The following is a 49,807-nucleotide window of genomic DNA, read 5'->3' as shown; positions in this document are numbered from 1 at the left end:
TGGTAGTGTTATTTTGATATTATAATCGATATATTTTACTGTGTCTATTGTGTAAAGAATTTTCAATAAACGAATATATAATCAAAATTTAAAAGATTAAAAGTATAACGTGATAAAATAAAAATAATAAGGAGTTGATAATATGTATCCATACCTATTTCCAGAGATTTTCGGGTATACAATACCGATGTATGACCTATTAATAATCATCGGTGTATTCTTAATGTTAATATACGTTGCAAAACGTCTTGAGAGTAAAGATGGATTCACGAAACAACAAACCAATCGAATACTTGTTTTAGTCGGTATTAGTTTATTGTTTGCGCTTTTCTTTTCATTTATTTTAGATGGCATTTTCCACTCTATCAAGGCAGGTGAATTAGAATTTGGATCGATTAACTTTCTAGGTGGTTTAATCGGTGGTTTCGCAGCTTTCTTAATTCTGATGAAATACTTCTACAAAGATGATAATAAAGATATGAGACAAATAGGAAATACGGTTATTACAGGTGTAGTATTGGCACACGCATTTGGTCGTATAGGTTGTTTCTGTGCTGGATGTTGCTTTGGTATACCTACTGAGTCTTATTTAGGTGTTATTTTCCCACACGGGCAGTCTCATACCTTATACCCGGACGCTGCAGTTTATCCAACACAGTTGTTCGAGGCTATATTCTTGTTCATATTATTTGCTGTGTTGCATAAAGTTAAAGCATTTAAAAATAAAGAAATACAAGTATACCTTATTGGTTACGGTGTATGGAGATTTTTAATTGAATTTATTCGTGGTGATGATCGTGGCGTTCTATTACCATTATTTAGAACTCAATATAATATATTCCCAACACCATCTCAACTAATGAGTTTGCTAATGGTGTTACTTGGTGTTTATCTCATTACTAAACATGTTTATGCATCAAAAGTTTTAGACAAATAATCATTAATGATATCAATGTTGAGTCTGTAACATTGATATCATTTTTATTAGAAAGTGAATTCATATGGAAGATAAGAACAATGACGTATTAAGCTATACGAATCAAAAAAACTTAATCTTTTTGCTTATTATTCTCATGTTTGTTTTGGTGTTAATAGATATTAACGTACTTCAAGAGAATCTAGATACTCAAATGATTACAGGTTCATTACTAAGAATACTCGGTGGACTAGTTTTTATCGTTATCATTTATGGTTTAGGACATGGACATATATTTAAATTTAAGAATGTATCAAAAGCACTATTAATTATGATTCCTGCATTTATTGTTTCAATCAATAACTTTCCAATCATCGCTTTTTTAGATGGGCGAGCAGTTTTGACAGAACCCGTTTATCGAGTCTTTTTATTTTTTATAGAGAGTCTTAGTGTTGGCTTTTTTGAAGAAATTATTTTTAGAGGTATGATTTTAGTATATTTGTTAAATAAACTAAAAGATGAAAAAAATGGCGTTATGAAATCAATTATTCTGTCATCAGTAATATTTGGATTTATCCATGTGATAAATATATTTAATGGTGCATCAGTTAATAGTACAATGTTACAGATTGGTTATTCCTTTTTAGTTGGTATGATGTGGGCTGTATTATTCATAAAAACTGGTAATCTATGGTTAACCATGTTGTTGCATGCAACTTTTAATTTTTTTGGTCAAGTTATGTTTTATTTAGGTACAGTAGATGGTAGGTATGATCAGTTCACAACCGTAATAACAATCATCATTGCTCTTTTAGCAGCTTTTCATACACTGTGGATATTTAGACAGATAAAAAATAAAACTTTATTCAATGATTAATATAAATAATGTTAAGAGCATTTTTACACAAAAAACCAATCTCAGCGATTGGTTTATTTTTTCATTATTTTCTATGATTACTTAACTTCTATATGGAAATTAAATAGAGTGTGACCAATATTACCCCACAATTTTAACCAAAGATGCATCAGTTGCTCCATTGATCTTGATCCTTGAATATCGCCTAAGTCATGAATTGTTTTCCAACCCAAATCATTTATCAAAATATTTTTTACTGTTTGTTTAGCATTATCAAGATTGCCACAAATAAAAATATCATGAGGATTTTTTATAGAAGAAGGATCAACCATCAATTTAGCTGTTACTGTATTTAGAGCTTTTACTACATAAGTATTAGGAAGTAGTCTTTGAATTTGTTCTCCAAGAGAGTCATTATTTGCTACAAATAGTTCAAATGAATCTTTAGAAAAGTCTAAAGGATTTGCTAAATCAATCATTACTTTGTTCTCAAGATTAGGTTTTATCGTTTCCAAAACATTTAAGCAAACATTTCCAGGCAAAGCATTTATTATGAGTTCTCCATATTTAGAAACCCCATTAAATGTAGTAACTTCAACTTTAGGATGTAAATTCATGAACTCTTTGTTGTTATCAGGATTACGAGAACTTATTTTCACCTCATGATTTTTAGATAAACCAACTGCAAGTGTTTTTGCGACATCTCCAGCACCAATTATCCCTATTTTCATACCATCCAACCTTTCTTTATTAATTACCTTGATTATATCACCATGTCTAAAGAGTAGAAGAAATATGCATTAATCATAAATAGAAAACCTACCCTTCCAACATGTTTATGAATGTTTTACCAATATTAACTCCAACTATAGCGTCATATATAAGAAAATAAGATTAAATATAATAAAAAGAAGTAAAATAAGGTGTGATAAAACACATAATATGAAAATAAAGTAAAAAAAATGAAAATAAAGGTATATAATGAGGTTAACTTGAACTAAAGATAATTTATTCTTGTTTAAGTTAGAAAAGCGAGTATTCAAATGAAAACACTCAAAAAAATATTTAATCCTAAGATGATGATTTTTGCAATCTTAGTTACGATGATATTCTTAGTTTCAGCTTGTGGAACAAATGAAGAAGATCCAACAGAAGTCATTCCAACTCCGACAGAAGTTATTCGTACAGAAGATATTGATGTTACATCAATTGAACTTTCCGCAGCTGGTAGTGCAACAACTATTTCAGCACTAGGTGGAACATTACAAATGTCAGCAACTGTGTTACCAGCAAACGCAACTGATCCAACATTTACTTGGTCAGTAACCAATGGAACTGGTTCTGCTACGATAACTGTTGCAGGATTACTTACAGCTGAAACAGATGGTATTGTTACTGTTACAGCAACATCAAATGCAACAACTGGGGTATATGGATCGAAAGTTATCACGATTTCGAATCAGTTAGCAGCAAATATGGATGCTACTCTAACTCATTTAAATGTTGATGGTAGTTCAGTATTAGACTTTAATCCTTTAGTAACTAGTTATGTGCATGTCATGTCAGATGGCATTATTGTAACACCGGTGGTTACAGCTACTCAATATGAAACAACTTCAACCGTTGTGATTACAGATGCAGTAGATGTCACTTCAACTGATGTCTTAGAACGTACAACAGCTATTGCTGTCACAACAACAGAAGATATTGAAAAATTTTATTATGTTATTTTTGAAGCACAAGTAGATCCTGTAAATTTAGGTACAGCAGGTGACTATGTTATCTTAGCTGAAACAGGCATATCAACAGCAACAACTTCAGATATTACAGGTGACTTAGGTGTTTCACCATCAGCAGCATCATACATTACTGGTTTTTCATTGATAATGGATTCATCAGGAACATATTCAACATCTAGTCAAGTTGTTGGTATGATCTATGCAGCTGATTACACAACACCAACTCCTGATAAATTAACAACTGCAATAGCTGATATGATGATTGCTTATTCAGATGCAGCAGGTAGAACAAATAACTACACAGAACTATATAGTGGAGACTTAAGTGGAAAAACATTAACTCCAGGCGTTTATAAATTTGGTAGTTCAGTATTAATTAACACAGATCTTACCTTAACAGGTAGTACAACTGATGTATGGATTTTCCAAATATCAGGGAATCTTACAATGGCTTCAGATATGAGTATTATTCTAGCAGGTGGGGCAGATGCTAAAAACATCGTATGGCAAGTTGCAGATACAGTAGCAATCGGTTCAGGCTCACATTTTGAAGGAACAATTCTTGCGATGACAAATATATCAATGGGAACTAATTCTTCAATCAATGGTAGATTATATGCACAAACAGCAGTTACACTTGATGCAACTATTGTTGTTAAATCAAACGACTAATATTAAGGCATAAAGACATAAAAAAAGATTAGAATGTTTCCAACATGATATTGGTTACAAACTAATCTTTTTTCTTTATACTTTTTTATAAATTCTAAATAATCCAATCAATAAGCCTAGCAATGATAATGAAGCTGCAAAGATTAAACCAATACCAAATGTCCAATCAATATTTATCTCATTTGTATTTCCAAGAATTGTTGTTGAAACAACTGTAAACTCTGGGATCAAGAAAAACATTACTGCAGCTGCTCCAAATATAATTGTTGCTGCCAGATTTCCTTGTTTAGTAAATATTAGAAGTAGTACGGCAATTAAAGGTAATGTATATGCGATCAAATTCAATATACTAAATTCTATTTGCCCACTACCGAATCCACCTAGATTAACAAACTCATGTCCAAATGCTATCTGAATACCTGAATAAGATGTATTCGAATCCCCAACAGTTAATGCAGGAAACAAAATCATAAGTGTCGCTAAAACTCCAACAATAATGCTGCTTAATTTAAACTCATTTGCTGTAATCTTTCTCATTTTTTATCTCCTTCTCAATGATGTAATAATTGCAATGAGTAATGCTGCTCCACCAACTGAAACAACAAATCCCATAAACGAAAATGTATTGGGTTGACCTAATCCGAAGATACCTAGTAACCACATACCTAATATTGAACCTAATATACCAATAATAATATTTGCGAGTAATCCCATACTTCTGTTTTTATTCATTAGTATACTAGCTATCCAACCTACAAGTGCTCCAAAAATTAACCATAATATAATATACATAAAATTTACCTCCCGATAAGAAATATAAATCTAATAGAAGCTTTGTGCTAACAATCTTCCTTTATAAGACAATTTGATTATACCATAATATGAAAATAGTGTATACAACATGAAGATATTATAATATAATGTAAAAGAATACATAATGAAGTAATATATTTACAATAAGATGTACTTAAGATTGACAATAAGTAATTTAAGTAATATAATGTAATTGTAATGTTCATTGAGTGAAATCACTGAGCAGCAGTACAATTTGAGGTGATGAAATGAGTGAATTTAAATTATACACAATTGACGAGGTTGCAGGTATTCTTAAAGTGACACAAAGAACAATCTATAATTATATTAAAAGTGGAATGCTTAAAGCAATCAAGATTGGCAAATACTGGAGAATTAATCACGTTGACTTAGAACGTTTTTTACAGACGGGTACAAATCTTTAATCATCGCAAACCTAGGAAGATATTCACACTTTCTAGGTTTTTTAGACAACTCGTTTTTATAACTGTTTAACATACAAATATAACCTCAATTTTATTGGGATTATTTTTTATACATTATACAATATAGAGATAACGAGGGATTCAAATGTATATATCAAACTTATTTAAAAGATCAAAAAAAGCTTATTTGATACATCCAAAAACATACAAAAAAATGATAGAAGAAAAAGTTATAGTTTTACTTGATGTACGTACACAAAGTGAATTTGAACATGCACATATTCCAAATGCGATATTGTTTCCTATTTCTCGTGTAGAACAACATATAGAAACATATTTTCCAAACAAGCAATTAACTTATGTAATTTATTGTAGAAGTGGTATTAGAAGTCATTCAGCCTTGCTAATTATGAAACAATTGGGTTATGATGTTGTCTATGACATGGGTGGTTTAATCGATTGGCCATATGAAATCATAACAAAAAAGAGTAAGCCTATTTAAAAAGTTATTTAAAATAGGTTCACTCTTTTTTATTTTAGATTTATCGGTTGTTTATCTTACTTTTTGCATAAATGATTTTAATGCTTCACTTTTGGGGTGATCCAAGATTGTTGGCAATCCTTGTTCGGCAATTTTTCCTTGATCCATAAAAATAACATAATCAGCAAAATCTTTAACAAAGCTCATAACATGTGTTACAAATATGAAATCTTTTCCTAGACCTTTAAGCTCCTCTACAGCTGTTAAAACCTCATGGGTTAAAATAGGGTCCAAGGAAGATGTAGGTTCATCTAAAAAGATGATTTCAGGGTTGATGCTAAGTGCTCTGGCAATAGAAGCACGTTGTGCTTGGCCACCAGAGACATTATTAGGAAGCTTATCGACTTGGTCTTCAAGATGTAATAAAGATAAGTATCTCAAAGCTGTACGATCAGCTTCAGTTTTATCCATATTTCTTGTTTTTTCTAATACGAGTGAAATATTTTTCTTAAGTGATAAATGAGGAAATAGATTGTGGTTTTGAAAAACAAAACCTATGCTTTTTCTATAAATTTCATCACGCACATCAAATCCATTGATTTCTATTGACCCAGATGAAGGAAGTTCTAATCCTGACATCAACCGAATCAAAGTAGATTTACCAGAACCTGAAACTCCAATAATAGCTACAGAATGATAGTTTGAAAGCGATAAATTCAAGTCTGTTAACACTTCCACATCATAGGAATGCGATATGTTTTTGATTTCTATGTTCACAATGCCCACTTCCTTTCAATATATTTAGTTGCTTGAGATAGTGGAATTGTAATCATCAAGTATAAGACCCACATCAAAATATAGCCTTCAACGAAAGCGAATGTTTGTGATTGCGCAACACGTATTGCATAATAAAGTTCAGTATAGCTGATGACATTTAATAATGCACTACCTTTAATAATCATTGTAAAATTGTTCATCATTGGAGGCATTAATATCCGAATGACTTGTGGAATGATTATGTAACGATATCTCTGATAAGGTGTAAATCCAAATAAATCCATCGTCATATATTGATCACGACCAATACTTGAAAATGCAGATTGATATACATTTTTCATATATGGCGTCATATAAATAATTAATGCAAGATAACCCATAGCATTACGGTTATATGTACCAAATGCAGGACCGATTACAAATGCAGTAATCACGATGAAAACCAATAAAGGAGTTCCATAAATAATCTCAGTAAAAACATCAGTTAGCGCATTGAGATACTTCACTTTTGATATTGAAAATAAATAGAATATAAAACCTAAAACTAAACTACCCAATAAAGATACTATTGAAACAATGATTGTATTACCAATACCTGTTGTAATCAAATTTTGATAAACTCTAAAAGATGACAACGTAAATGGCTCATCTTGACGTGTAATAATGAATACGACAAGCGATAAGATTGTCAGTATTGCAAGCACATAGGCAACAAACTTATTCATTGATATAGAAGTCTAAGCCATAACGTCCAAGACGATCTAGCAAAATGTTATCCCATTTAGCTGCTAAAACATCATATAAACCATCGGGTTCGCTAAATGTTGCGATAAACGCATTGACTTGTTCAAGTAACTCAGTATTGCCTTTACGCACTGCCATTCCGATTGGACTAGCTACAAATGGATCCCACATCACCATTGTCGTATTTGGATTCGCTTTAAATCCATCAACAACAGGGTTAGCACTCATCAATAAAACATCAGCAGTACCTTGAGCAACAGACTCAACAGCAGTACCTAAATCAGTAGCTTCAGTTACTTCCTTACCATAACTTTGAGGAATGGATGCTGAAACTTGAGCAGCAATCCCGATATATCTGGTATTTTCAACAGCAAGTAGTTCTTGAACAGTTGTATCTTCATTAATACCATTCGCTGTTGCGAAATTTTGATTAACCAAAGTAATAATCTTAAAGTAGAAGTACGGTTCTGAGAAGTCTACAATTTGCTTTCTTTCTTCAGTTATACTCATAGATGCAATAGCAACATCGATTTCTCCAGATTGGATTGATGGAATAATGGCTCCAAAATCAGTATTGACAATCTCAACTTCGCGTCCTAGAAATTCGCCTAAAGCATAGGCGATATCAACTGAAATACCCTCAGGATTATTGCTGGTATCAACAGTTTCAAATGGAGGATACTTTAAGTCCATACCGACGCGTAACACTCTTTGATCACGTCCACATGAGGATAAAATAATTGCTCCTATAGTAATGGTTAAAATAAGTAATATTTTCTTCATAATTGATTCTCCTTTTCCTTACATATATACATTATAAATATTCTTCATTATAAAAACAAAGCATACGCAACATATAAATTAAATTTGCCAATCATCCAAAATTACAATTGTGGAATGCATATTTAGACATACCATTTATTTGGCTTAATAAAGCATTAAAATGTTGTCTAAACTTCGCTCTCACTCATTAAAGCCAAAGTGTTTCCCTCGGAGTCTTTAAAAAATGTCATCCATGTCTCTATCTTGTTTGTTTTTGCAATAATATGTGGTTTTTGAACGATTTGCACACCACGATTTAATAATTCATCATAAACTTGATTGATGTTATCAACGTGATAGTAAATAATCGAACTTAAATAATCGCTCGATTCTTTTTCAGGTAAAGCTAACAATAATCTTACACCATCACAATCAAAAAAGCCTAGCTGATCAGTCTTAAACAATAGCTTAAGTCCTAAAACATTTTCATAGAATTCAATAGCTCTTTTCATATCACGGATGGGTATTGCTATTTGTCCAACCTTGTTGATTTTCATAGATATCTCCTCCCAATTTCATTATACAACAATTCATGAATTTTTGTGTTTTGATGTATTGTGAGACTATTTTAATGTATATTATCAAAATCCTATTCATTTATCTAGACTAAAATGTTAGAATAAATTTGATATTTAGACAAAGCAGGAGGCCATGATGTACTATACAAAATTATATCCAAAAACTAAAGCATACGGAAAAACATTTGAAGATGTGAGACAGTTTTTATTAAAGCACAATGAAATGCTAAAAAACATTCATTTTCATTGGAGTAGATGGGAATGGATGTTCGCAAGAGATTCGTTTCAAACAGAAGACTTATCACTAATTACCTTATTTATGAAAGATAATCAAATTAAAGGTTTGTTAAGTATCGAAGATGAGCCAGGTGTATATTTTTTAGTTTATGATGACAGTCAAGAACTCAAAGACTTTATTATAAACTACATGGTTGAAAACAATATACAAGATGATATTATCATTCCTAATGATGAAGATATGAAGCAAAGATTGCTATCTCTAAACTATGAACAAACAGACTGGATAGACCCAGTAACACGATTAAACAATGGACCTATAGAATTACCTGAAACTCCAGGTTATGACATTGTATCGCTAGAAGAAGATTATAGACTAGATCAAATTCATCATGCATTATGGAGAGGTTTTGACCATGGAGATGAAATGGATTATAGTAAACAAAACCTAGAAGATAGAAGACTTATGACTTCATCGCCAAATTTTAAAAAGTACTATACTTATGTAGCGGTTCATAACAATCAATATGTTTCATATGCGGGTGTATGGTATGAAAAAGGAACTAAAACAGCTTTAATAGAGCCTGTTGCTACTGTTCCCGAACATCGAAAAAAGCATCTTGCAAGAGCATGTATTTATCATGCAATACAACGCGCTAGAAATGATGGAGCAACCGACATTTTTGTTGGATCTAATCGCTCTGTGTATTTAAATATGGGCTTTCTCCCATTTGATTATGCGATTCGTTTTAAGAAAAAACAACAGATTTAACCATGGTTTTTATTCATAACTCATCTATGATATACTTATATTATGAAAAAAATGAAGTGAACATGAAGGGAAAATGATATGGATGCAATTATAAAAGTAGAAAACCTTGTCAAAAGTTATGGGGATGTTTTAGCCGTAAGAGGCATATCGTTTGAAGTGAAAAGAGGTAGTCTTTTCGCATTTTTAGGGCCAAATGGAGCAGGGAAAACAACAACGATAAACATTATGACAACATTATTAAATGCAGATTCAGGTAAGATTTATCTAAACGATCAAACAAACGAAACATATTTTAGAAACAAGATAGGCGTTGTTTTTCAAGGCAATGTCTTAGATGACGATTTAACTGTAAAAGAAAACTTAATTTATCGAGGATCACTTTATATCAACAACAAAGAAAAAGTTGAGCAAAGATATCAAGAATTAAGTCAATATCTAAACTTAGTTGAGTTTGAGAATCAAAGATATAAAACACTCTCTGGAGGACAAAAAAGAAGAACAGAAATTGCAAGAGCTTTATTTTCTGACCCTGAAATTTTATTGCTTGATGAACCTACAACAGGACTAGATCCAGAAACAAGACAAACAGTTTGGAGAGTTATTGAGGATTTAAGAACCAAAAAAGGATTAACTATTTTTTTGACGACACATTATATGGAAGAAGCAGCTAACTCTGATCATGTTGTGATTATTAGCAAAGGTAAGATTGTTGCTCAAGGTACTCCTACAACGCTTAAGGATAAGTACAGTTATGATAGACTCAAGGTCGTTCCATATGATAAAAAGCGTTTAGCAGCTGATTTAGATGGTTTAAAGAGAAGTTATGTTAAGGTTTCTAGTGAATATATCATCACAATCGATGATGCAAAGGATGCAATCGATTTAATTAATGTTATTAAAGATAACATTAAACAATTTGAAGTCATTAAAGGCTCAATGGATGATGTGTTTATTAATGTCATAGGAGGTGAGAACAATGTTTGATCTTACCTGCTTAGTTAAAAGAAATATATATAAGTTCTTAAGAGATAAAACTGCTGTATTCTTCTCATTCCTTAGTGTCATTATTTTGTTAGCGTTATATTTTCTATTTATAGGTAGACAATATACGACGGGAGGACAGCTTGATTTGATTGACGAAAACCTAAGAACTTTTCTAGGTGTCAGTATCATTATGGGTGGTGTCTTAGTCATTAATACCATATCCTTATCACTTGGTGTGATGGGGAATGTGATTACTGATTTGGAAAATCGCAGATTAGATGGATTCTTAGTAACTCCAGTAAAAAGATATAAAATTATTTTAAGTTACTACTTATCCGCGATCATAGTAACAGCCATTTTATCTTTGCTGATGTGGTTTTTAACGATTCTTTACGTAGGTTTGATTTCGGGATATTGGTATTCTTTTAGTACGATTATTCAAGCTTCTGGATTGATTATCTTTTATACATTTATTTCTGCAAGTTTAATGATTTTTTTAACAACACTGATGAAATCTGTAAATGCATTTGGTGCACTTTCAGGGATATTAGGAACAATTGTTGGTTTTATTAGCGGTATTTATATGCCACTATTTGTTTTAGGTAAATCAATGACATATGTAGCATCAGTTGTTCCGTTTACCCATATGACAATAGTTTTAAAACAAGTTTTGCTAAAAGAGCCATATCGATTACTTGCTCTAGAAGTCTCACAAGAACTTGTTGATGAAATCGAGTTACCCTATGGTACGCTTGAACTAGGTGTTTTTGGACAAGAAGTCAATATGTGGATCATTATGGGTTGCATTATAGCCATATCATTTATACTTATGCTTATCGCTTATAAAAATATGACTAAAAAGATTAAAAACTAAGTTGAAATGCTCGCAAACTCGTGAGCATTTTTTTGTTTACATATTCTTTACAAAAGAGTTACCGATTCTTGGTATCTCTATTTTTTTTATTGTCGTATACTTAAGTTGAAAAAAATAAGGAGATTAGAGAAAATGAAAAAAATAATATTGATTATGGTGTTTGCAATTGTATTATTACTGACTGCATGCACACCAAGTGACGCAGGTTTTAATTTAGATAGTAATATTACCGTGTATACAAGAGACACAACGTCTGGAACACGTGATGGATTTATGAATGGTATTGGATTTGCTGAAGCAGCAAAATCTGATTCAGTACTTGTCACTGGATTTGTTATTAGAGACAACACAGCACAGTTAAATGCAATGTCTATTGATGAATTTGGTATTGGTTATATTTCAACATCAAGTTTGAACAACACAGTTAAAGGATTATACTTTAATGGTGTTGAACCAACAGAAGCAAATGTTATTAATAACACCTATGATTTAAAACGTCCTTTTATGTGGATGATTAGAGCTGTTGGTGATTTTCCATCTCAAGATGTAGAGGACTTAGTTCATGCATTCGTTGCCTTTTTAGGAACAACAGATGCTGCTGATATTATCAATAACTCAGGAGCAATCGCATTACCATCATCAATAACATGGGATTCAATTAAAAATGATTTTCCAATCACACAACAAGACAATAGTTCGATAACTGTTAGATTTGGAGGATCTGATTCAATTCAAAAGATTGCTGAAGCAGTGACAGCAGCATTTACTGCAAAAGCCGGGAATTTCGTTGCTGAACATGATCATACAGGATCAGGTGATGGTTGGAAAAGAACAAATGGTGACACAAAAGATCAGACTGTTGGTAAAGATGTAGGGTTTTCGTCAAGACCATTTACAACAACAGAACTATCTAATGTTATAGAGGAACAATATGGACAACTTGCATGGGATGCAATTGTAGCAATCGTACATTTAAGCAATCCAATCAATAATGTAACAGCCGATACACTTAAAAAAATTTATGAAGGAACATACCTTACATGGTCAGACGTTCCAAACGAATAATAAGATAAAAAAGATATGAAAAAGGGGCTCTTCCTTGAGTCCCTTATTTCAGTAGAAAGGAATCGGGCATATGCAACAAACAGTGAAGAAAAAATTCCAAAAAAACGCACTTATAGATATAACGGTTGAACAGATTCTTAAAGGATTGGCTATTTTATCAGGATCTTTTATCTTTATTATTGCTGGGGTTATTATTGCTAAAGGATTAACGCCATTTATAACAAATAATGGAGGTTTAGGAAGCGTTCCAGTACTCCCCTTTTTAGTAGGTGATACGTGGCTTACTGGACCTACATTTCAATCCAATCTATATAGTGTTGGATTTATTATCGTTAGTACAATCTATGTGGTTTCATTATCACTATTCATTTCATTTCCGATTGGTGTTTTAACTGCATTGTTTATAGCAAAAATCGCACCTAAAAAATTAGCAGAAATACTAAGAAGTGTTGTAGAAATTTTGGCATCAATACCCTCTATTATTTATGGTTTATTTGGTGCAGGATTTATCTTAAAAATTGTTTATGACTTTAGTGCAATTCTTGGTTATCAATCCAAAGGTGGAAACTCTGTTTTGTCAACAGTCATCATTTTAGCTTTAATGACAATACCAACAATTACGACCATTTCAGAAGTATCCATCAGATCTGTTGATATAACCTTAATCCATGGTTCGCTAGCTCTTGGAGCAAGTCCTACACAAACCAATTTCAAAGTTGTTTTAGCAGCTGCGAAATCCGGAATTTTCACATCAGCTATTTTAGGAGTTGGTAGAGCTTTAGGAGAAGCAACAGCAGTATCTTTGGTTGCTGGTGGAAGAAGATCTGGTTTATCATTTGATATTTTAGATACAACAAGCACATTGACAACAACCATGCTTGAAGGTATGAAAGAATCAGCAGGTCTAGATTATAACATTCGCTTTTCAGTAGGACTTGTTTTAATGATTGTTATTGTTTTGACAAATCTCACATTAAATGCAATTAAAAGAAAGGTAGGTAATGTCAATGTTAAATAAGAGAAAAACTAAAGACTTGTTTTTTCAAATCATTACATATGGTGCTGCATTCTTTAGCCTTGTTACATTATCGTTGATTGTATTTTACGTTGCTTCTAATGGGATTAAGTTATTAAATATAGATTTAATTACAAATAACTATCAAGCGTTCAACTATATAGCTGATACAAGAGAGGATCAGGTCTTATGCAATTGTTTACCAACTATAGAAATACCAGATGATTCATATTATTCAAACAGGTGGGGTATCGCTTTAACTGATAGCACAGATTTGTTGGGTAAAAACATTGTAGAAGTTTATTATATTCATCCCAATTCACCACTTAACGATTTAATTAACAAAGGCACTGGCGAAGAGTTATTACATTTAGATACTGATTATAGTATTATACGAATTGCCTATGATGGCAGTCCAACATCGTTATCAAGATATGGTGCTGAATTAATGATATCAGATTTAGATAATCAGTATGATTTTAGGGAACTAGAGTTTACGACTACAGGTGGAGGTATTAGAGGATCTATTATTACAACTTTGTATTTGATAGTCTTAACATTAGCATTTGCATTACCTATTGGTATTGGCGCAGCAGTATATTTAAATGAATATGCAAAAAACAACCGATTTACAAGATTAGTAAGATCCTTTATTGAAACATTGACAGGCGTTCCATCAATAATCTATGGATTAATGGGGCTAGCTGTATTTGTTCCATTCATTGTGAGTATCACTGATGCTACAGGTGGAAGTATTATATCTGGAGCTATGACATTGGCAGTGATTTTACTACCTGTAGTGATTAGAACAACTGAAGAAAGCTTAAAAGTTGTACCAGATGATTATCGATTTGCATCTCTAGCACTTGGTGCAAGTAAGTCACAAACTACATTCAATATTATATTGCCTAATGCATTTCCTGGGATATTGACTGCAACTCTACTTGCTATTGGAAGAATTATAGGAGAAAGTGCAGCACTTGTATTTGCAATTGGTACTGCAATAAAAGATGATATATCATTAACTGGACAATCAACATCTTTAGCAGTACATATATGGTCAATGATGGGTGATGAACCTGCTAATATTGAACTATCAACAACCATTGCTTTAATCATTTTATTTATCGTACTCATCTTGAATTTATCGATTAAATTCATTTCTAAAAACTATATGAAAAGGTTTGGTGTTAGCGCATGACAATAGAAAATAACATAGTATTTAATATAGAAAAATTAAATCTTTTTTATGGAGAGACTCAAGCATTAAAAGAAATAAGTCTTCAAATTTATGAAAAAGAGGTCACCGCACTCATAGGTCCCAGCGGATGTGGAAAATCAACTTTCTTAAGAACGTTAAACAGGATGAATGATTTGATAGAAAATTGTACAATAGAAGGTGATATCAATTATCATCTGGATAATATTTATGAAAAAGGTACAGATATCATTGGTCTTAGGAAAAAAGTCGGTATGGTTTTCCAAAAACCAAATCCATTTCCAATGAGTATCTATGATAACATCACTTACGGTCCTAAATGTCAAGGGATTAAAGATAAAACAGAACTCAAACAAATTGTCGAAGAATCATTAAGACAAGCAGCATTATGGGATGAAGTCAAAGATCGTTTAAAAGAATCTGCACTATCGCTATCTGGTGGTCAGCAACAAAGATTATGTATTGCAAGAACGATTGCTATGAAACCTGAAGTTATTTTAATGGATGAGCCTACATCAGCTTTAGATCCAGTTGCAACAGCAAGAATAGAAGATTTAATTGTAGAGTTAAAAAAGAAATATACAATCATTATCGTGACTCATAACATGCAGCAAGCAGCTAGAATATCTGATAAAACAGCATTCTTCTTACTTGGTGAGATTATTGAATACGATGACACAGCACGTATTTTTTCTACACCTGAACATAAAAAAACTGAAGAATATATAACCGGACGATTCGGTTAATATGCTATAATGGAGGTAATTAAAAATGACATTAAGACAATCACTCATGCAGTCAATTGAAGATTTAAAAAAAGAAGTTGCACAAATGGCTGATATCGCGTTAGCAAACCTTAAAGAAGGATTAAGAGCATTTAAGAATACTGATTTAAAACTTGCAAAAGAAGTTATGGCTAAAGATGACGAAGTAGACAGGTTTGAAGAAGATATTGCTAAAAACGCATTAAAGATTATATGGAAAGAACAACCTGTAGCCAGTGATTTAAGGTTAGTTACAGGGATTCTCAAGCTTATCACAGATTTAGAACGCATTGGAGATCACGCAAGTGATATAGCGGAAATGACCTTGCATCTTGAAGATAATAGAAATCAACGGATGCTACCATTGACTTCTAAAATGGCAGAAATTGTTGAGCAAATGGTTCTCTCAAGTATTAATGCATTAGTCAAAGTTGATGAAAAACAAGCCCAAGAAGTCATTGATAGAGATGATGAAGTCGATGATTTATTCCAACAGCTCATTGTTAAAATGACAAAAGAAATGAAAGAGGATAAATTAGATCCGAACGAAGCAGTATATGTGCTTATGGTTGCGAAATACATTGAACGTGTTGGTGATCATGCTGTCAATATTGCTGAATGGATTATATTTATGGTCAGTGGGAAACACAAAGAAACTTTATTATTTTAGGAGGGATTATGCCAGTTATTTATTATGTAGAAGATGATCAAGCAATAGGATATATTATTGAAAAAACGATTAATCATGCTGGAATGACGGGAAAAGGATTTCAAAAAGGCGAATTGTTTTTAGATGCATATAAACATGAAAAACCAGATATGATTTTGCTTGATGTTATGCTTCCTGACATATCGGGTTTAGACCTTTTAAAAATAATCAGAAAAAGTGATAAAGAGACACCGGTCATGATGATATCTGCTTTACAAAGCGAAATGGATAAAGTGATTGCATTAGATTTAGGTGCTGATGATTATATGACAAAACCATTTGGTGTTTTAGAGCTTACTTCTAGAATTCAAGCAAAATTAAGAAAGCAGTTTGATGATAAAGTTAGTCAACTCAAAGACGTTGTCTTAGATGAGAAAAAACATGTCTGTTTGATGAATGATAATGAAGTATATCTAACTAATAAAGAGTTTTCTATATTGAGACTTTTGTTGAAAAATAAAGATATTGTTGTGACAAAAGAGAAAATTTTTAGTGAAGTTTGGGAGACTGATTTTATTGGAGAAACACGTACTTTAGATATGCACATAAAATCATTACGCGAAAAAATAAGAGAAAATGATGCAAAAATAACAATAAAAACAATCCGTGGAATAGGATACCAAGTCGAATGAAAAGGGTACTGATTAGAAACAACATTCTCCTTTTATTAGGTGCTTTTATGCTGTTTTTTGTTGTTGTTTTTTTCGCTTTATATTCATTTGAAAGAAAAAATCAAGAGGATTTAATGAACTTTATTATTGATGAAGTTGAAGTTGAATATAATGTTTTTATTGGAACACCACTTGAGTTTGTAGAAACATATCAAAATGAAAATGGTAGAAGAATAACGATTTTAGATCAAAATGCAATTGTTCTTGCAGATTCTCATGATGAAACGATAGGAACAGATAAAAGTGGAAGACCTGAAATTCGAAATTTAGGTGTTGTTTATAAAAGGACTTCAGATACAATAGATGTGAACCTTTTATATATTGCGAGAAGACTAGATGATGACAATTATTTAAGGGTTGCTATCCCAGTTGATTCCAAACAGGCTTCATACAATTCTATTATCATCGTTTTAGTTTTGACATCAGCTGGTTTTATTTTGATTTTCTATTTAGGTCTAACACAAGTTAGTAAGAATTTACTTGAGCCATGGAAAAAAGTTAAAGATGGATTAATCGATTTAAATCAAGGAAACGTTCAAATGATGTCAATCAATAGTCCTTATCCAGAAATCAACGAAATTATTCGTGAAATCAACGATATTAATCTATCAACATTAAGAAACCTAAATGCAATTGAAGCATACCGTGTGCAACTTAGTGAAATACTAAATGAACTTAAACAAGGTGTTATACTATTTGATAAAGATGAACAGTTTGTATTTTTCAATGATGATGCTAAAACATTGTTTAATTTTGACGATGATGCTTATTTAAAGCCGAGTTATTATGGTATTAGAGATGCTCAAATTAGGGAATCAATTACAAAAGCAAACCATGATAAGATGACATCAACATTTGATTCAACAATTGATGGTAAAACCATTGAAGTTAGAATTTTTAATGTTGATGCTCAAGGGTTTAATCGTAAGGAAGCTACTGTGCTTACACTGTTTAAAGATGTAAGTCAAGAACGTGCAATGGAGCAAATGAAGCGTGATTTTTTCTCACATGCATCTCATGAATTAAAATCACCTTTAACAGCAATTAGAGGGTACGCTGAACTTATAGAACATGGTTTAGTTAAACCTGAAGAAATTATAGAATCATCACATCAAATTGTTAAACAGACTGAAACAATGAGTGCTTTGGTTGAAGATATGTTGATGTTATCAAGATTAGAAAACTTAAAAGAAAAAGTCTATTCAAAACAAGACATTGATAAGCTGTTAAAAGAAGTCATTGATAACCTGTCCGCATTTGCTAAATCGAAAAATATCAAGCTTAATGTAAACTCAAAACCTTTGTCTTTTATGTGTGATCCATTAGATCTACAAAAACTTTATAAAAATTTAATTGAGAATGCTATAAAATATAGTGAACCAAATAAAAATGTTAATATTGATTTAGAACAAAAAGATGATGATATTATCTTTAGTGTTAAAGATCAGGGTATCGGAATCGAACCAGAATATCAACAAAGAGTATTCGAAAGATTTTTTAGAGTAGATAAAGGTAGACTCGATGGTGGGACTGGACTAGGTTTAGCTATTGTTAAGCATATTGCGCTTAAGTACAATGGCTCTGTTGAGCTTTCTTCAACATTAAGTAAAGGTACTAAGATGACCATTAAACTAAAAATAGAGTAACAAAAAAGGACGATTCTTTCGTCCTTTGTATTGTAAATGGCAGGGGTAGCAGGATTCGAACCCGCACCGACGGTTTTGGAGACCGGTATGCTACCGTTGACACTATACCCCTAAGCGCATTTATAAGTATAGCATATTAAAACAATTAAAAGCAATCATAAAAGAAAAAAAGACTTTAATTGACAAACTTATTTTCCTTTTTTCATATTAAGAAAAGTTAGTATGACAATAATTTCATAAAAGGGTTTAATACTTTTTAATGATTCAAGGTTTATACTTAAGGTGTTTCTTGTCATATGAAAGGGTAATGAGCATGAGCGAAAAGTATAAACATTTAACATTATCAGAAAGAATCACTATAGAAGCTGGACTTAAAGCAATCAAGAGCCTTCAAGACATCGCACTTGAAATCAATAAGAGTCCTAGAACAGTATCTTATGAAATCAAAACGCACTTAATTAGAAAAGAAAATCAACGTTTTAGATTTAGTAACGTCAGTAAAACAAATTGTCAAAGGCATCAACGATATCCTTTTACCTGCGATGGATGTGCATTTAAATCCAGTTGTCTAAGTGATTTTTTTACCTATGAAGCAAAACAAGCAAATCAAGCTTATCAACATGTCCTAAAGACTTCAAGACAAGGTATTAACTTATCCGCAACTGAATATGTTTATCTAGATGGTATCGTCAAAAAAGGTATTAAAAACGGACAATCTTTAGAGCACATTAAAGCAACCCATCCAGATTTACCAATTAGTGTTAGATCATTATATCGCTACATCGATCAAGACCTTTTATCTATAAAAACATTTGATTTAAGACGTAAGGTCAGATTCAAAAAGCGCAAGAAAACCACAAAAACAAAAATTAAAACGCATATCGAAGGGCGTCAATTCATGGACTACTTAACTTACTGTGCAAAGCACCCTCAAACTTTTACAATTCAAATGGACACTGTTCATGGAGCAAAATCAGATCGATTCTACATCCTAACACTAATCCTCATTGAATTTCATTTCTTCTATGCATTTGTCATTCCTAAGCATACAGGTGCAGTCACAAGAGCTTTCAAATGGTTATATCAACAACTAGGTCATGATGATTTCAAAAGGCTCATGCCTGTTATTCTAACAGATCGCGGTACAGAGTTTAGTGATTCCGAAGAGTTAGAGTTTAATGATGCACATGAAAGACGAACTTATGTGTTTTACTGTGACCCCTTAGCCTCTTATCAAAAGGGTGCAATCGAGAGTATTCATCGTTTACTTAGATATGTTTTTCCCAAAGGTAAATCACTAGATTTTCTCACACAAGATAAACTCAACGTTTTCATTAACTGTATCAATAGTTATAAACTAAGATCCAACCAATTTCTTACAGCTTATCACATGATGAAAACACATTTTGGTAAAGATATCTTGGACAAATTAAAAGTCAAGGCCATTGACCCTGACTCTATTCATTTAACCCCAAACCTGGTTAAATAATGTAGGTATAGACTTTTGACAAGAAACACTAAAACCCAATCGCGCAACTTACACTGTCAGCGTAAGTTAATCAGTGATTTTTAGTGTGAAATCAAATGTCTATATTTACAATTTCATCTTATCACATTCTATAAATAAATCAACTAATTTTTGGTTCTTTTATTTTGAATTGGTCTTAAACACAAGTGAATCTGTCAAAAACTGCGCGATATCCTAGAAAAGAAAGTTAATTATTCAACTACGGAAAGAAAAAAAGATAGATTATTTTCTATCTTTTTCATTCTCTTCCGTATCTTTAAAAATAGGTTGTGCGGTTACAGTTCTTGTTTCACCATCTTTTTGTAAGTATCGTTTAGCTTGCTTTCTTTCTCGTACCCCTTTATGGAAGAACAAGAAATATGTTATAACACCAGTGATAAGTATATAGATTGCCATGGTTCTCCAAATAAGGTTATTGTAATCACCTAGATTTCCACGGTTTGTGTTTAAGTTAAAGGTTGCTAACTCAGCATCTGTTGGTTGACTTCCTTCAAATTGAGTGCTTAATCTATATTCATTAGTATCAATAGCTAAATCTGTAGTTTTAACAAATGCAGCTTCACCATAAGGTTCCATAGAACTTACAAACAATAAAGAATCATTATATACTAAGGCACCAGTATCATTTTTTGTGCCATTCGAGTAAGCGATTGATATTTGAGATATATGTGCCTGAATGATTTCCTCTGAATTCTCAACTTGTCTTTGTAAATAACCATCTGCATCTAATAGAAATACTGCAGGAACATATGAATATGGGAAAACTTTTTCTGAATCAAATAAAACAGTTGCTGTGTTAAGTCTATCATCACCACTTTTATAAGTGCTTTGATCGAGCGCTACTACAATTTTAAGTTTGGGATGTTCGATAACCTCATTATTTTCTACAATTCTAACATTATTCACAAAAACCATAAGTCCATCATAAAGTTGATTTTCAAGGGTCACGCCAATCGCATAAATACCTAAAGTAAACTGATAATCTCCTGAGTCTTGTTTAAATTGATAAATAGGATTACTTGAAAAATAATCAAGTCCCATAATTGTATTTATACCTTCTAGGTATGTTGTTGTATCATCTATGGAATCTGCCATATGATCTGCATAATAAGCTTCCAATCTCGAATAATTGGCACTACCATAGACATAGATAGTTGCAATTGATATAATCATAATGTATAAGAATCTTATGACCCATTTAAACATGTGCATCACGCCTTTCTTGAATATGATACAAGAATTTAGAATAATAAACAACCAAAATAATAAAATTACACAATTTCACTTTACAAAAACCAAAATTATTGTATAATAGTAGTTGCGCATTAGCATGGCGGTTGTGGCGAAGTGGTTAACGCATCGGATTGTGGTTCCGACACTCGAGGGTTCGATTCCCTTCAGCCGCCCCATATCTTTAATAGGCCCATAGCCAAGGGGTAAGGCAAGGGACTTTGACTCCCTCATCGTTGGTTCAAATCCAGCTGGGCCTGCCATAATAAAAATTTATAGAGACTTTTGTTTCTATTTTTTTTTGCTTTAAAGTAATTTAATTATTTCTTTTCTAATATAAAGCAGGAGGAAATAAGATGAAAAAAATATTGATTTTATTATGTATGTTTTTACTAAGTTGTGTTGCTTTTATGTCGTCAACATTCGCTGAAGAGTCTGTTAGTTATCCAAGAGGAAAAAACTATCTCAATTTGCAAAATTTCAGATATCACAATGATAGAACAGATCTTGGAGATACATTTGAGCATATCAGAGTTAAATCATTTGTTTGGTATACTCTTGTTCTAGATTATGAGTTCATTGGACAACATGCTGGTTATCCAGAGTACATTAAAGTATTAATAGAAGAAGGATTCGGTGATGATTTTTATTATGAGTATATGACAGATGATCCATACAATGGTCGTGTATATGTCGAATTTATGCCAGTATTGGACTGGATTCGATTGCATGAAATACCAGTTGATAATACTAGAAACTATGATGCGATTTTGTATGAAGGTTTATATACTGATTTTTTCGGATATGAACCATATATATGTGAGACAGAAATTCTAGAATATGGTGGGACCTTACCCATTGATTATGATCATCAACTTACAACTGAGCAAATTAAAAGTTTTATAATAGCGAAAGACCCATATGGTGGATCTTTAGAGTATGTAGTAGAAACTGATGATTATTCATCAAGTTTAAAAACACCTGGATCTTATGAAATGGTTTTCGTATCAACATTTAATCGAATTTCCAAAAAATATTTTTTAGACATTAGAGTCTTTGATCTTACTAGTCCAATCATTACTTTATCTGGTGATATTCAAGTTCAATTGAGCGAAAAATTGACAATTGACGAGATTAAGCAATTGATTAGTGTTACAGATAATGTTGATGAGATATCACCATCAGATCTTGTTGTTATTCAGGATACCTACAGTAGTGCTACAACAGTTGGTCATTATTCAATTACAGTTGAAGCAACAGATTTAAGTGGTAATATATCAAGCCTTGTTGTGCCAATACAACTTGTTGATTTGGTTGGACCAACAATTTCTGGTCCGTTTTCCATATTTCTATACACGACGGATCCAGCATTAACAAATCAGCAAATATTAAATAGGTTTAATGTGTATGATGATGTTGACGGTTCAAATGTTTCATTTGACATCATTACGAACAACTATAATCAACAAACCTCTCCTGGTATTTATCAAATGGCTCTAAGAGCTGGAGATACTCAATATAACTTTACTTATAAAAATATTGAAATTCATGTGATTGAGAATAGAGGACCTATATTTATTGAAGATGAAACGATTATTCAAGCAAGCTCTGCAGAAAACATGACAGATCAAGACATCATTGATTGGTTTAAAAATCTAACAATGTCAAGTGGATTGACAGTGTCCCAAGTGAGTGTTTTATATAATGAGTATGAAGGAAATGAAAAATTAGGTGGAAGTTACTATGTATATTTGAATTATGAACTAGATGGTCAAATACAAACTTCAAGAATAAGAATTGATGTAAAAGAAGAAAAAATAGAACCCAACTATTTACTCATAGGAACCATTGGTGGTTCAGTTTCATTAGGATTTCTTACCTTTTTTATAATAAAAAAGAAAAAGATATAATATTTTAGAAAAGAATTGACACTCTTCAAAAAAAAGGGTATAATTCTTTTTGCGCGGGTGTGGCGAAATTGGCAGACGCACTAGACTTAGGATCTAGCGCCTAACGGCGTGCAGGTTCAACTCCTGTCACCCGCACCAAACATATCAAAAAGACGACAATGTCGTTTTTTTATTTGGAACCGATATTTTAGAAGTTTTGTAATATCATGTGAAAATGTAAAATTGCCCTTAATTTTTATGCCCTTATAGGGTATAATAGTAATGTTGATAAAATCAACGGATTGGTAGGAGCATGATGTTAAAAGTTGGAACTAAGGTTAGAAATTTCAGTTTAGTAGATGCTTTTGAAAAAAGACATCAATTGTCAGATTACTATGGCAAAAAAATAGTCATTTATTTTTATCCAAAAGATGATACTCCAGGCTGCACATCTCAAGCATGTGCATTTAAAGAAGCTTATGATGATTTTAAAAAAAATGAAGTTGTGGTCATTGGTATTAGTAAAGATGATTCGAAAAGTCACCGCAACTTTATTGAAAAATATGATCTACCTTTTATATTGTTAAGTGATGAAGATTTAGAGGTTTCCAATTATTTCGGTGTATATGTCGAAAAAAGCATGTATGGCAAAAAATATATGGGGATAAGTCGTTCAACATTTGTTTTAGATGAACAATGTATGATTACACACGTTTTTGAAAAAGCATCTCCTAAAGAGAATGCATCAGATATATTAAAGGTCTTACAATAGGATAGGACTCAGAAGGGAGTATTTATGGTAGCAAAGAAAGTTATTAAGTCGATGGACGGTAATGAAGCTGCAGCATATTGTTCATATGCATTCAGTGAAGTAGCCGGAATTTACCCGATTACACCATCGTCACCAATGGCTCAATACGTTGACCTTTGGGCATCGGAAGGCAAAAAGAATTTATTCGGAATGCCAGTTAAGGTTATTGAAATGCAAAGTGAGGCAGGCGCTGCAGGGACCGTTCATGGTTCATTGCAAATGGGTGTTCTAACAACAACATACACTGCATCTCAAGGGTTATTATTAAAGATACCTAACATGTATAAAATCGCGGGGCAATTATTGCCTGGTGTTATTCATGTAGCTGCACGTAGTATTGCAGCTCAAGCATTGTCAATATTTGGAGATCATCAAGATATTTATGCAGCACGTCAAACAGGTTGGGGTATGATAGCATCAGCATCAGTACAACAATCAATGGATTTAGCTGGTATCGCACACTTAACAGCAATTAAGTCAGGTGTACCTTTTGTGCATTTCTTTGATGGTTTTAGAACTTCACATGAAGTACAATCAATCGAAGTTATAGATTATGAAGTTTTTGACCGTTTGCTTGATAAAGAAGCAGTTGCTAAATTTAGATCTAGAGGATTAAACCCAGCGCATCCAGTAACACGTGGTACAGCACAAGGTGAAGATGTTTATTTCCAAACGAAAGTTCTTCAAAATTCTCATTATGCTGGAGTTCCAGACATGGTGAATGATTATATGCAAGAAATTTCTAAATTGACAGGTAGAGAATACGCTCCATTTGTTTATTATGGTGATAAAGAAGCGACAGATGTAATTATTGCTATGGGATCTGTTATTGAAACGGCTCAACAAACAGTAGATCATTTAATGGATGAAGGCAAAAAAGTAGGTTTGTTAAACGTTCATTTATATCGTCCATTTAGTGCTGAATATTTATTAAAAGCTATGCCTAAGACAGTTAAAAGAATTACTGTACTAGATAGAACTCTTGAATCAGGTGCTGAAGGAGATCCATTATATCTTGATGTTAAATCAGTTTATTACGGAAAAGAAAATCAACCTTTGATTTTAGGTGGAAGATACGGACTTTCTTCGAAAGATACAACACCTGCAATGATCTTGTCAGTCTTTGAAAATATGGTTGGCGAGCATAAAAATAAGTTCACATTAGGTATTGAAGACGATGTAACAAATTCATCACTTCCAATCGATAGAAACTTAGTTATCGGTGATAAAGATGCTACCGAAGTATTATTGTTTGGATTGGGTTCTGATGGAACCGTTGGAGCATCTAAAAATATTACAAAAATCATTGGTGATCATACAACACTTTACTCACAAGCTTACGCGTCATATGACTCTAAAAAAGCTGGTGGGGTTACACGCATGCATCTTCGTTTTGCCAAAAAACCTATTCGTTCGACATTCTTAGTGAATTATCCACATTTCGTCTCATGCTCTACAGATACATATTTGCAAAAATATGACATGATTAAAGGACTTAGAGAAGGTGGAACATTCTTATTAAATACAACAACACCTGTTGAAGAAATTGAAACTTTATTACCTAATAGAGTGAAACGTCAATTAGCTCAAAAGAAAGCTAAATTCTATATTATTAATGCTGTTGATTTAGCTTATGAAATTGGCTTAGGTAGACGTATTAATACGATTATGCAATCAGCATTCTTCAAACTTAACGAACAGTTAATGGACGCAAATGATGCAAATAAATACATGAAGTCTTATGCTGAAAAAACATACGGTAGAAAAGGCGATGCTATTGTTGAATTAAACAATGCTGCAATTGATGCTGGATATAAACATTTAATTGAAGTTGACGTTAAAAAAGAATGGGCAATGTTAACAGATGAAGTCAAAGAAGATACATCAAATCGCCCTGATTTTGTTAGAAAAATTGCTGATATTGTTAACGCAATTGAAGGAGATTCACTACCTGTTTCTGCATTTTTAGGATATGAAGATGCACACATGGAAAACGGATCATCAGCTTATGAAAAACGCGGTATCGCAAACTTCGTTCCTGAGTGGAGAGCTGAAAATTGTATTCAATGTAATCAATGTGTATTTGCATGCCCACATGCTGTTATCCGTGGATTCTTAGCAGACGAAACCGAAGCAGCAAATGCACCTGAAGGCGCTAAAATGTTAGATGCTAAAGGTAAAGATATGGCAGGCATGAAGTTTACAATTCAAGTATCAACACTTGACTGTACTGAATGTGGTGTTTGTGTTCAAGTATGTCCTACACCAGAAAAGTCTTTAGCTATGGTGCCAATTGGTGATGAACTTGCTAAAAACTCACAACAAATTGCTGATTATTTCTTCAACGAAGTTACCTATAAAGATATGGGAACAAACAACCCTAAAAATTTAAGTTTCAATCAACCATTGTTCGAATTTTCTGGAGCGTGTGCTGGTTGCGGTGAAACACCTTATATTAAGGCTTTAACGCAATTATATGGAGACCATATGGTTTTCGCTAATGCGACAGGTTGTACATCAATTTATGGCGGATCATTTCCTGCAACTCCTTATACAACAAATGCTGAAGGATTTGGACCAGCTTGGGCGAATTCATTGTTTGAAGACAACGCTGAATTTGGATTTGGAATGCGTATCGCATATGAAACCATGAGAGATAGAGTACAAACACTATTAAACAACCATAAAGCAGAAATGCCTGAGTCACTTCAAACAATGGCTGATTCATGGATTGAAAATAGAAAGAGTGCTGAAATCACAAGAAAGCTACAAAAAGAAATGGTTACAGAATTAGAAAAAATTGATGCACCATATGCAAGAGAATTATTAAGTATCAAAGAATATTTTGTTAAAATTTCACAATGGATTATGGGTGGCGATGGCTGGGCATATGATATTGGTTATGGTGGAATCGACCACGTTATTGCAAACAGTGAAGATGTTAACATTCTAGTACTAGACACTGAAGTTTACTCAAATACTGGTGGTCAATCATCAAAATCTGCACCTGCAGGATCAATTGCTAAATTTACCGCAGCTGGCAAAGGCACTAAGAAAAAAGACTTAGCAGCAATCGCTATGAGTTATGGGCATGTCTATGTTGCTCAAATCTCACATGGTGCATCACCTGCTCAAGTTCTTAGAGCGTTTAAAGAAGCAGAAAGTTTCGATGGACCATCCATAATTATCGCGTACGCACCATGTATCGAACATGGCATCAAAGGTGGTTTAACAAATACATTTGCACAAGCAAAATTAGCAACTGAATGTGGATACTGGCCAACCTTTAGATTTGATCCAAGAAGAGAAGATGAAGGCAAGAACCCATTCGTTATTGACAGTAAAGAACCAGTTTGGGATAAATATCACGACTACTTACTTAGCGAGTCAAGATATGCACAACTCGCACAAATCAACCCTGATCATGCATCAGAACTATTAGATAAAAATATGAATGATGCGAAAAGAAGATGGAACATGTATAAGAGATACCAAGCAATGGATTACTCAATCTAATCATAAAAAAATAGTACCAGTAATAAATTTTATATTAAAAGGCGTAAAGCGCCTTTTTCTATTAACCATCTATGAAAATGATATTTTATTTATTAAATAAATATATATAGCAGTTAAGTTTTTTGAAGCGTTTTCCTATTAGAAATAAAGCTTATTGTGCGAAAAATAATGAAAAACATAAACCTTTATATTAAATATAAACCTTGAAAATGGTTGCTTTTGTTTCTGTAAACGTTTACAAATGCAAAAAACTATTGACAAGTCAGGCTCTTAAATATATAATTAGGGAAACACTTAATCAGAAAGTGTAAGAAGAAAGAGAAAAATTAGGAGGAAACTGAATGAAAAAATTTGTTAAAAGTGCATTAACATTGATTATTGCATTAACAACCGTCTTTGTACTCGTTGCTTGCGGTGGAGACTCTGATGATCAAACATTAGTAGTTGGTTCACCAGAAATCAGCGGTAACTTCATGACTGGTTTTGGTAACAGTGCATATGACGTATGGGTTAGAGATTTAATCTTCTCATATGGTACATACTCTACAACTGAACTCGGTGAAATAGTTCTTAATACAACAGTTGTTGACACTGTAACTACATCTGTAGCTTCAAATGGCGACAAGACGTATACATTTGTTATTCATGATGATCTATTATGGTCAGATGATGAGCCGATTACGGCTAGAGACTATGTATTCAACCTGTTGATGTCTGCTTCAAAAGAATGGGTATCTGCTGGTGCTTCATCTACATTAGGTGATTCATTAGTTGGTTATGCAGAATACCGTGCTGGTGATACTTCAGCTGACGTAAGATTCCAAGGTGTTAAACTTCTTGGCGATTATTCTTTCTCAGTTACGATTGATGGAGAAGAACTTCCATATTTCTATGAAACATCATACGCATCTATAGCTCCAATGCCAATGCATATTTTAGCTCCTGAAGGTGCTGAAATTGATTCAAACAGTAGTGGTGCTAAAATTGGTGCTGGTGGATTCGCATTATTAGCTGATGCAGCTAAAATTGGTGGATTCCGTTATGCTCCAATCGTTGGTTCTGGTCCTTACAAATTTGTAAGTTTCATTAACCAAGTTGTTACATTAGAAAGAAATGACAATTTCAAGGGTAACGTTTATGGCGATACTCCCAAAATTAAAACAATTGTTATTAGAAGAGTAAACCAAACATTAGACGTTGATCTAGTTATCAGTGGTGAAATTGACTTAGTTACTGGCGTTATTGAAGGATCTAAGATTCAAGCTGCTGAAGCTTCAACAACAACTAGTACAAATTACTATTCACGTAATGGTTATGGTCTATTAGCTATGCAAGCACATTTTGGTCCAACAATGGATTACAAAGTGCGCCAAGCAATCGCTTATTTAACTGATCGTCAATATGTTACTGACGTAGTTCTTGATGGATATGGTTCAATTACATATTCTGAATATGGTCTAGCACAATGGATGTATGTACAAAGTGAAGACTGGGTAGATGCAAACATTAATAAATATTCATTCTCAGTAACAGAAGCAAACACTGTTCTTGATACTACAGACTGGGTATATGAAAGTGATGGAACAACTGCATTTGATGTAACTAAGGCTGTTGCTAATAGCGAATATTACCGTTATAATTCTGATGGTGAAGTTCTACAAATTAGACACTTAGGTACTGAAAATAATGAAGTAACAACTTCACTTGCTGCTAAATTCGAGATCAATATGCAATTAGTTGGTATTATGTATGATGTTACAGAAAGTGACTTCGCATTCTTACTAGATCATTACTATTATGCATATGAACTAGATGAAGAAGATAAGTTATATCACATCTTCAACTTAGCAACTAACTTTGGTGTAGCTTATGACCCATATTACAGCTGGCATTCTGATTTCTTAGGAACTTGGATGAATGGTCACCAACTAGAAGATAGTCCAGAAAGTCCTGCTGCTCCTTTGAATGCAACTAATGGTACTAAGACACTTGATGAATTAACAGTTGAATTACGTACTGTTGCACCAGGAAATACAGCTGAATATCTAGCTGTTTGGAGAGAATACCAAGTTCGTTGGAACACATTAATTCCAAACGTACCTCTATATTCAAACCAATACTATGATGTATTTAATAGCAAACTTAAAGGTGTAGAAACTACTCCATTCTGGAACTGGGCTGCATTGATTAACAACATGTATTTCGAATAAGAAACTAGAAACAATCGCAAAATAAATCTTAATTAGAATCTAGAAAATGAGGAGAGTAGGTTTTATACGCTCTCCTTACTTTTCGAAAAAAAGGAGGCACTATGTTAAAATTTTTAGGGAAAAGACTTCTCTCTTTGATCCCAGTTATCATCATCATTTCAGTGATGCTTTTTACCATTATGAAGTTGATGCCTGGTGATCCCGTGCGCTATATGATCCCGCCTGGTACCATTCAAGATCCAGATGTTTATCGGACATTATACGAAGCTGCTGAGAGAAGACTTGGATTGGATAAACACGTAGTTATTCAATATTTTATTTGGTTTAAGAATATGGTAATAGGCGACTTTGGTTATTCTTCGCATTATCAGGCTGCGGTTAGAGATGTTCTTGCAGAGCCTCTAAGAAACAGTATTATTATTAATGTTTTCTCAATTTCTTTAGCTTTCTTAATATCAATTCCAGTAGGGATTAAATCTGCTGTGAAAAAAGACTCATTCCACGATCGTGGATGGCAAATTTTTTCACTTGTTGGTATTTCAATGCCTACATTCTTTATCGGTTTAACTCTGATTTTCATCTTCGCACTTAACTTAGGATGGTTACCATCTGGGGGTATGCCTTATGAGAACCCTGGTACAACTGCGTTTTATCTATCATATCTAAGATATCTAATCTTACCAGTAACAACACTTACGATTGGTGCATTAGCTGGAACGATTCGATACGTCCGTGGATCTATGCTTGAAGCATTAAGTAAGGATTATATCCGTACTGCAAGATCAAAAGGGCTTAGAGAAAAAGTTGTTATTTATTCTCATGCTTTTAGAAATGCATTAATTCCTGTTGTAACAATCTTATCCTTTTCAATTATTGGATTGTTTGGTGGGTCTGCAATTACAGAAGCAATCTTTGTATGGAACGGCATTGGTACAGTCTTGATTCGTGCACTACGTGTTAATGACTACAATCTCGTACTTGTTATGAACATGTTCTACGCTGTATTGGCACTTGTAGCAAATATCGTCATGGATATTAGTTATGCACTTGTCGATCCACGTGTTAAATTGGAATAGGAGGGCTAAATAGATGGATACTTTAAAGAAAATATGGGCATCAATAGTTAATCTATTTAAACGCCTGTTCTTACCACAAAAAAAGGCTGTAGATGTTTATGCTGAAGAAGCATTACTCAGCCCAGGTAAAGTTATTGCAAGAAGATTTATTAAAAATAAATTAGCAGTTATTGGTATAATTGGTTTCACATTTATATTTTTCTTTTCATTTGGTTTGTCACTAATTATCCCATTAAATATGTTTTATACGAATACATTCCATCGTAATTTACCTCCAAACTATCAATACTTAAACGTACCAAAACAATTGGAACGAGAAGGTATTGTTGAAATTGAGTCTGGTAATGCATTTTCAATTGGCTTATCAGAAGCGGGTAAAGTATATATGTGGGGCGCAAGTTATCGTGAAGTTCAAAATATGCCTGATGCAGTGAAAAATGGAACGAATTTTGTAGACGTTTCTGCAGGTTCACAACATCTTATGGCAGTTGATGCTGATGGTAATATGTATTTTTGGGGATACAATCACCAACAACAAGCTAAAATTCACGATCGATTTGTAACTGCCTTTGAGGAAGACCCAATTACTTACTTAAAAGGTGGATTCGAACGTACTTTAGCGATTACTGAATCAGGTGCAGTTTACGTCTGGGGTGTTGGAGCAAACAATATCGGAGATGTTATGAGAGGCTCACCATATATTTATTATGATGAATTCGATAATCCAATTAAAGCTATTGATGTTGTTTCAAACTTCAATAATGCACTTGTATTATTAGAAGATGGTACTGTTAGACTAATTGGTGTACAATCAGATTTAGTGAATACACTTCCGATGATTTTAATAGATGGTAGTGTACAAGTTACACAAATTGGAGTAACGGTTTATAATGCATTTGCAGTTGATTCGAATGGTAACTTATATGTTTGGGGAGCTACAAGTTTTGGAGTTCATGGACCATTCATACCAGAAGAAGCAAAAACAAATGTTAAACAACTTGGTGTTGGTTATGAACACGCTGTTGTTTTAACAGAAGATGGTCATGTTTATGCATGGGGCAATAATGATTTAAGACAAACAGAACTGCCAAGAGGATTAAGTAATGCAAATATAAAAGATATTTTTGTAGATTCTTATCAAAACTTTGCTGTTGATGAAGAGGGCAACGTACACACTTGGGGTAACAAAGGTTTCTTATTAGGTAGTGACGAACAAGGTAGAGATTTTATTATCCAATTAATTCATGGTGGTAAGATTACACTTACTGTTGGGGCTGTGGCTGTTTTAATTTCACTTGTTATTGGTGTCACTGTTGGTCTTACTGCTGGATACTTTGGTGGTAGAATTGATAACTTACTCATGCGTTTTGCTGAAATTGTTGCATCATTCCCGTTCTTACCGTTCGCGATAACACTATCAGCTTTATTGATGGGTGGAGCAACAACAGAAGTTCAACGTATGTTACTCATCATGATTATTCTAGGGGTCTTATCATGGACCGGTTTAGCAAGGCTTATTCGAGGGCAAATTCTTTCTGAAAGAGAAAGAGATTATGTTCTTGCTGCAAAAGCATTAGGTATTAAACAAAAACATATTATCTGGCGTCATATTTTCCCGGCAGTTATTAGTATTGTTATTGTTAACTTAACGATTGGTTATGCTGGATCACTCTTAACCGAGGCTGGATTATCCTTCTTGGGATTTGGGGTTCAAAAACCTAATCCATCATGGGGTAATATTTTAACAGCTGCGCAAGATGTTAACGTTATTCGTACATATTGGTGGCGTTGGATTTTACCTGGTATAGCGATTCTAACAGCAGCTTTAAGTATCAACTTAATTGGTGATGCTCTAAGAGATGCTATGGATCCTAAGAATGCTGAACGATAGGAGGTATGACAAATGGATAAGTATTTATTAGAAATAAAAGATTTACATACCTACTTCACAACTAAAAGAGGTTTAATTAAAGCTGCTAATGGTGTTTCTCTTAAAGTTCAAAATGGTAAGACATTAGGAATTGTTGGAGAGTCCGGAAGTGGTAAAAGTGTTACAGCAATGAGTATTTTAAAACTCTTTGAACACAATCAAAAAATACATTCTGGTGAAATTTGGTTTGATGGTGAAAAAATTTCTAGTTTAACTCAAAACGAGCTTAGAAAAATTCGTGGGAACGATATTTCTGTTATTTTCCAAGAGCCGATGACAAGTTTGAATCCAGTATTAACAGTTACGCGACAAATTAGTGAAGTTTTAATGCTTCACCAAGACATGACAAAAGACCAAGCTCACGCGCGTACTATTGAATTATTAGGACTTGTAGGTATTAGTAATCCTGAAAAGATTGCGAAAGCATACTCATTCCAGCTTTCCGGTGGTATGAGTCAACGTGTTATGATTGCGATGGCATTAGCTTGTCGTCCAAAACTCCTAATCGCTGACGAACCAACGACCGCATTAGACGTAACCATCCAGGCACAAATTCTAAAACTTATGAATGAGTTGAAAGATGAACTTGGAACATCAATTATATTCGTTACACATGACCTTGGGGTTATTAACGAAATGGCTGATGATGTTGCAGTTATGTATTCTGGACAAGTTGTAGAGAGTGCGAATTCAAAAGTTATTTTTAGTGGAAAAGCTAAATACTCACATCCTTATACTGAAGGCTTGATGAATTCAATTCCTCGACTTTCAGATGAAAAAGGTAAGAAACTAGAAGTTATTCCAGGTACAGTACCACATCCACTGGATTTACCTCCAGGATGTAAATTTGCTCCACGTTGCAAATATGCAACGGACAAATGTAGAGTTGAAGAACCTGAATTAGTAGAAGTGGAAAAAGATCACCACATTCGTTGTTTCTATCCAGAAAGTGGGGTGCGCAGCGATGGCGAAAAATAGTCTAAGTAAACAAGAACCTCTACTTATAATGAATAAGTTGAAAAAGTTCTTTCCATTAAAAAGAAATTCATTCTTTGATAAAAATCAAATCTATGTTCGTGCTGTTGAAGATGTGAATTTAAGAATCATTAAAGGTGAAACATTTGGATTAGTTGGCGAATCAGGTTGTGGTAAATCTACACTTGGACGCGTAATTCTTCAATTATATCCACCTACAAGTGGTAGTGCTGTATATTATGGCTCTAGAGTTGAAGATATGGATCTAAATTATATTGTTAAAGAAATCGAAAAACTTCCTAAATATCAAGAGCATGCTATCAAATGTTATCAAAAGAGTGTTAAGTATGATGAAGAATTAGTATCTCTGAAAAAAGAAATTGATGCAATTGAAAAAAGCAAAGAAATGCCTGATAAGAATTACGAAAAGAAACAAAAAAGAGTAGAAAAACTAGCATACCTTTCAAGAGAACAAAAAAAGGAAGCTTCAAGACAACTTAGAGAAGGTTCACGTACAGTTGGTAGTTTGATTTTAGAAGAAAATATCGAACAAATTCGCGACTTACTCCTTAAAGCAACCGTTCTATTTGGACATAACAGTGTTATTTTCAGTGGTCTAGAAGGTAAGTATAGCGATAAGTACTCAGAAGAAGTTAAATCATTATTTGAAAAAGTTCGTGGATTTAAAGGTCAAAAAACATTGGCTATTACAGAACGTACCTTAGATCCTAAATATCAAGCAAAACTTGAGAAAAACCGTGAAACGGGTATCAACTTAACAAGACTTGATGATGAAGAAATGAGAAATCTAAGAAGAAAGTTACAAATTATCTTCCAAGATCCATATTCATCTCTTGATTCTCGTATGACAGTTGGGCAAATTATCGGTGAAGCAGTCGTTGAGCATGGAATGTATAAGAAGGGTTCGAAAGAGCTTGAAACATATATTTTAGAAACGATGTCAAAATGTGGTCTTGACGGTTATATGTTACACCGTTTCCCTCACCAGTTCTCTGGTGGACAAAGACAACGTATTGGTATCGCTAGAGCACTAGCATTAAAACCTGAATTTGTTGTTTGTGATGAAGCAGTTAGTGCGTTAGACGTATCGATTCAATCTCAAATTATTAACTTGTTAATGGAACTTAAAGAACAAGAAGACTTAACATACCTATTTATTTCACATGACTTAAGCGTTATTAAGCATATTAGTGATCGTATTGGAGTTATGTATTTAGGTAATATGGTTGAACTTGGACCATCTGCTGAAATTTATGCAGATCCACTTCACCCATATACAAAAGCTTTATTATCAGCAATTCCTACAACTGATGAGATTAAAGGTACACGGATTATCCTAGAAGGCGATATTCCTTCTAATATCTTCCCACCATCAGGTTGTAAATTTAGAACACGCTGTCCTCTGGCAACAGATAAATGTGCTAAGGTAGTTCCTGAATATCGCGAGATTAATCCAGGACACTTCGTAGCATGTCACTATTATGAAAAGACAAAAGATATGAAGTAAAATGAGAAAATACGAAACTGAAGCAGAAAAAGCAGCTAAAAGAGCTCAAGCTCGTAAAAATTTAGCTGAAACTCCGCCAGAAAAGAACGATATCTTAGCAATGTTTATTGCAGCGTTCATCGTTTTGTTGCCAGTATTTCTTATTATTGTAGCTATCTTTGTAGTTGTTCTATTGTTATTATTCGGATAATGAAAAAGCCAATCAAATTCGATTGGCTTTTTTTCTATCTCATTCAATAAATTAATCAAGGATTTGATAAATTGCTTCAATAATTTTGGCATTAGATTGAACGAACTCAACTTCTAGAATATAGTCAGGTGTGATACCATGTTCAATACTATAATAAGTATAACCATCAATCTCATTACCCTCACGATAGCTTAACACATTTAGACTACTCATATGAAAGAAACTACCATCTGGTAAAACAACAGGTGTGATTGATGATGCACCACCACCAGATTGAGTTCCAATAATTGCAGCAAACCCCATATGCTGACCAATTGAAGCCATTAGGTTTGCTGCACTAAACGTTACTTTTGAAGTTAAGAAGAACCAATTGATTTCAGTATAAGCAACTGTATCAATATTTGCGAAATATGTAACTCTAGAACCATCTAAAGGGTTCATATAGCTCATTTCAATAGGATCTTCAGTCATATAACCTAAAACTCTAAGTAAAGCTCCAAGATTTCCTCCAGTATTATAACTTAGATCAATAACTATATTTTCAATACTCATTGATTCAGCAAAGATACTGTTCAATGTTTCTCTCATATACTTATTGGAATCTTTTCCATCTGGATTTTCAACAGTTGCAGTATGAAAACCATCTAAATAAATGACAGCTGTTTTACCACCATCAATGATTCTATAGTTTGGTGGTAAGTTGTCTATATTGGTAGGGTAAGTAGTTGCTAAGACCTCCTGAACATCCCATAATGTTTCATACCATCTTCTAACAGAAGCCCCTACTTGGGCGATATTTGTTAATGGTATACTAAAATTCTTTGGTTCATAGTATCCTGGAAAGTGATGAGAACTATGTAAATCATCCATCGTCTTAGTAACAAACCTAAAGATACCATCAGATAAACCTCTTGTTGTTCCATTTAACATAGTATTGTTATAAATTTTTAGCAAATCATAATGTGTTTGAATACCACGCTCATCTTTTAATCCAAAGAAGTAGTCAAGTGTAAAAGCAAGCATATCGTAGGTTGCAACGATTAAATCTGCAGGTATATCGTGCCCATTATATGAACTATTCTTAATTGTATTGAATGCAATACCATCTTCAGTTGAACCGCTAGTATCAGATGGATCCGGAAAAGCATAGATGCCCGTATAACTATTACCGTTAAAATAAACATTATAGTATGAGCCACTTGTAAATAAAAGGTTGGCTATATGGAATGGGAATAAATATTTATCGTTATCAATAACCAAATCAAAGCGATAAGGTGTCAATTCAAAAGTAATTGAATCTCCCGGTTCAACATAAGAGTCTAAGTAAGTAATACCAGCACCATATTCAGTAGCTGTTTCATAAACGTAATAGTCGAAAAAACCTAATCGATCGACTGTAACGGTGTTCAAATCGAAGTCTATAGTCATTAAAAAACTTTCAATTTCTGTATCGATGACATTCCCAAATTCATCTTCGATATCGAACTCAGCTTCATATGCGATGGTCATGATCTCATTTAAATATGTGAACTCTAGGTCTTCATAATGTAGAAAACCATCTAGCAATTGCAAGAATTCTTGAACATCAACATAAGGAATAGAACTGTTTTCGCCATAATAAGTCATTAAGTTGCCAGAAAATACTTCAAACTCTGAGGTTACATTTGTAAATGGTAGAGATGTTGATTCAATGATGTTAATCTCATTCATTGGCATAACTTCAAGTTCGAAATCATAGTTTTTCGATTCTAGTTCATAGTTTAACTTTGCAGTTAATGTAACAGTTATAGAATCGCTACCCATAGGCGGATGTAATACAATACCACCTGAGGTAATAACACCAGGATCATCAGATATCCACGTTATACTAGACCCATGTATTTCACCTGTTTTTGGTAATTCAATCTTTGATGACAAAATCATGTCTTCAGAAATGTTAATTTGTGCTGCGTCAAGATCCATTCTATTTATTTGAATAGTAGAATCAGCTAGCCATTTAGCATATAGTGTTATATTTTTTGTAACAGGCTCACTAAAATCATAAGGTTTACTATAAATGGTGTCAGTAAACCATCCATCAAAAATATATGCATCTTTTTCTGTCTGTTCAGGGAATCCAATCACTGCACCACTTTCAACGACTATTTCGGTAATCTCTGTCCCACCTTGTGTGTTAAATGAAACGGTGTATGTTTCACTCTTAGTACATGCTGATAAAACAAATGTAATGATTAATATTAAAAATACTATTTTTTGTTTCATTTGAAGCCCCCTTCTCCATACATAATATAATGTATTATATTATTTATATATTTTTTTTCATTTTTTGTCAAGTTTATAAAAAAAACGAGCTTCCTAAGAAGCCCAATTTTGGGAAAACCTTTTTATAAAATAATCGTGGATGGCAGTCCAAATATTTTAATAGCGAGGTTAACGCTGTATTTTTTGGGAGAAAAATACATTTGATGTAGTCTTGTAATAGAAAAAGTAAACCTGACTACATTCATATTATAATACAGTTTTCTGAAAATGAATGATTATTTACATGAAATTTTCATTGAAAACGTTTCCTCATTTTAACAAATTATAAATTAGCATATAAATAGCAATAAAAAGCCCTTTGTTATATAATAGATATGGAAATTCAAGGAGGTCTTTTATGGCAAAATTAGAAATTATCAACCTACATGTTGAAATTGAAGGAAAAGAAATATTAAAAGGAGTTAACTTATCAGTTAATTCAGGAGAAGTACACGCAATTATGGGTCCTAATGGTACAGGGAAATCAACGCTAGCAAGCGCATTGATGGGCCATCCAAAATATGAAGTGACTGCAGGGGAAGCGTATCTAGATGGAGAAAACATTTTAGATATGGAAGTTGATGAAAGAGCACGTGCAGGTTTATTTCTTGCAATGCAGTATCCAGCTGAAGTTCCTGGCGTAACAAATTCTGACTTTATGCGTCAAGCAGTTAGAGCAACTTCAGGAAAAGATATTGGTCTTTTTGAGTTTGCTGTTTCATATGAAAAACAAGTTGAAGAGTTGAAAATGCGACCAGATCTAGCACATCGTTATTTAAACGAAGGTTTTAGTGGTGGCGAAAGAAAAAGAAATGAAATTCTTCAGTTAAAAGTTTTAAAGCCAAAATTTGCAATTCTTGATGAGATTGATTCAGGACTTGATGTTGATGCATTAAAAATCGTTGGAGAGAACGTAAGTAGTCTTGTTAATAGTGAGTTTGGTTGTATTTTGATAACACACTATCAACGTATTTTAGACCATATCAAACCAACGAATGTTCATATTATGATTGATGGTAAAATCGTATTAAGTGGTGGGCAAGAATTAATTGAAAAGATTGATCAAAATGGTTATTTATGGATAAAAGATGAATTAGGTATAGATTACATTGAAGAGGATCAATAATGAATTCAATTGTTATTAAAAATCACGAAGTTGTATCGGGATTACCTAAAGATTTCATTTATGAAAACCAACAATTAACCATACCAAAAAATATCCAATATCAAGATCCATTTAAAATAACATTAGAAGATGATAGCAACGAGTCATTTGAAATCATTGTGTCTGAAAATACAGGCATCAAGATTATTTTAGAAGTTGTTAGTGAAGATACTACAGACAACAATTACAAAATAAAGCTTCATGCGAAATCGAATACACAAGTCAAATATTTACTTATTAGTGAATTATCGAGTCTTAATGCTAATCTTGAGCATCATTTTGTTGTAGATAGAGATGCAAAATTAGACTTAATTGGTGGATTTGTAAGCAATATACTTACAGCAAAAATGCATGTTGATTTAGTTGGCGAAGGTGCAGAAGTCAAATTAAGAGCGATTGCTGTATCGTCTGATGACCATCAACAAAGCATTGATGTTCTAATTGTACATAAAGCACCAAACACATTTGGAGACATGACGAACATTGGAATTGCCAATAAACGTGGTAAAATTGTCTTGAACGGTGTCGAAAAAATAGAAAAGGGGATGAAGCATGCTAATGCTTTCCAAACCTTAAAAGGTATTATTACATCTGATGAAGCAAGAGTTGAAGTCAATCCAATCTTATTAATTGATGAATATGACGTTAAAGCAGGTCATGGAGCAACAATTGGTAAAATTGCAGAAGACGCATTGTTTTACTTGCGAAGCAGAGGATTAACACATCAGGAAGCAGAAAAACTCATTATTAATGGATTCCTGCGTCCAGTTATCGATGAAATCGATGATGAACCACTTAAGGAAAGATTCGTGCATGTTGTCAATTCAAGAATATGATAGATATTAACAAAATTAGGAAAGATTTTCCAATCTATGATATACAACCAAAACTAGCATATCTAGATTCTGCAGCATCTTCACTCAAAGTAAGATCTGTTATCAAACAGGTTGACCATTATTATATGTCTTTAGGTGTGAATGTACACAGAGGGGCATATGAGTTAGCTTATGAAGCAACAAAATTATATGAAGATGCAAGAATTACAGTCTCAAAATTTATTGGTGCACAGGAAGATGAAATCATCTTCACTCGTGGAACGACATCCGCTTTAAATCTTATTGCACATGCATATAAAGAGATTTTAAAGCCTGGTGATGAAATCATTACCAGTGAACTAGAACACCACTCTTCCCTACTTCCATGGATGGTAGTCGCAAAAAAGACTGGTGCTAAACTGATTTATATACCATTAACTAAAGAAGGAAGAATTACAGTTGAAGGTTTCAAAAGTGTGCTAACAAATCAAACCAAGGTGGTTGCTATAACACATGTCTCAAATGTCATGGGTTATAAAACTCCTATTGAAGAAATCGCAAGACTCGCGCATGAGAAAGAAGCAATCGTTATTCTTGATGCAGCACAATCTGTACCTCATATGGAAGTTAATGTTAAAGAACTTGGTGTTGATTTTCTAGCATTTTCAGGTCACAAAATGTTTGGGCCATCTGGTGTAGGAGTGCTATATGGTAAAGAAAATTTGCTAAACAGCATAGAACCCTTTGAGTTTGGTGGAGAAATGGCTGATCAAGTATTTAAAGATCATGCTACTTATAAAGAAGCACCACTTAAATTTGAAGCAGGAACACCAGTGATTAGTGGTGCGATAGGATTAGCAGAAGCAATCCGATATATTGAATCTATTGGAATCCATGAGATTCATGAACATACACATCAACTACATCAATACACATTAGATAAACTAAAAAACGTTGAAGGTGTGACAATCTATAACCCAACAGCTGATAATCCAGTCATAGCATTTAATGTTGATGATGTACATCCACACGATATTGCAACAATGTTAGATCAATATAACATCAGTGTTCGTGCTGGACATCATTGTGCACAACTTGTAACAAAATTTTTAGGAGTGAATTCTACATTGCGAGCGTCATTCCATGTATATAATAACATCGCAGATTGTGATACATTTATAGACAGTGTAAAAGCTGCAAAAGAATTCTTTTTATCGTTTTAGGAGATATTATGAATATTGAGCATTTATATAGACAAGTGATAATGGAACATTATAAAAACCCAAAAAACAAAGGGTTTGTAGCTGATAACAGTTACATGACCGTTCATTTAAACAACCCCAGTTGTGGGGATGAGATGACCGTTCAATTGAAAGTCGATAATCACAAAATCATAGATATTTTGCACCAAGGAACCGGTTGTTCTATATGCTGTTCAAGTGCAAGTGTAATGAGTGAAACACTAAAAAATAAATCACTAGATGAAGCAATATCAATACTACATGAATTTTATGAATTGATTAAAGGTTACCCTTTTAATCCAGAAATTCTTAAAGGCGATGCAGTGGTCTATCAAGGTGTTGCTCAGTTTCCAGCTCGTGTTAAATGTGCAACATTGGCATGGAAAGCTGCAGAACAAGGTATAATAAAAATAAAGGAGGATGAGCTAAATGGATGAGAACAAGAAGAAGATAGATGCAATTATAGGCGAGTATCAATTTGGTTTCCATACAGAATCAAAGCCTGTATTTGATACGGGAAAAGGTCTTAATGAAGACATTATACGTGTGATTAGCAAAACAAAGAATGAACCAGAATGGATGCTTAATTACCGTTTAGAAAGTTATAAAAAGTTTTTAGAATTGAAGAATCCCAAATGGGGTCCAGACTTATCATTTATCAACTTTGATGAGTTTACGTACTTCCTTAGAGCGAGTGATCGCGCTGAAACAAGTTGGGATGAAGTGCCTCAAGCAATTAAAGACACATTTGAAAAATTAGGGATACCTGAAGCTGAAAGAAACTTTTTAGCTGGCGTATCTACCCAATTTGAAAGTGAAGTCGTTTATCATAATACACAAAAAGAACTTGAAGACTTAGGTGTTATTTATGTTGACACTGACACAGCACTAAGAGATTATCCTGATTTGGTGAAGAAGTATTTTGGAACGATTATTCCAAAAAATGATAATAAATATGCTGCATTAAATAGTGCAGTTTGGAGTGGTGGATCATTTATTTATGTTCCTAAAGGTGTAAAAGTAACAAAACCTCTTCAATCGTATTTTAGAATCAACTCTGACCAAATGGGTCAATTTGAAAGAACTTTAATTATTGTTGATGAAGGTGCATCAGTAAACTATGTTGAAGGATGTACTGCACCCATATATAAGAAAGATTCATTACACGCAGCCATCGTTGAAATTGTTGTACACAAAGATGCAACGTGTCGTTATACAACCATACAGAACTGGTCTAACAACGTCATTAATTTGGTGACCAAACGTGCATATGTTTATGAAAATGGACATATGGAATGGATTGATGGAAACATCGGAAGTAATGTAAACATGAAATATCCATCATGTGTTTTACTTGGTGAAAGAGCAAAAGGTACAACCATTTCGATTGCATTTGCTGGTAAAGGTCAATGGCAAGATACTGGTGCTAAAATGATTCATGTTGCACCAAACACAACATCAACTATTATTTCTAAATCAATTAGTCGTGGTGGTGGAACTGTTAACTATCGTGGTAAAGTTGATTTCGGCAAAAAAGCTAAAGGTGCAAAAGCACATGTCGAATGTGACACGATTATTTTAGATGACTATTCATTCTCAGATACAATCCCAACAAATGTTGTACGTAATAGCGATGTATTCCTTGAGCATGAAGCGACAGTTTCTAAAATCAGTGAAGAGCAACTGTTTTACTTAATGAGTAGAGGGCTAACTGAAGAACAGGCAACAGAAATGATTGTTATGGGATTCATTGAACCATTTGCTAAAGAATTACCGATGGAATATGCTATTGAGTTAAACCAATTAATTAAGTTGGAAATGGAAGGTTCAATCGGTTAATATTCAAAAACATATTAAAGATATTTGTGATAAATTCGCAAATATCTTTTTTATTTACGCGTTTTAGCGTAAAATAATCTTAAGAGGTGTTAGGATGAAAAGATTTTTCTCTTTTCTTTTAATAGGTCTAATGGTCATCAGCATATCTGGATGTACAGAAGTTATAACCTATGATGACTTATACCAAGATTACCAAACACATTTGAATCAGAACGAAGCGATATATCAATCTCATATTGATTATTTTAATCATATCTCAACAGAAACAATTAAAAGTGTTGTATCCGTTAAGAAAACAGTTTTTGCATCATCTGGGTCTATGACGGGTTCTGGTGTCATATTTTATGAGGATAGTCTTTATTACTATGTGCTAACAAACAATCATGTTGTATATGAGGAATCTAGTTATTCAGTCAATTATTCAGTTGGTGACTATAATGGGAATAATTACAGTGCTACTTTAGTTGCAAACAGTAGTGCATTTGACTTAGGTATCGTCAGATTTAGAAAGGGTAGCGAGCTACTTGATGTTATTGAGTTTGCTGAAGAAAACCCTGCCTTAAACCTCAATATTGCTATCTTAGGCTACCCGAGTTTTCAAATCAACGCTATTACTTTAGGCACATCAATAGATTACACAGTGATAGATATCGAAAATCCATCTACCGATGTTGTTAATGTCGATTTCCCTGTATTAGTAGCTACTGCACCTGTTAAATCAGGAAGTAGTGGTAGTGTAGTCATTAATGACTCGTATGCGTTAATCGGTGTTGTTTATGCTGGTAATTTTAGTAATAATAGCGATGTATCTCAATATGCTTTCATTATTCCAGTAGAGAAAGTTTTCGCATTCTTTGAGCATGTTGAATTTGATTTTGGAGGTGACTCTGAATGAAAAAAATGTTGATGCTTATTTTACTATTGGCAACCTTACTTAATGGTTGTGCTATCTTTGTTATTGAAGAAGATACTGAAGAGTTTAAGATATTAGCAAGTCAATACCAAAATTATATAGCAAACGATATTAATATTTTTGATCGATTTCAAACATTCATTAATGTTGTAACACTTGAGACAACCATCTCTAGCGTTATGATTGAAGTTAAAGTTTATTCGCCATTAGGTGTTTTGCTTGAAACAAGATATGGATCAGGTGTTATTTTTGAAGAAGATAGTAGTAATTATCACGTTTTGACAACCTTTGATTTAACAAAACTGAGTTCAGGTCAAACAATGTCAATTGAAATATCTGATTACTTAGGTAGAACATATCGAGGTTTTCTTAGAAAATCATCTGAAGATTTAGGGTTGTCAGGCATAAGATTCGTAAAAAATAGAAATAGAGTTCTTCAGACTTTAGACATCTCCGACAGTCTACCTTTAATAGGAGAACCAATTATGTTAATAGGATATCAAGGAGAAATCATCAATGCATTGACGATGGGTTTAATTACTGGTTATATTAAGACTGATGAAAATATAGTTCAAGCAGTCGAAACGAACGTTTTATCTGATGCCTTTGGTAATGGTGGTGTTATGATCAATATGAATCATGAGATCATTGGCATCCAATTTGATGTAGATAACGGATCTACATATGCATATTCCATTTATATTTTAAGAACCTTCAAGGTATTTTATTTAGAACCATAGAAAATAGAATTATTTAGAAGTGATATAATAGAGAAAAGGAATGATTGAATGTATAGATATCTCATCATTGAAAGCAAAAAAGAAATCAAATCAGAAGAGTCGCCTATTATATCTATTTTTTCTGAGTTCATCGATATTACTAAAGTTGAGACAGAACCTTACGCGATTCATATATTTTATCAACAAGAAACTGATGTTTCTTTTTTAGATGTCATTTTAAATATTATGAGTGATACACTAACAGACTTACGTATTTATGTGTCTTATCAATTTGAAAATGAAGATCAGTTACAATTACACATGAACTTTATTAAAAACAAATTGAAACTCATACCATTTATAAAATATGTATATATCGATGATAAAATCTTACTACGATCACTACTAAACCTAATCGATCATGAGTTAAAAAGTTATATGCTGCGAAAATACAATCAAGACACTTCAATGTTACAGAGTATTAAAACATATTTAGAGTGTAATCAGAACATGAGCTCAGCAGCTAAAAAATTGTATATACATCGTAATACACTTATTCAAAGATTAGATAAGTTTTATCAAACGACTGGTTTTGATGTTAGAGTGTTCAATGATGCATTTCTTATTTATCATCTAGTCATCTAAAAATATGTGCAACTTGCACATTTTTTTTATCGTATGGACTTGCTATAATGGTTTTAGAATGTAATTAAAATAAGGGAGAAAAAAATGGCTACTTTACAATTAAAAGATATTAATAAAGTATACCCTAATGGTGTACAAGCAGTTTTTGACTTTAATCTTAAAATTAGAGATAAAGAATTTATCGTTTTTGTTGGACCATCAGGTTGTGGAAAATCTACAACACTAAGAATGATTGCTGGTCTTGAAGAAATCACATCAGGTGAATTATATATTGACGATGAACTCGTTAATGACAAAGCACCAAAAGATAGAAATATCGCAATGGTATTCCAATCTTATGCCCTATATCCTCACATGACTGTGTATGATAATATGGCGTTTGGTCTTAAACTAAGAAAAATGCCTAAAGATATCATCAATGAAAAGGTTCAAGAAGCAGCAGATATTCTTGGATTAACACCTTACTTAAAGCGTAAACCAAAAGCTTTATCAGGTGGACAAAGACAACGTGTTGCTTTAGGTAGAGCAATCGTACGTAACGCAAAAGTGTTCTTAATGGATGAACCATTATCAAACCTTGACGCAAAATTACGTGTTCAAATGCGCGGTGAGTTAATTAAACTTCACAATAAGATTGAAACGACTACAATTTATGTAACTCATGACCAAATTGAAGCGATGACAATGGCAAGCCGTATTGTTGTTATGAAAGATGGTTATATTATGCAAGTTGGAGCTCCAAAAGATATTTATGACAATCCGAACAACTTATTCGTGGCTGGATTTATTGGAACACCTCCAATGAACTTTATCCATGGTATCGTTGATAACAAATCTAACTTTGTTGCTGGAGAACATAAAATTGTTGTTCCTGAAGATAAATTTGCAATCCTAAAAGAAAATGGTATGGTTGGTAAAGAAGTTGTTTTAGGTATTCGTCCAGAGGATATTCATGACGAACAAGTGGTTATGGATACATATCCAGATGCAATTTTAAATATCACTGTTGATGTTGCTGAGTTACTTGGTTCTGAAACGAATATTTATACAAACGTTAATGGTAATAATATCTGTGCTGTTGTTAACGCACGTGCAGGCGTTCATATTGGAGATAAAATGAGACTTGCATTAGATATGCACAAATGTCATTTCTTTGATCCAGAATCAGAACAACGTTTAGTTTCATCTGAAGCTCAACCAAAGAAAACAATTAAGAAAATCAAAGAAGAAGAACAATAATAATTAAAGGCCAATTGGCCTTTTTTTTATGGAGATAAATAATTATGATTGAATATATTGTTAATACCAGTCAGGGAGCGTTAATTTATCAAGAACGACACATAAAGACATATAAATCATCAAATTTAAGTTATATTAAGCTTTTATGTCAAGAAGGATTATTTACCTATGAGGGTTATCTAATGGCTGTTAAGAAGGTTTTAGACATCAAATATAAGGTTCCAGTATACATCAACGATTATCTTATGTTGATTCCAGTGAAAAGAACGAGAGACTATGATAACATATGGATTAATTATGCATCCATCAATCATATCCGAGAATCCGATGATGGTTTAGAAATTGAATTCTATAGTCAAAGAAAAATATATTTAAAGTATTCTTTAAATAGTCTATCAAAGCAGATAAAGTATTTAGAAATGATAAAGTTTATGAAAGTAAAACATTTTCATTTTCAATAGTATAGAAAAAGTTTACAAATAGTGTTATAATAAGAACGGTTAAAATTTAAACGATTACATCATATAGGAGGAAAAATGATGGCAAAAAAAACAATTAAAGATATTCAATTAAAAGGAAAAAAAGTGCTTGTTCGTGTTGACTTTAATGTACCAATTAAAGATGGCGAAATAAGTGATGAAAACAGAATTGTACAAGCATTACCAACGATTAAGTATATTTTAGATCAAGGTGGTAAGGCGATTGTTTTTTCTCATCTAGGGCGTATCAAAGAAGAGTCCGATAAGGCAAAAGGTAGTTTAGATATTGTTGCTAAAAGATTAAGTGAACACTTAAATCAAGACGTTGTCTTTGTTCCTGAGACTAGAGGAAAACTATTAGAAGACGCTATCGATGCTTTGAAAGATGGCGAAATCTTAATGTTTGAAAACACAAGATTTGAGGATTTAAATGGTAAAAAAGAAAGTAAAAATGATCCTGAACTAGGTAAGTATTGGGCTTCTTTAGGGGATGTATTCGTTAATGATGCATTTGGAACAGCACATCGTGAAGCAGCATCGAATGTAGGTATTGCATCAAATATTGAACAAACTGTTGCAGGTTTCCTTTTAGAAAAAGAAATCAACTTTATTGGTGGAACTCTAGAAAATCCTGAAAGACCGTTTGTAGCTATACTAGGGGGAGCTAAAGTATCTGATAAAATTGAAGTCATAAAAAATTTACTCAAAGTTGCTGATTATGTATTAATTGGTGGTGGGATGGCATACACTTTCTTTAAGGCTTTAGGATACGAAGTTGGAACAAGTTTATTAGAAGCAGATAAAGTGGACTTAGCAAAAGAATTGTTAGAACTTGGAAAAGGCAAAATATTGTTAGGTAAAGATATTTACACAGCAAAAGAATTTAGTCCAGAGAGTGAAAAACATGTCAGAGATGCAGAAGCAATTCCAAGTGATGAAATGGGTATGGATATTGGACCAAGAACAGTTGCATTATTCGAATCATATATTGAAAAAGCAAAAACCGTTGTTTGGAATGGACCAGTTGGTGTATTCGAGTTCCCAAGGTTTGCTGAAGGAACTCTTGCTATCGCACGTGCTGTTGCTGAACTAGAAGGTAAAGCAACAACTATTATTGGTGGTGGAGATTCAGCAGCTGCAGTAATTCAATTTGGTCTAGCAGAGAGATTTTCACATATTTCAACTGGCGGAGGAGCATCACTAGAATACCTTGAAGGTAAAGTGCTTCCTGGTATCGAATGTGTTGACGATAAATAATGGATATTGGTAAAAAGATAAGAGCACTCAGATTAGGAAATAATCTAACACAAGAAGAGCTTGCGAACAGATTGGAGTTAACAAAAGGGTATATTTCACAAATTGAAAATAATCTAACGTCACCTTCAATGCAAACCTTATTCTCAATTCTTGAGGTGCTTGGAACAGATGTTCATGAGTTCTTTAGTATTGAAGAAGAACAAACTGTCGTCTATAAAAAAGAAGATTTCTATGAAAAAGAAAATGACAATTTAAAGCATATGATCTCTTGGATTGTACCAAATGCATTAAAATATGAAATGGAACCTATTATAATTGACTTAGAACCAGGTGGACAATCAGTTATTGATGATCCTCATGCAGGTGAAGAGTTTGGTTATATATTAGAAGGTCAAGTTACTTTAGTTTTAAATAAGAAAAGATATATTGTTCGAAAAGGTGAAACATTTTATTATCCAGCAAACAAAGAACATTATTTAATTAATCACAGTCATCAAAACGCAAAGGTGCTATGGATAAGCACACCACCAATGTTTTAACCAAGGAGAGGAAAAGTTAAAATGGAAAAAGAAATTGTAATTAAGAGTACACAAGGTTTACATGCAGCTTTAGCAGCAAAAGTTGTACAAACAGCATCAAAATATGCTGTTGATATTGAATTGCATTACCACAACAAAGTTGTTGACTTAAAGTCGATTCTTGCTTTAATGTCATTGGCTGTCCCACATGGAGAAAATGTACGTATCGTAGCTAGAGGAACTCGTGCCGAAGAAGCAATCAAAGACGTATCCTCTATCTTAGGATAAGATTATGAGAAGAAAACCTTTAATCGCAGGGAATTGGAAGATGTATAAGACGAAAGATGATGCTCTAGCATTCATCTATGCTGTTAACGTCGAAGTCCCTGACAAAGATGTTGTGGAATCAGTGATTTGTGCACCAGCTATATTTTTGAAAGATCTTGTGAAAAGAGAAGGCGAAAATCTAAGAATTGGTGCTCAGAATATGCATTATGCTGAAGAAGGTGCATATACTGGAGAAATTTCAGCTGCTATGTTGAAATCATATGGTGTTGATTATGTCATTGTTGGACATAGTGAACGTCGTGCTTATTTTAATGAAACAGATGAGACTGTGAATTTAAAACTTATATCCGCAGTAAATGTGGATATCACACCAATTGTTTGTGTTGGTGAATCATTAGAAATTAGAGAAGCTGGAACAACCAACCAAGTCGTGAAAAAGCAAATTGAAAAAGCTTATTTAAATGTAAGTGCTCAAGATGCATTAAAAACAGTTGTTGCATATGAACCAATATGGGCAATTGGTACAGGAGTAACTGCAACTCCAGAACAAGCAAATGAAACCATTATAGCAATTCGCTCAGTCATTAAAAAACTATATAACGAAGAAGTTAGTGAGCAAATTCGTATCTTATATGGTGGTTCTGTCAACACGAAGAATGTTGATAGCTTATTATCAATGTCCGATATTGATGGAGCATTAGTTGGTGGAGCATCATTAGATCCTAATTCGTTTTTAACGTTAGTTAGAGCAGCACTTAAATAAATTCAAGTTCAATCAATCAAAAA

At 33.1% G+C, this 49,807-nt stretch carries 48 protein-coding genes and 4 tRNA genes; 42 read left to right on the top strand and 10 right to left on the bottom strand.

The window, feature by feature from the left end:
• Positions 1–142 precede the first annotated feature (142 nt).
• Positions 143–937 carry a prolipoprotein diacylglyceryl transferase gene (locus tag QJ521_RS05375; RefSeq protein WP_282839411.1) on the top strand — a complete coding sequence of 265 codons (795 nt, stop codon included), beginning with the start codon at positions 143–145 and terminating at the stop codon, positions 935–937.
• Positions 938–1,001: 64 nt separating this feature from the next.
• Positions 1,002–1,793 carry a CPBP family intramembrane glutamic endopeptidase gene (locus QJ521_RS05370; protein ID WP_282839410.1) on the top strand — a complete coding sequence of 264 codons (792 nt, stop codon included), beginning with the start codon at positions 1,002–1,004 and terminating at the stop codon, positions 1,791–1,793.
• A gap of 77 nt (positions 1,794–1,870) precedes the next feature.
• Here the strand turns inward: QJ521_RS05370 and QJ521_RS05365 are convergent, their stop codons facing one another.
• Positions 1,871–2,503: an NADPH-dependent F420 reductase gene (locus tag QJ521_RS05365; protein WP_282839409.1), complete on the bottom strand. Its 633-nt coding sequence runs from the start codon at positions 2,501–2,503 to the stop codon at positions 1,871–1,873.
• A 312-nt stretch (positions 2,504–2,815) separates the two neighbouring features.
• On the opposite strand from QJ521_RS05365, the gene QJ521_RS05360 reads away from it, so the two are divergent.
• The gene (locus tag QJ521_RS05360; RefSeq protein WP_282839408.1) at positions 2,816–4,183 is read left to right on the top strand and encodes an ice-binding family protein; all 1,368 of its coding nucleotides are present in this window, start codon (positions 2,816–2,818) and stop codon (positions 4,181–4,183) included.
• A gap of 75 nt (positions 4,184–4,258) precedes the next feature.
• Here the strand turns inward: QJ521_RS05360 and QJ521_RS05355 are convergent, their stop codons facing one another.
• Positions 4,259–4,720, bottom strand: a complete 462-nt coding sequence (locus QJ521_RS05355) for a hypothetical protein (protein WP_282839407.1) — start codon at positions 4,718–4,720, stop codon at positions 4,259–4,261.
• Positions 4,721–4,723: 3 nt separating this feature from the next.
• Positions 4,724–4,975 (bottom strand): GlsB/YeaQ/YmgE family stress response membrane protein, encoded by a 252-nt coding sequence (locus QJ521_RS05350; protein WP_282839406.1) that lies wholly within the window; start codon positions 4,973–4,975, stop codon positions 4,724–4,726.
• Positions 4,976–5,244: 269 nt separating this feature from the next.
• On the opposite strand from QJ521_RS05350, the gene QJ521_RS05345 reads away from it, so the two are divergent.
• Both QJ521_RS05345 and QJ521_RS05340 read left to right on the top strand, forming a co-directional pair.
• Entirely contained in the window at positions 5,245–5,421 is a 177-nt protein-coding gene (locus QJ521_RS05345; protein ID WP_282839405.1) for a helix-turn-helix domain-containing protein, read from the top strand.
• A 145-nt stretch (positions 5,422–5,566) separates the two neighbouring features.
• Positions 5,567–5,923, top strand: coding sequence for a rhodanese-like domain-containing protein (locus QJ521_RS05340; RefSeq protein WP_282839404.1), 357 nt, complete (start codon positions 5,567–5,569; stop codon positions 5,921–5,923).
• A 51-nt stretch (positions 5,924–5,974) separates the two neighbouring features.
• Here QJ521_RS05340 and QJ521_RS05335 read toward each other — a convergent pair whose 3' ends face one another.
• The 4 genes from QJ521_RS05335 to QJ521_RS05320 all read right to left on the bottom strand — a co-directional run bounded on the left by QJ521_RS05335 (position 5,975) and on the right by QJ521_RS05320 (position 8,742).
• Positions 5,975–6,679, bottom strand: coding sequence for an amino acid ABC transporter ATP-binding protein (locus tag QJ521_RS05335; protein WP_282839403.1), 705 nt, complete (start codon positions 6,677–6,679; stop codon positions 5,975–5,977).
• Positions 6,676–7,404 (bottom strand): amino acid ABC transporter permease, encoded by a 729-nt coding sequence (locus tag QJ521_RS05330; protein ID WP_282839402.1) that lies wholly within the window; start codon positions 7,402–7,404, stop codon positions 6,676–6,678. Before QJ521_RS05330 ends, QJ521_RS05335 begins: the two co-directional genes overlap by 4 nt.
• Positions 7,397–8,206, bottom strand: coding sequence for a transporter substrate-binding domain-containing protein (locus tag QJ521_RS05325; protein WP_282839401.1), 810 nt, complete (start codon positions 8,204–8,206; stop codon positions 7,397–7,399). The genes QJ521_RS05330 and QJ521_RS05325 overlap by 8 nt, the downstream gene beginning before the upstream one ends.
• A gap of 167 nt (positions 8,207–8,373) precedes the next feature.
• Complete coding sequence (locus QJ521_RS05320) at positions 8,374–8,742, bottom strand: VOC family protein (protein WP_282839400.1); 369 nt, start codon at positions 8,740–8,742, stop codon at positions 8,374–8,376.
• Between the two features lie 157 nt (positions 8,743–8,899).
• Between QJ521_RS05320 and QJ521_RS05315 the strand changes: the two genes are divergently transcribed.
• From QJ521_RS05315 to QJ521_RS05270, 10 genes are all read left to right on the top strand, one after another.
• A complete protein-coding gene (locus QJ521_RS05315) occupies positions 8,900–9,772 on the top strand; it encodes a GNAT family N-acetyltransferase (RefSeq protein WP_282839399.1) in 873 nt (290 codons plus the stop codon).
• Positions 9,773–9,850: 78 nt separating this feature from the next.
• A complete protein-coding gene (locus tag QJ521_RS05310) occupies positions 9,851–10,756 on the top strand; it encodes an ABC transporter ATP-binding protein (RefSeq protein WP_282839398.1) in 906 nt (301 codons plus the stop codon).
• Positions 10,749–11,630, top strand: coding sequence for an ABC transporter permease (locus tag QJ521_RS05305; RefSeq protein WP_282839397.1), 882 nt, complete (start codon positions 10,749–10,751; stop codon positions 11,628–11,630). The genes QJ521_RS05310 and QJ521_RS05305 overlap by 8 nt, the downstream gene beginning before the upstream one ends.
• Positions 11,631–11,762: 132 nt before the next feature.
• Positions 11,763–12,695, top strand: coding sequence for a substrate-binding domain-containing protein (locus QJ521_RS05300; protein WP_282839396.1), 933 nt, complete (start codon positions 11,763–11,765; stop codon positions 12,693–12,695).
• 70 nt (positions 12,696–12,765) lie between these two features.
• Complete coding sequence (gene pstC, locus QJ521_RS05295) at positions 12,766–13,713, top strand: phosphate ABC transporter permease subunit PstC (RefSeq protein WP_282839395.1); 948 nt, start codon at positions 12,766–12,768, stop codon at positions 13,711–13,713.
• Positions 13,703–14,911, top strand: coding sequence for a phosphate ABC transporter permease PstA (gene pstA / locus QJ521_RS05290; protein ID WP_282839394.1), 1,209 nt, complete (start codon positions 13,703–13,705; stop codon positions 14,909–14,911). Before pstC ends, pstA begins: the two co-directional genes overlap by 11 nt.
• Positions 14,908–15,675 carry a phosphate ABC transporter ATP-binding protein PstB gene (gene pstB / locus QJ521_RS05285; protein WP_282839393.1) on the top strand — a complete coding sequence of 256 codons (768 nt, stop codon included), beginning with the start codon at positions 14,908–14,910 and terminating at the stop codon, positions 15,673–15,675. The genes pstA and pstB overlap by 4 nt, the downstream gene beginning before the upstream one ends.
• A 25-nt stretch (positions 15,676–15,700) precedes the next feature.
• Positions 15,701–16,363, top strand: coding sequence for a phosphate signaling complex protein PhoU (gene phoU, locus QJ521_RS05280; RefSeq protein ID WP_282839392.1), 663 nt, complete (start codon positions 15,701–15,703; stop codon positions 16,361–16,363).
• An 8-nt stretch (positions 16,364–16,371) separates the two neighbouring features.
• Complete coding sequence (locus tag QJ521_RS05275) at positions 16,372–17,034, top strand: response regulator transcription factor (RefSeq protein ID WP_282839391.1); 663 nt, start codon at positions 16,372–16,374, stop codon at positions 17,032–17,034.
• Entirely contained in the window at positions 17,031–18,719 is a 1,689-nt protein-coding gene (locus QJ521_RS05270; protein WP_282839390.1) for a sensor histidine kinase, read from the top strand. The genes QJ521_RS05275 and QJ521_RS05270 overlap by 4 nt, the downstream gene beginning before the upstream one ends.
• 37 nt (positions 18,720–18,756) lie before the next feature.
• Here QJ521_RS05270 and QJ521_RS05265 read toward each other — a convergent pair.
• A tRNA-Trp gene (locus tag QJ521_RS05265) sits at positions 18,757–18,831 on the bottom strand.
• 201 nt (positions 18,832–19,032) lie between these two features.
• On the opposite strand from QJ521_RS05265, the gene QJ521_RS05260 reads away from it, so the two are divergent.
• Positions 19,033–20,208: an IS30 family transposase gene (locus QJ521_RS05260; protein ID WP_282839389.1), complete on the top strand. Its 1,176-nt coding sequence runs from the start codon at positions 19,033–19,035 to the stop codon at positions 20,206–20,208.
• A gap of 261 nt (positions 20,209–20,469) precedes the next feature.
• Here QJ521_RS05260 and QJ521_RS05255 read toward each other — a convergent pair whose 3' ends face one another.
• Positions 20,470–21,453 (bottom strand): hypothetical protein, encoded by a 984-nt coding sequence (locus QJ521_RS05255; RefSeq protein ID WP_282839388.1) that lies wholly within the window; start codon positions 21,451–21,453, stop codon positions 20,470–20,472.
• A gap of 127 nt (positions 21,454–21,580) precedes the next feature.
• On the opposite strand from QJ521_RS05255, the gene QJ521_RS05250 reads away from it, so the two are divergent.
• The 12 genes from QJ521_RS05250 to QJ521_RS05195 all read left to right on the top strand — a co-directional run bounded on the left by QJ521_RS05250 (position 21,581) and on the right by QJ521_RS05195 (position 35,602).
• Positions 21,581–21,656, top strand: a tRNA-His gene (locus tag QJ521_RS05250).
• A 10-nt stretch (positions 21,657–21,666) separates the two neighbouring features.
• Positions 21,667–21,740: transfer RNA gene (locus QJ521_RS05245), tRNA-Gln, on the top strand.
• A gap of 93 nt (positions 21,741–21,833) precedes the next feature.
• Positions 21,834–23,387, top strand: a complete 1,554-nt coding sequence (locus QJ521_RS05240; RefSeq protein ID WP_282839387.1) for a hypothetical protein — start codon at positions 21,834–21,836, stop codon at positions 23,385–23,387.
• A gap of 53 nt (positions 23,388–23,440) precedes the next feature.
• Positions 23,441–23,525 (top strand) — tRNA-Leu (locus QJ521_RS05235).
• Positions 23,526–23,682: 157 nt separating this feature from the next.
• On the top strand, positions 23,683–24,138 hold the full coding sequence (gene bcp, locus QJ521_RS05230; RefSeq protein ID WP_347568086.1) for a thioredoxin-dependent thiol peroxidase: 456 nt from the start codon (positions 23,683–23,685) through the stop codon (positions 24,136–24,138).
• 24 nt (positions 24,139–24,162) lie between these two features.
• A complete protein-coding gene (gene nifJ, locus QJ521_RS05225; protein ID WP_282839385.1) occupies positions 24,163–27,693 on the top strand; it encodes a pyruvate:ferredoxin (flavodoxin) oxidoreductase in 3,531 nt (1,176 codons plus the stop codon).
• A 341-nt stretch (positions 27,694–28,034) separates the two neighbouring features.
• A complete protein-coding gene (locus tag QJ521_RS05220; RefSeq protein WP_282839384.1) occupies positions 28,035–29,903 on the top strand; it encodes an ABC transporter substrate-binding protein in 1,869 nt (622 codons plus the stop codon).
• Positions 29,904–30,004: 101 nt separating this feature from the next.
• Positions 30,005–30,979: an ABC transporter permease gene (locus QJ521_RS05215; protein WP_282839383.1), complete on the top strand. Its 975-nt coding sequence runs from the start codon at positions 30,005–30,007 to the stop codon at positions 30,977–30,979.
• Between the two features lie 13 nt (positions 30,980–30,992).
• Entirely contained in the window at positions 30,993–32,870 is a 1,878-nt protein-coding gene (locus QJ521_RS05210) for an ABC transporter permease subunit (RefSeq protein ID WP_282839382.1), read from the top strand.
• A 12-nt stretch (positions 32,871–32,882) separates the two neighbouring features.
• Positions 32,883–33,887: an ABC transporter ATP-binding protein gene (locus tag QJ521_RS05205; RefSeq protein WP_282839381.1), complete on the top strand. Its 1,005-nt coding sequence runs from the start codon at positions 32,883–32,885 to the stop codon at positions 33,885–33,887.
• Positions 33,874–35,412, top strand: a complete 1,539-nt coding sequence (locus QJ521_RS05200; protein WP_282839380.1) for an oligopeptide/dipeptide ABC transporter ATP-binding protein — start codon at positions 33,874–33,876, stop codon at positions 35,410–35,412. Before QJ521_RS05205 ends, QJ521_RS05200 begins: the two co-directional genes overlap by 14 nt.
• Before the next feature lies 1 nt (position 35,413).
• Positions 35,414–35,602 carry a hypothetical protein gene (locus QJ521_RS05195; protein WP_282839379.1) on the top strand — a complete coding sequence of 63 codons (189 nt, stop codon included), beginning with the start codon at positions 35,414–35,416 and terminating at the stop codon, positions 35,600–35,602.
• A gap of 51 nt (positions 35,603–35,653) precedes the next feature.
• On the opposite strand, the gene QJ521_RS05190 is transcribed toward QJ521_RS05195, so the two are convergent.
• Positions 35,654–37,864 (bottom strand): S41 family peptidase, encoded by a 2,211-nt coding sequence (locus QJ521_RS05190; RefSeq protein ID WP_282839378.1) that lies wholly within the window; start codon positions 37,862–37,864, stop codon positions 35,654–35,656.
• 397 nt (positions 37,865–38,261) lie between these two features.
• On the opposite strand from QJ521_RS05190, the gene sufC reads away from it, so the two are divergent.
• From sufC to tpiA, 14 genes are all read left to right on the top strand, one after another.
• Positions 38,262–39,029: a Fe-S cluster assembly ATPase SufC gene (sufC, locus tag QJ521_RS05185; protein WP_282839377.1), complete on the top strand. Its 768-nt coding sequence runs from the start codon at positions 38,262–38,264 to the stop codon at positions 39,027–39,029.
• Positions 39,029–39,904 (top strand): SufD family Fe-S cluster assembly protein, encoded by an 876-nt coding sequence (locus QJ521_RS05180; protein WP_282839376.1) that lies wholly within the window; start codon positions 39,029–39,031, stop codon positions 39,902–39,904. The genes sufC and QJ521_RS05180 overlap by 1 nt, the downstream gene beginning before the upstream one ends.
• Positions 39,904–41,106 (top strand): aminotransferase class V-fold PLP-dependent enzyme, encoded by a 1,203-nt coding sequence (locus QJ521_RS05175; protein ID WP_347568085.1) that lies wholly within the window; start codon positions 39,904–39,906, stop codon positions 41,104–41,106. Before QJ521_RS05180 ends, QJ521_RS05175 begins: the two co-directional genes overlap by 1 nt.
• Positions 41,107–41,114: 8 nt before the next feature.
• The gene (gene sufU / locus QJ521_RS05170; protein ID WP_282839374.1) at positions 41,115–41,561 is read left to right on the top strand and encodes a Fe-S cluster assembly sulfur transfer protein SufU; all 447 of its coding nucleotides are present in this window, start codon (positions 41,115–41,117) and stop codon (positions 41,559–41,561) included.
• A complete protein-coding gene (gene sufB / locus QJ521_RS05165) occupies positions 41,554–42,963 on the top strand; it encodes a Fe-S cluster assembly protein SufB (protein ID WP_282839373.1) in 1,410 nt (469 codons plus the stop codon). The genes sufU and sufB overlap by 8 nt, the downstream gene beginning before the upstream one ends.
• Before the next feature lie 94 nt (positions 42,964–43,057).
• Positions 43,058–43,858, top strand: coding sequence for a S1 family peptidase (locus QJ521_RS05160; protein WP_282839372.1), 801 nt, complete (start codon positions 43,058–43,060; stop codon positions 43,856–43,858).
• On the top strand, positions 43,855–44,616 hold the full coding sequence (locus tag QJ521_RS05155; RefSeq protein WP_282839371.1) for a S1C family serine protease: 762 nt from the start codon (positions 43,855–43,857) through the stop codon (positions 44,614–44,616). The genes QJ521_RS05160 and QJ521_RS05155 overlap by 4 nt, the downstream gene beginning before the upstream one ends.
• Before the next feature lie 48 nt (positions 44,617–44,664).
• Entirely contained in the window at positions 44,665–45,240 is a 576-nt protein-coding gene (locus QJ521_RS05150; protein WP_282839370.1) for a PucR family transcriptional regulator, read from the top strand.
• An 84-nt stretch (positions 45,241–45,324) separates the two neighbouring features.
• On the top strand, positions 45,325–46,479 hold the full coding sequence (locus tag QJ521_RS05145) for an ABC transporter ATP-binding protein (protein WP_282839369.1): 1,155 nt from the start codon (positions 45,325–45,327) through the stop codon (positions 46,477–46,479).
• A gap of 44 nt (positions 46,480–46,523) precedes the next feature.
• Entirely contained in the window at positions 46,524–46,940 is a 417-nt protein-coding gene (locus QJ521_RS05140) for a competence protein ComK (RefSeq protein ID WP_282839368.1), read from the top strand.
• 78 nt (positions 46,941–47,018) lie between these two features.
• Positions 47,019–48,215 carry a phosphoglycerate kinase gene (locus QJ521_RS05135; RefSeq protein ID WP_282839367.1) on the top strand — a complete coding sequence of 399 codons (1,197 nt, stop codon included), beginning with the start codon at positions 47,019–47,021 and terminating at the stop codon, positions 48,213–48,215.
• Positions 48,215–48,754: a helix-turn-helix domain-containing protein gene (locus tag QJ521_RS05130; RefSeq protein ID WP_282839366.1), complete on the top strand. Its 540-nt coding sequence runs from the start codon at positions 48,215–48,217 to the stop codon at positions 48,752–48,754. Before QJ521_RS05135 ends, QJ521_RS05130 begins: the two co-directional genes overlap by 1 nt.
• Positions 48,755–48,775: 21 nt before the next feature.
• Positions 48,776–49,021, top strand: a complete 246-nt coding sequence (locus QJ521_RS05125) for an HPr family phosphocarrier protein (protein ID WP_282839365.1) — start codon at positions 48,776–48,778, stop codon at positions 49,019–49,021.
• Between the two features lie 4 nt (positions 49,022–49,025).
• Positions 49,026–49,784 (top strand): triose-phosphate isomerase, encoded by a 759-nt coding sequence (gene tpiA / locus QJ521_RS05120; protein ID WP_282839364.1) that lies wholly within the window; start codon positions 49,026–49,028, stop codon positions 49,782–49,784.
• The last annotated feature ends 23 nt before the right edge of the window (positions 49,785–49,807 follow it).

It is taken from the genome of Peloplasma aerotolerans, assembly GCF_030012175.1.
In the GTDB taxonomy this organism is placed as follows: Bacteria; Bacillota_I; Bacilli_A; order Acholeplasmatales; family Acholeplasmataceae; genus Peloplasma; species Peloplasma aerotolerans.
Note: the sequence above shows the minus strand (reverse complement) of the source record. Positions and strands in the feature narration are given on the sequence as shown.

Bases quoted from the DNA above. Each gene is read 5' to 3' on its own strand.
- QJ521_RS05355 (WP_282839407.1), bottom strand. From the start codon at position 4,720: ATGAGAAAGATTACAGCAAATGAGTTTAAATTAAGCAGCATTATTGTT.
- QJ521_RS05320 (WP_282839400.1), bottom strand. From the start codon at position 8,742: ATGAAAATCAACAAGGTTGGACAAATAGCAATACCCATCCGTGATATG.
- tpiA (WP_282839364.1), top strand. From the start codon at position 49,026: ATGAGAAGAAAACCTTTAATCGCAGGGAATTGGAAGATGTATAAGACG.
- QJ521_RS05350 (WP_282839406.1), bottom strand. From the start codon at position 4,975: ATGTATATTATATTATGGTTAATTTTTGGAGCACTTGTAGGTTGGATA.
- QJ521_RS05140 (WP_282839368.1), top strand. From the start codon at position 46,524: ATGATTGAATATATTGTTAATACCAGTCAGGGAGCGTTAATTTATCAA.
- QJ521_RS05220 (WP_282839384.1), top strand. From the start codon at position 28,035: ATGAAAAAATTTGTTAAAAGTGCATTAACATTGATTATTGCATTAACA.
- QJ521_RS05305 (WP_282839397.1), top strand. From the start codon at position 10,749: ATGTTTGATCTTACCTGCTTAGTTAAAAGAAATATATATAAGTTCTTA.
- QJ521_RS05260 (WP_282839389.1), top strand. From the start codon at position 19,033: ATGAGCGAAAAGTATAAACATTTAACATTATCAGAAAGAATCACTATA.
- QJ521_RS05240 (WP_282839387.1), top strand. From the start codon at position 21,834: ATGAAAAAAATATTGATTTTATTATGTATGTTTTTACTAAGTTGTGTT.
- QJ521_RS05310 (WP_282839398.1), top strand. From the start codon at position 9,851: ATGGATGCAATTATAAAAGTAGAAAACCTTGTCAAAAGTTATGGGGAT.
- QJ521_RS05195 (WP_282839379.1), top strand. From the start codon at position 35,414: ATGAGAAAATACGAAACTGAAGCAGAAAAAGCAGCTAAAAGAGCTCAA.
- QJ521_RS05300 (WP_282839396.1), top strand. From the start codon at position 11,763: ATGAAAAAAATAATATTGATTATGGTGTTTGCAATTGTATTATTACTG.
- QJ521_RS05180 (WP_282839376.1), top strand. From the start codon at position 39,029: ATGAATTCAATTGTTATTAAAAATCACGAAGTTGTATCGGGATTACCT.
- QJ521_RS05255 (WP_282839388.1), bottom strand. From the start codon at position 21,453: ATGTTTAAATGGGTCATAAGATTCTTATACATTATGATTATATCAATT.
- QJ521_RS05325 (WP_282839401.1), bottom strand. From the start codon at position 8,206: ATGAAGAAAATATTACTTATTTTAACCATTACTATAGGAGCAATTATT.
- QJ521_RS05275 (WP_282839391.1), top strand. From the start codon at position 16,372: ATGCCAGTTATTTATTATGTAGAAGATGATCAAGCAATAGGATATATT.
- QJ521_RS05205 (WP_282839381.1), top strand. From the start codon at position 32,883: ATGGATAAGTATTTATTAGAAATAAAAGATTTACATACCTACTTCACA.
- QJ521_RS05340 (WP_282839404.1), top strand. From the start codon at position 5,567: ATGTATATATCAAACTTATTTAAAAGATCAAAAAAAGCTTATTTGATA.
- QJ521_RS05365 (WP_282839409.1), bottom strand. From the start codon at position 2,503: ATGAAAATAGGGATAATTGGTGCTGGAGATGTCGCAAAAACACTTGCA.
- QJ521_RS05125 (WP_282839365.1), top strand. From the start codon at position 48,776: ATGGAAAAAGAAATTGTAATTAAGAGTACACAAGGTTTACATGCAGCT.
- QJ521_RS05200 (WP_282839380.1), top strand. From the start codon at position 33,874: ATGGCGAAAAATAGTCTAAGTAAACAAGAACCTCTACTTATAATGAAT.
- QJ521_RS05130 (WP_282839366.1), top strand. From the start codon at position 48,215: ATGGATATTGGTAAAAAGATAAGAGCACTCAGATTAGGAAATAATCTA.
- bcp (WP_347568086.1), top strand. From the start codon at position 23,683: ATGTTAAAAGTTGGAACTAAGGTTAGAAATTTCAGTTTAGTAGATGCT.
- QJ521_RS05210 (WP_282839382.1), top strand. From the start codon at position 30,993: ATGGATACTTTAAAGAAAATATGGGCATCAATAGTTAATCTATTTAAA.
- QJ521_RS05345 (WP_282839405.1), top strand. From the start codon at position 5,245: ATGAGTGAATTTAAATTATACACAATTGACGAGGTTGCAGGTATTCTT.
- QJ521_RS05370 (WP_282839410.1), top strand. From the start codon at position 1,002: ATGGAAGATAAGAACAATGACGTATTAAGCTATACGAATCAAAAAAAC.
- phoU (WP_282839392.1), top strand. From the start codon at position 15,701: ATGACATTAAGACAATCACTCATGCAGTCAATTGAAGATTTAAAAAAA.
- pstA (WP_282839394.1), top strand. From the start codon at position 13,703: ATGTTAAATAAGAGAAAAACTAAAGACTTGTTTTTTCAAATCATTACA.
- sufU (WP_282839374.1), top strand. From the start codon at position 41,115: ATGAATATTGAGCATTTATATAGACAAGTGATAATGGAACATTATAAA.
- pstB (WP_282839393.1), top strand. From the start codon at position 14,908: ATGACAATAGAAAATAACATAGTATTTAATATAGAAAAATTAAATCTT.
- sufB (WP_282839373.1), top strand. From the start codon at position 41,554: ATGGATGAGAACAAGAAGAAGATAGATGCAATTATAGGCGAGTATCAA.
- QJ521_RS05190 (WP_282839378.1), bottom strand. From the start codon at position 37,864: ATGAAACAAAAAATAGTATTTTTAATATTAATCATTACATTTGTTTTA.
- QJ521_RS05135 (WP_282839367.1), top strand. From the start codon at position 47,019: ATGGCAAAAAAAACAATTAAAGATATTCAATTAAAAGGAAAAAAAGTG.
- QJ521_RS05145 (WP_282839369.1), top strand. From the start codon at position 45,325: ATGGCTACTTTACAATTAAAAGATATTAATAAAGTATACCCTAATGGT.
- QJ521_RS05375 (WP_282839411.1), top strand. From the start codon at position 143: ATGTATCCATACCTATTTCCAGAGATTTTCGGGTATACAATACCGATG.
- pstC (WP_282839395.1), top strand. From the start codon at position 12,766: ATGCAACAAACAGTGAAGAAAAAATTCCAAAAAAACGCACTTATAGAT.
- nifJ (WP_282839385.1), top strand. From the start codon at position 24,163: ATGGTAGCAAAGAAAGTTATTAAGTCGATGGACGGTAATGAAGCTGCA.
- QJ521_RS05330 (WP_282839402.1), bottom strand. From the start codon at position 7,404: ATGAATAAGTTTGTTGCCTATGTGCTTGCAATACTGACAATCTTATCG.
- QJ521_RS05215 (WP_282839383.1), top strand. From the start codon at position 30,005: ATGTTAAAATTTTTAGGGAAAAGACTTCTCTCTTTGATCCCAGTTATC.
- QJ521_RS05360 (WP_282839408.1), top strand. From the start codon at position 2,816: ATGAAAACACTCAAAAAAATATTTAATCCTAAGATGATGATTTTTGCA.
- sufC (WP_282839377.1), top strand. From the start codon at position 38,262: ATGGCAAAATTAGAAATTATCAACCTACATGTTGAAATTGAAGGAAAA.
- QJ521_RS05150 (WP_282839370.1), top strand. From the start codon at position 44,665: ATGTATAGATATCTCATCATTGAAAGCAAAAAAGAAATCAAATCAGAA.
- QJ521_RS05270 (WP_282839390.1), top strand. From the start codon at position 17,031: ATGAAAAGGGTACTGATTAGAAACAACATTCTCCTTTTATTAGGTGCT.
- QJ521_RS05315 (WP_282839399.1), top strand. From the start codon at position 8,900: ATGTACTATACAAAATTATATCCAAAAACTAAAGCATACGGAAAAACA.
- QJ521_RS05155 (WP_282839371.1), top strand. From the start codon at position 43,855: ATGAAAAAAATGTTGATGCTTATTTTACTATTGGCAACCTTACTTAAT.
- QJ521_RS05160 (WP_282839372.1), top strand. From the start codon at position 43,058: ATGAAAAGATTTTTCTCTTTTCTTTTAATAGGTCTAATGGTCATCAGC.